54 protein-coding genes (1 of these 54 cut by a window edge) are annotated in these 55,994 nt (G+C 71.0%); 29 read left to right on the forward strand and 25 right to left on the reverse strand.

Features of this window, described 5'->3' with window-relative positions; all coding sequences use genetic code 11:
- Both MYF83_RS10990 and MYF83_RS10995 read right to left on the reverse strand, forming a co-directional pair.
- Positions 1-482, reverse strand: the 5' portion of a protein-coding gene (locus MYF83_RS10990; RefSeq protein ID WP_248960144.1) for an MFS transporter. The gene continues 697 nt to the left of window position 1, outside the view; 482 of the gene's 1,179 nt are visible here — the first part of the coding sequence; it begins with the start codon at positions 480-482; its stop codon lies beyond the left edge, outside the window.
- Positions 479-1,402: an ABC transporter substrate-binding protein gene (locus MYF83_RS10995; RefSeq protein WP_248960145.1), complete on the reverse strand. Its 924-nt coding sequence runs from the start codon at positions 1,400-1,402 to the stop codon at positions 479-481. Before MYF83_RS10995 ends, MYF83_RS10990 begins: the two co-directional genes overlap by 4 nt.
- Before the next feature lie 274 nt (positions 1,403-1,676).
- Between MYF83_RS10995 and MYF83_RS11000 the strand changes: the two genes are divergently transcribed.
- From MYF83_RS11000 to MYF83_RS11035, 8 genes are all read left to right on the forward strand, one after another.
- Positions 1,677-2,876 (forward strand): amino acid ABC transporter substrate-binding protein, encoded by a 1,200-nt coding sequence (locus MYF83_RS11000; RefSeq protein WP_248960146.1) that lies wholly within the window; start codon positions 1,677-1,679, stop codon positions 2,874-2,876.
- 97 nt (positions 2,877-2,973) lie between these two features.
- Complete coding sequence (locus tag MYF83_RS11005) at positions 2,974-3,852, forward strand: branched-chain amino acid ABC transporter permease (RefSeq protein ID WP_248960147.1); 879 nt, start codon at positions 2,974-2,976, stop codon at positions 3,850-3,852.
- Positions 3,849-5,717: a branched-chain amino acid ABC transporter ATP-binding protein/permease gene (locus MYF83_RS11010; protein WP_248960148.1), complete on the forward strand. Its 1,869-nt coding sequence runs from the start codon at positions 3,849-3,851 to the stop codon at positions 5,715-5,717. Before MYF83_RS11005 ends, MYF83_RS11010 begins: the two co-directional genes overlap by 4 nt.
- Position 5,718: 1 nt before the next feature.
- Complete coding sequence (locus MYF83_RS11015) at positions 5,719-6,456, forward strand: ABC transporter ATP-binding protein (RefSeq protein WP_248960149.1); 738 nt, start codon at positions 5,719-5,721, stop codon at positions 6,454-6,456.
- An 86-nt stretch (positions 6,457-6,542) separates the two neighbouring features.
- Complete coding sequence (locus MYF83_RS11020; protein ID WP_248960150.1) at positions 6,543-7,601, forward strand: alpha/beta hydrolase family protein; 1,059 nt, start codon at positions 6,543-6,545, stop codon at positions 7,599-7,601.
- Positions 7,602-7,700: 99 nt separating this feature from the next.
- Positions 7,701-8,669 (forward strand): NAD(P)-dependent oxidoreductase, encoded by a 969-nt coding sequence (locus tag MYF83_RS11025; protein WP_248960151.1) that lies wholly within the window; start codon positions 7,701-7,703, stop codon positions 8,667-8,669.
- Positions 8,666-9,910 carry a M24 family metallopeptidase gene (locus MYF83_RS11030; protein ID WP_248960152.1) on the forward strand — a complete coding sequence of 415 codons (1,245 nt, stop codon included), beginning with the start codon at positions 8,666-8,668 and terminating at the stop codon, positions 9,908-9,910. The genes MYF83_RS11025 and MYF83_RS11030 overlap by 4 nt, the downstream gene beginning before the upstream one ends.
- A 31-nt stretch (positions 9,911-9,941) precedes the next feature.
- Positions 9,942-11,396 carry an NAD-dependent succinate-semialdehyde dehydrogenase gene (locus MYF83_RS11035; RefSeq protein ID WP_248960153.1) on the forward strand — a complete coding sequence of 485 codons (1,455 nt, stop codon included), beginning with the start codon at positions 9,942-9,944 and terminating at the stop codon, positions 11,394-11,396.
- Between the two features lie 307 nt (positions 11,397-11,703).
- On the opposite strand, the gene MYF83_RS11040 is transcribed toward MYF83_RS11035, so the two are convergent.
- Positions 11,704-12,375, reverse strand: coding sequence for a response regulator (locus MYF83_RS11040; protein ID WP_248960154.1), 672 nt, complete (start codon positions 12,373-12,375; stop codon positions 11,704-11,706).
- Positions 12,372-13,829, reverse strand: coding sequence for a sensor histidine kinase (locus MYF83_RS11045; protein ID WP_248960155.1), 1,458 nt, complete (start codon positions 13,827-13,829; stop codon positions 12,372-12,374). Before MYF83_RS11045 ends, MYF83_RS11040 begins: the two co-directional genes overlap by 4 nt.
- Before the next feature lie 312 nt (positions 13,830-14,141).
- Between MYF83_RS11045 and MYF83_RS11050 the strand changes: the two genes are divergently transcribed.
- The 4 genes from MYF83_RS11050 to MYF83_RS11065 are packed head-to-tail and all read left to right on the forward strand — an operon-like array spanning position 14,142 to position 18,678.
- Positions 14,142-15,032, forward strand: coding sequence for an ABC transporter ATP-binding protein (locus MYF83_RS11050; protein ID WP_248960156.1), 891 nt, complete (start codon positions 14,142-14,144; stop codon positions 15,030-15,032).
- Positions 15,029-16,096, forward strand: a complete 1,068-nt coding sequence (locus MYF83_RS11055; protein ID WP_248960157.1) for an ABC-2 membrane transporter-related protein — start codon at positions 15,029-15,031, stop codon at positions 16,094-16,096. The genes MYF83_RS11050 and MYF83_RS11055 overlap by 4 nt, the downstream gene beginning before the upstream one ends.
- Positions 16,093-17,511 (forward strand): S41 family peptidase, encoded by a 1,419-nt coding sequence (locus MYF83_RS11060; protein ID WP_248960158.1) that lies wholly within the window; start codon positions 16,093-16,095, stop codon positions 17,509-17,511. Before MYF83_RS11055 ends, MYF83_RS11060 begins: the two co-directional genes overlap by 4 nt.
- A gap of 12 nt (positions 17,512-17,523) precedes the next feature.
- On the forward strand, positions 17,524-18,678 hold the full coding sequence (locus MYF83_RS11065; RefSeq protein ID WP_248960159.1) for an alpha/beta hydrolase family protein: 1,155 nt from the start codon (positions 17,524-17,526) through the stop codon (positions 18,676-18,678).
- A gap of 247 nt (positions 18,679-18,925) precedes the next feature.
- Here the strand turns inward: MYF83_RS11065 and MYF83_RS11070 are convergent, their stop codons facing one another.
- Genes MYF83_RS11070 through MYF83_RS11085 form a run of 4 tightly spaced genes read right to left on the reverse strand, consistent with a single transcriptional unit; the run spans position 18,926 to position 22,834 of the window.
- The gene (locus tag MYF83_RS11070; RefSeq protein ID WP_248960160.1) at positions 18,926-21,160 is read right to left on the reverse strand and encodes a xanthine dehydrogenase family protein molybdopterin-binding subunit; all 2,235 of its coding nucleotides are present in this window, start codon (positions 21,158-21,160) and stop codon (positions 18,926-18,928) included.
- Positions 21,157-21,630, reverse strand: coding sequence for a (2Fe-2S)-binding protein (locus tag MYF83_RS43680; RefSeq protein WP_248960161.1), 474 nt, complete (start codon positions 21,628-21,630; stop codon positions 21,157-21,159). The genes MYF83_RS11070 and MYF83_RS43680 overlap by 4 nt, the downstream gene beginning before the upstream one ends.
- The gene (locus tag MYF83_RS11080) at positions 21,627-22,292 is read right to left on the reverse strand and encodes a GntR family transcriptional regulator (protein WP_248960162.1); all 666 of its coding nucleotides are present in this window, start codon (positions 22,290-22,292) and stop codon (positions 21,627-21,629) included. Before MYF83_RS11080 ends, MYF83_RS43680 begins: the two co-directional genes overlap by 4 nt.
- A 35-nt stretch (positions 22,293-22,327) precedes the next feature.
- Complete coding sequence (locus tag MYF83_RS11085; protein ID WP_248960163.1) at positions 22,328-22,834, reverse strand: VOC family protein; 507 nt, start codon at positions 22,832-22,834, stop codon at positions 22,328-22,330.
- Between the two features lie 144 nt (positions 22,835-22,978).
- Here MYF83_RS11085 and MYF83_RS11090 point away from each other — a divergent pair, with 144 nt between their 5' ends.
- Together MYF83_RS11090 and MYF83_RS11100 are read left to right on the forward strand one after the other, a co-directional pair.
- Entirely contained in the window at positions 22,979-25,159 is a 2,181-nt protein-coding gene (locus tag MYF83_RS11090; RefSeq protein WP_248960164.1) for an alpha-ketoacid dehydrogenase subunit alpha/beta, read from the forward strand.
- Position 25,160: 1 nt separating this feature from the next.
- Entirely contained in the window at positions 25,161-26,570 is a 1,410-nt protein-coding gene (locus tag MYF83_RS11100; protein ID WP_308201432.1) for a 2-oxo acid dehydrogenase subunit E2, read from the forward strand.
- Between the two features lie 81 nt (positions 26,571-26,651).
- Here MYF83_RS11100 and MYF83_RS11105 read toward each other — a convergent pair whose 3' ends face one another.
- Positions 26,652-27,650, reverse strand: coding sequence for a GlxA family transcriptional regulator (locus MYF83_RS11105; RefSeq protein ID WP_248960165.1), 999 nt, complete (start codon positions 27,648-27,650; stop codon positions 26,652-26,654).
- 70 nt (positions 27,651-27,720) lie between these two features.
- Here MYF83_RS11105 and MYF83_RS11110 point away from each other — a divergent pair, with 70 nt between their 5' ends.
- Positions 27,721-28,671: an NADP-dependent oxidoreductase gene (locus MYF83_RS11110; RefSeq protein ID WP_248960166.1), complete on the forward strand. Its 951-nt coding sequence runs from the start codon at positions 27,721-27,723 to the stop codon at positions 28,669-28,671.
- A gap of 64 nt (positions 28,672-28,735) precedes the next feature.
- Here MYF83_RS11110 and MYF83_RS11115 read toward each other — a convergent pair whose 3' ends face one another.
- On the reverse strand, positions 28,736-29,383 hold the full coding sequence (locus tag MYF83_RS11115; RefSeq protein WP_248960167.1) for a TetR/AcrR family transcriptional regulator: 648 nt from the start codon (positions 29,381-29,383) through the stop codon (positions 28,736-28,738).
- Positions 29,384-29,495: 112 nt separating this feature from the next.
- Between MYF83_RS11115 and MYF83_RS11120 the strand changes: the two genes are divergently transcribed.
- Entirely contained in the window at positions 29,496-30,059 is a 564-nt protein-coding gene (locus MYF83_RS11120) for an NADPH-dependent FMN reductase (protein ID WP_248960168.1), read from the forward strand.
- Positions 30,060-30,401: 342 nt separating this feature from the next.
- On the opposite strand, the gene fdxA is transcribed toward MYF83_RS11120, so the two are convergent.
- The 4 genes from fdxA to boxC are packed head-to-tail and all read right to left on the reverse strand — an operon-like array spanning position 30,402 to position 33,912.
- Positions 30,402-30,731 carry a ferredoxin gene (gene fdxA, locus MYF83_RS11125; RefSeq protein ID WP_248960169.1) on the reverse strand — a complete coding sequence of 110 codons (330 nt, stop codon included), beginning with the start codon at positions 30,729-30,731 and terminating at the stop codon, positions 30,402-30,404.
- Positions 30,732-30,779: 48 nt separating this feature from the next.
- A complete protein-coding gene (locus MYF83_RS11130; RefSeq protein ID WP_248960170.1) occupies positions 30,780-31,802 on the reverse strand; it encodes an NAD(P)/FAD-dependent oxidoreductase in 1,023 nt (340 codons plus the stop codon).
- Positions 31,799-32,185: a hypothetical protein gene (locus MYF83_RS11135; RefSeq protein ID WP_248960171.1), complete on the reverse strand. Its 387-nt coding sequence runs from the start codon at positions 32,183-32,185 to the stop codon at positions 31,799-31,801. Before MYF83_RS11135 ends, MYF83_RS11130 begins: the two co-directional genes overlap by 4 nt.
- On the reverse strand, positions 32,182-33,912 hold the full coding sequence (gene boxC / locus MYF83_RS11140; protein WP_248960172.1) for a 2,3-epoxybenzoyl-CoA dihydrolase: 1,731 nt from the start codon (positions 33,910-33,912) through the stop codon (positions 32,182-32,184). The genes MYF83_RS11135 and boxC overlap by 4 nt, the downstream gene beginning before the upstream one ends.
- 181 nt (positions 33,913-34,093) lie before the next feature.
- Between boxC and MYF83_RS43685 the strand changes: the two genes are divergently transcribed.
- Positions 34,094-34,975: a PaaX family transcriptional regulator gene (locus MYF83_RS43685; RefSeq protein WP_248960173.1), complete on the forward strand. Its 882-nt coding sequence runs from the start codon at positions 34,094-34,096 to the stop codon at positions 34,973-34,975.
- Between the two features lie 104 nt (positions 34,976-35,079).
- On the opposite strand, the gene boxB is transcribed toward MYF83_RS43685, so the two are convergent.
- The 3 genes from boxB to MYF83_RS11160 form a co-directional block, all read right to left on the reverse strand.
- Positions 35,080-36,558: a benzoyl-CoA 2,3-epoxidase subunit BoxB gene (gene boxB / locus MYF83_RS11150; RefSeq protein ID WP_248960174.1), complete on the reverse strand. Its 1,479-nt coding sequence runs from the start codon at positions 36,556-36,558 to the stop codon at positions 35,080-35,082.
- Positions 36,559-36,632: 74 nt separating this feature from the next.
- A complete protein-coding gene (gene paaZ / locus MYF83_RS11155; RefSeq protein ID WP_248960175.1) occupies positions 36,633-38,204 on the reverse strand; it encodes a phenylacetic acid degradation bifunctional protein PaaZ in 1,572 nt (523 codons plus the stop codon).
- Positions 38,201-39,091: a 3-hydroxyacyl-CoA dehydrogenase family protein gene (locus MYF83_RS11160; protein ID WP_308201433.1), complete on the reverse strand. Its 891-nt coding sequence runs from the start codon at positions 39,089-39,091 to the stop codon at positions 38,201-38,203. The genes paaZ and MYF83_RS11160 overlap by 4 nt, the downstream gene beginning before the upstream one ends.
- A gap of 261 nt (positions 39,092-39,352) precedes the next feature.
- Between MYF83_RS11160 and MYF83_RS11165 the strand changes: the two genes are divergently transcribed.
- The 4 genes from MYF83_RS11165 (at position 39,353) to MYF83_RS11180 (ending at position 42,118) form a co-directional block, all read left to right on the forward strand.
- Positions 39,353-40,099, forward strand: coding sequence for an enoyl-CoA hydratase/isomerase family protein (locus tag MYF83_RS11165; protein WP_248960176.1), 747 nt, complete (start codon positions 39,353-39,355; stop codon positions 40,097-40,099).
- A gap of 109 nt (positions 40,100-40,208) precedes the next feature.
- Positions 40,209-41,087, forward strand: coding sequence for a TIGR03619 family F420-dependent LLM class oxidoreductase (locus MYF83_RS11170; RefSeq protein ID WP_248960177.1), 879 nt, complete (start codon positions 40,209-40,211; stop codon positions 41,085-41,087).
- A gap of 30 nt (positions 41,088-41,117) precedes the next feature.
- Complete coding sequence (locus tag MYF83_RS11175) at positions 41,118-41,564, forward strand: nuclear transport factor 2 family protein (RefSeq protein WP_248960178.1); 447 nt, start codon at positions 41,118-41,120, stop codon at positions 41,562-41,564.
- A 74-nt stretch (positions 41,565-41,638) separates the two neighbouring features.
- Complete coding sequence (locus MYF83_RS11180) at positions 41,639-42,118, forward strand: nuclear transport factor 2 family protein (protein ID WP_248960179.1); 480 nt, start codon at positions 41,639-41,641, stop codon at positions 42,116-42,118.
- On the opposite strand, the gene MYF83_RS11185 is transcribed toward MYF83_RS11180, so the two are convergent.
- Positions 42,078-43,004, reverse strand: a complete 927-nt coding sequence (locus MYF83_RS11185) for an IclR family transcriptional regulator (protein WP_248960180.1) — start codon at positions 43,002-43,004, stop codon at positions 42,078-42,080. The two genes, MYF83_RS11180 and MYF83_RS11185, sit on opposite strands and share 41 nt — an antisense overlap.
- Positions 43,005-43,093: 89 nt before the next feature.
- On the opposite strand from MYF83_RS11185, the gene MYF83_RS11190 reads away from it, so the two are divergent.
- The 4 genes from MYF83_RS11190 (at position 43,094) to MYF83_RS44245 (ending at position 46,714) form a co-directional block, all read left to right on the forward strand.
- Complete coding sequence (locus MYF83_RS11190; protein WP_248960181.1) at positions 43,094-44,272, forward strand: hypothetical protein; 1,179 nt, start codon at positions 43,094-43,096, stop codon at positions 44,270-44,272.
- Positions 44,272-45,048, forward strand: a complete 777-nt coding sequence (locus MYF83_RS11195) for an SDR family oxidoreductase (protein ID WP_248960182.1) — start codon at positions 44,272-44,274, stop codon at positions 45,046-45,048. Before MYF83_RS11190 ends, MYF83_RS11195 begins: the two co-directional genes overlap by 1 nt.
- Before the next feature lie 19 nt (positions 45,049-45,067).
- Positions 45,068-46,213 (forward strand): sulfotransferase family protein, encoded by a 1,146-nt coding sequence (locus MYF83_RS11200; protein ID WP_248960183.1) that lies wholly within the window; start codon positions 45,068-45,070, stop codon positions 46,211-46,213.
- Between the two features lie 96 nt (positions 46,214-46,309).
- Positions 46,310-46,714, forward strand: coding sequence for an LLM class flavin-dependent oxidoreductase (locus tag MYF83_RS44245; RefSeq protein WP_372500135.1), 405 nt, complete (start codon positions 46,310-46,312; stop codon positions 46,712-46,714).
- On the opposite strand, the gene MYF83_RS11210 is transcribed toward MYF83_RS44245, so the two are convergent.
- Complete coding sequence (locus MYF83_RS11210; protein WP_248960184.1) at positions 46,706-48,205, reverse strand: amidohydrolase; 1,500 nt, start codon at positions 48,203-48,205, stop codon at positions 46,706-46,708. The two genes, MYF83_RS44245 and MYF83_RS11210, sit on opposite strands and share 9 nt — an antisense overlap.
- A 273-nt stretch (positions 48,206-48,478) precedes the next feature.
- Positions 48,479-49,006, reverse strand: a complete 528-nt coding sequence (locus tag MYF83_RS11215) for a gamma carbonic anhydrase family protein (protein ID WP_248960185.1) — start codon at positions 49,004-49,006, stop codon at positions 48,479-48,481.
- Between the two features lie 289 nt (positions 49,007-49,295).
- On the opposite strand from MYF83_RS11215, the gene MYF83_RS11220 reads away from it, so the two are divergent.
- Positions 49,296-49,931, forward strand: coding sequence for a class I SAM-dependent methyltransferase (locus MYF83_RS11220; RefSeq protein ID WP_248960186.1), 636 nt, complete (start codon positions 49,296-49,298; stop codon positions 49,929-49,931).
- 294 nt (positions 49,932-50,225) lie between these two features.
- The gene (locus MYF83_RS11225; RefSeq protein ID WP_248960187.1) at positions 50,226-50,699 is read left to right on the forward strand and encodes a hypothetical protein; all 474 of its coding nucleotides are present in this window, start codon (positions 50,226-50,228) and stop codon (positions 50,697-50,699) included.
- A gap of 44 nt (positions 50,700-50,743) precedes the next feature.
- Here the strand turns inward: MYF83_RS11225 and MYF83_RS11230 are convergent, their stop codons facing one another.
- The 5 genes from MYF83_RS11230 to MYF83_RS11250 form a co-directional block, all read right to left on the reverse strand.
- On the reverse strand, positions 50,744-51,505 hold the full coding sequence (locus MYF83_RS11230) for an NIPSNAP family protein (RefSeq protein WP_248960188.1): 762 nt from the start codon (positions 51,503-51,505) through the stop codon (positions 50,744-50,746).
- 77 nt (positions 51,506-51,582) lie between these two features.
- Positions 51,583-52,014 (reverse strand): Rrf2 family transcriptional regulator, encoded by a 432-nt coding sequence (locus MYF83_RS11235; protein WP_248960189.1) that lies wholly within the window; start codon positions 52,012-52,014, stop codon positions 51,583-51,585.
- A 411-nt stretch (positions 52,015-52,425) separates the two neighbouring features.
- The gene (locus MYF83_RS11240; protein ID WP_248960190.1) at positions 52,426-53,325 is read right to left on the reverse strand and encodes a DNA-3-methyladenine glycosylase family protein; all 900 of its coding nucleotides are present in this window, start codon (positions 53,323-53,325) and stop codon (positions 52,426-52,428) included.
- Positions 53,326-53,551: 226 nt separating this feature from the next.
- Positions 53,552-53,839, reverse strand: a complete 288-nt coding sequence (locus MYF83_RS11245; protein WP_248960191.1) for a DUF1905 domain-containing protein — start codon at positions 53,837-53,839, stop codon at positions 53,552-53,554.
- A gap of 5 nt (positions 53,840-53,844) precedes the next feature.
- Positions 53,845-54,237, reverse strand: coding sequence for a DUF1761 domain-containing protein (locus MYF83_RS11250; protein WP_248960192.1), 393 nt, complete (start codon positions 54,235-54,237; stop codon positions 53,845-53,847).
- A gap of 115 nt (positions 54,238-54,352) precedes the next feature.
- On the opposite strand from MYF83_RS11250, the gene MYF83_RS11255 reads away from it, so the two are divergent.
- Together MYF83_RS11255 and MYF83_RS11260 are read left to right on the forward strand one after the other, a co-directional pair.
- Positions 54,353-54,724 (forward strand): YciI family protein, encoded by a 372-nt coding sequence (locus MYF83_RS11255; protein WP_248960193.1) that lies wholly within the window; start codon positions 54,353-54,355, stop codon positions 54,722-54,724.
- Entirely contained in the window at positions 54,721-55,941 is a 1,221-nt protein-coding gene (locus MYF83_RS11260) for an RNA polymerase sigma factor (protein WP_248960194.1), read from the forward strand. Before MYF83_RS11255 ends, MYF83_RS11260 begins: the two co-directional genes overlap by 4 nt.
- Positions 55,942-55,994: the final 53 nt, after the last annotated feature.

Genomic DNA, 55,994 nt, shown 5'->3' on the forward strand with positions numbered 1-55,994 from the left:
CTGGCGAACTGGGCCAGCACCCCCGCCCCGATCGAGGCCAGCGCGGTGCCGAGCGCGACGCCGACCATGAGAGCGGTCACCTCCCGCTGCCGCAGGTGGGCCGGCACCGTGTCGCCGACGTAGATGAGGGCCGCCGGGATGGCGGCGCCGAAACACGCCCCGGCCAGCCCGCGGGCGATGCCGAGGCCGAGGGTCGTCTGGGTGAACGCCGCGGCTATCGTGCTCACCGCCGAGAGCGACAGCGCCATCCGCATGGTCGTCACCAGCCCGACCCGGTCGGAGATCATCCCCCATACCGGCTGCATGAGCCCGTACGCGAGGAAGTACGCCCCGGCCGCGTTGACCATCGCGGAGAGCGGCGCCCCGAGTTCGTGCGCTATCGCGATCAGCATCGGCGGCATCGCGAACCGGTCCAGGGTGCTGACGAACGTGATCAGCTGCAACAGCCGGGGTGCCCGTCCCGGCGCGGCGGCCGCGGTCATCGCCCGGCCGCCCCGGGCGGGTCGAGCAGGCCGCGAGACGGTTCGAGCGCGGTCGCGAGCACGTCGGCGCCGCCGGCCGTCGCCGGCACGTACCTGCGCCGGAGGCCGACGACCGTCTCCATCGCCTGGAGGTCGACGACCCCGTCCGCGACGAGGCCTTCCTCGGGATCCTTCAGCCGCTGGAGGTACCGGCGGGCCAGGGTCTCGGGGAGGCCGAGCGCCGCGGCCGCCTCCTCGACGGCGACGCGGTCGGCGTTCCCGGCCGTGATCTCGCGGGCGGCGTCGCGAAGGGCGCCGGCGAGTGCCTCGACGAGGGCCCTCCGCCGGTCGCCGACCGTGCTCAGCACCGTTCCGAGGTAGGGGCGGCACACGTCGACGAGCCTGACGAGGCGTGCCGACCCGGCGTCCTCCGCCCGCAGTTCGTTGCCCGCGTTCAGCATCGTCGCGTCGCAGTCCCCGGCCATCAGCGCCTCGAGGCGGCGAGGCGTGGAGCCGAGGGGGACGACGCGGTAGTCGGCGCGGTCCAGTCCCAGGGACGCGAGCAGTGCGTAGAGCGCGAGGGCGAAGCCAGAGCCGGGCACGTCGACGCCGATGACCGCGCCCTTCAGCCGGTCCGCGGTGGTGATCCCGGGCCGGGCGTACAGGCCGAGCCCGAGGCCGCGGTCGATCGCCGCGACGATGCGCACGTCCGCCGTCTCCCCCAGCGGGTTGCCGGGGTCGAAACGGTAGGCGACGACGTTGTCCGGGCTGGTGAGCGCCGCGTCGAGGTCGCCGTCGAGGAGTGCGCGGAACTGCGCGGGCGAGGAGGGGACGGGCTGCTCCAGCACGTCCAGACCCCGGTCGCCGAGCAGGCCGAGACGCCGGCTGACGCGCAGCAGCACCGAAGGGCTGAAGGCGCCGACCACGAGTTGCCCTCTCACCTGTCGTGACTCTCCTTCTTCGATGGCTTGTATGGATCCGCCACATGATAGCCGCACTCGTTTGCACCCCCGCGCCGACGGCGGTCTCCCCTCTTGACAGTCACACGATCAAACCTCATGCTGCTGGCCATCGCAATCGTTTGCGGTTAAATCGATGCGGCAAAGCTCACAAGGAGGGCTCATGACCGCTTCATCCCCCGGGCAATCCGAGATACTCGCCGAGTCGGCACCCAGGGTTACGCGCCGGCGTGGTCGAGGCTGGAGGACCGCGGCGGTGGCCGTCGTGGCGGTCTGCGCCGCGACCGCCCTGTCCGCCTGTGGCCAGCGGCCCTCCGAGATCGCCAAGTCCGACACCGGCAAGCCGATCGTCGTCGGCATCTCCCTGCCCTTGACCGGAGACTTCGCGCAGCCGGGCACCGAGGCCAAGCGGGGCTACGAGGTGTGGCGCGACATGGTCAACGCCAAGGGCGGCATCCTGGGCCGTCAGGTGCAGCTCAAGATCACCGATGACGCGAGCAACCAGGACACCGTGGTCGCCGACTACACCAAGCTGATCACGCAGGACAAGGTCGACCTGCTGCTCGGCACGTTCTCCTCGCTGCTGAACTACCCCGCCTCGGCCGTGGCCGAGAAGAACGGCATGGTCTTCGTCGAGCCCGCCGGCGGCGCGCCCAAGATGTTCGAGCGCGGCTTCAAGTACCTCTTCTTCGCGCAGCCGGCGACCGCCCCGCACCAGGCCGACGTCTTCATCGACTGGATCAAGTCGCTGCCCGAGGCCGACCGCCCGAAGACGGCGGCCTACCCGAGCCAGGACGACCCGTTCGCCCACCCCGTGGTGGAGTCGATGCAGAAACAGCTGGAGGCCCTGGGCGTCCAGACCGTCTACAGCTCCCTCTACCCCGCCGACACGACGAACTTCCAGTCCGTCGCGAGCACGCTGGCCAGCAAGAAACCCGACCTGATCGCGCAGGGCGCCGTGTTCGAGGACGGCGTCGGGCTGGTCCGCGCGCTGAAGCAGCTCGACTACTCCCCCAAGATCCTCTTCCAGACCTCCGCGCCCAGCAACGCCGGCCAGTACAGCGACGGCATCGGCCCGGCGAACACCGAGGGCGTCTTCTACACCGTCAGCTGGAACGAGAAGGCGTCGACCCCGCTCAACGCCGAGTTCGTCGCCGGATACAAGAAGGCCTACAGCGCCGACCCCGCCGAGGACGCGGCCGACGCGTTCGCCGCCGCGCAGGTGCTGCAGGCCGCGGCCGAGAAGGTCGGCTCCATCGACCAGGACAAGATCCGGGACTGGCTGCACGCCAACACGGTGGACACGATCCTCGGTCCGCTGAGCTGGGAGGCGACCGGTGAGCCGAAGGGCCGGTTCCTGCTCGCCCAGTGGCAGTCCGGCAAGGTCGAGGTGGTCGGGCCCGCCGACGTGGCGACGACCAAGAACGTCGTCAACCCCAAGCCCGGGTGGAAATAACCGTCAACGACCGCCGATGCCGCCGGGCCCGTCCGGCGGCATCGTGGGCAGGAGCCCGCGCCCGCACCAGGATCGGGGCCGACGAGGAGTTCTTGAGATGACACATCTAGTACAGGCGATCACGTTGGGCCTGCTGATCGGCGGGGTCTACGCGCTGATGGCCTCCGGCCTCACGCTGATCTTCGGCGTCATGCGGATCATCAACATCGCGCAGGGCGCCTTCCTGGTCCTGGTGGCCATGCTCACCTGGTGGCTGTGGCACGAGACCGGGATCGACCCCATCCTCGCGTCGGTGGTCACCACGCCGCTGATGTTCGGTTTCGGGTGGGTGGTCTACCGCCTGATGATCTCGCGGATCCGCGGCTCGTCCGCGTCGATGTCGGTCCTGCTGACGTTCGGCTTCGCGCTGGTCATCGAGGGCGTCCTGAACGTCGTCGCGGGCAACAAGTTCAGGTCGGCGACCCCTTCGTACTTCGAGGAGTCCTTCCGGGTGGGGGAGATCTCGCTGCCCAAGGCGCAGGTGTTCGGCTTCCTCGCCGCGATGGCCGTGCTCGGCGCCCTGTACTTCGTGCTGACCCGGACCTGGACCGGCCGGGCGATCCGCGCCGCCACGCAGAACCCGTCGGGCGCCGCCCTCGTGGGCGTCGGCGCCACCGGCACGGCCGCCCTCGCCTTCGCCATCGGCAGCGCCACCACCGGCGTCGGCGGGTCCATCCTGTCGGTGCTCTACCCGTTCTTCCCCGCCTCCCACTACGACTGGATCTCGCGGCTGCTCGGCATCGTGGTGCTCGGCGGGATGGGCAGCCTGCCCGGCGCCCTCGCGGGCGCGGCCATCCTCGGCCTGGCCGAGACGCTGACCGCGACCTACGGATCCCTGGGCTGGTCGACGCTGGTCTTCTACGTCGTGATCATGGCCGTGCTGCTCATCCGACCGCAGGGCCTGTTCGGCGCGAAGCTGCGGGAGGACGCGGTATGAACCGGCTGCGAGCGGTCCCCCGCGCACATCTCGCCGCCGGTCTCTGCCTGGTCGCGCTCCTGCTGTACCCGGTCGTCAACCCCTGGCAGCCCTACCCGCAGGCCGTCATGCTGCTGGGGTTCCTGCTGGCGATCCAGGCGTCGAGCTGGAACATCATCGCCGGCTACGCGGGCTACATCTCGCTCGGGCACAGCATGTTCCTGGGCCTCGGGTCCTACACCGCAGGCATCCTCGCGCTGCGGTGGGGGGTGAACCCGCTGTGGGTCGCGCCGATCGGCGGAGTGACCGCGGTGGTGGCGGCGGTGCTGATCGGCTCGGTCGTGCTGCGGACCCGCGGGCACGCGTTCGTGATCATCACGATCGCGATGCTGCTGGCGGCGCAGATCCTGGCGATCAACTCCAAGAGCCTCACCCAGGGGTCGGACGGGATCACCCTCGACCTTCCCTTCTGGGACCGCGACTTCCAGAACATCCCGTTCTACTATCTCTTCCTGGTGCTGCTGGTGCTGACGGTGCTGTTCAGCGCCTGGCTGAGGAGCACGAAGTTCGGCACGGGACTGGTGGCGATCCGGGAGGACGAGGGTAAGGCCGCCTCGATCGGCGTCAACACCACCCGCTTCAAGATCGTCGCCTACGGCGCGAGCGCGTTCTTCATCGGAACGGCCGGAGGCGTCTACGCGTACTACCTGACCTTCATCAACCCGGTCGGGTCGTTCGCGATCCTCGGCAGCGTGACGATCGTGCTCGCCGCGCTGGCGGGAGGCCGGGGCACGCTGTACGGCCCGGTCCTCGGCGCCTTCATCGTCAACCTGGTCAGCGAGGCGGCCACGGTCTACGGCGGCGGCAGCCAGTCGCGGGTGCTGCTGTTCGGGTTCGCCCTCGTGCTCGTGGTCCTGTTCCTGCCGCGAGGCATCCTGCCGACCGTCGAGGCCTGGTGGCGCCGGCGCCACCCCGTGGACGTGGAGTACACCGACCAGGCCGGCGCCCTCGCCCGGGCACCCGTCACGACGCGCGAGCGGGCGCCCGCCCCGGCCGCCACCGGGCCGGAAGGCGCGGCGGAGGGCGAGATCCTGCTCGACGTGCGCGGGGTGTCCAAGAGGTTCGGCGGCCTGACGGCCGTCGACGACGCGCGCCTGACGGTCCGCCGGGGCACCATCACGGCGCTGATCGGGCCGAACGGGTCGGGCAAGACGACGCTGTTCAACCTGATCTCCGGTGGCATGGCCGCCGACTCGGGTGAGATCTGGTTCGGCGGCAGGCGGATCGACGCGATGCGGCCCTGGGAACGGGCGCACCTCGGGCTGGGCCGGACCTACCAGGTCACCCGGCTGTTCAAGGAGATGACGGTCCAGGAGAACGTGGTCGCCCCCCTCCCCGACTCGCGCCCGCGGACGATGTTCGCCGGCGGCGTGCACGGCCACGAGGCGGCCCGGGCGCGAGAGCTGCTCGACATCGTCGGCCTCGGCCGCCTGGCCGGCGAGCGGGCCGGCGCGCTGTCCTACGGCCAGCAGAAACTGGTCGAGCTCGCCCAGGTGCTGATGCTCGAGCCCAAGCTGATCCTGCTGGACGAGCCGGCCGGCGGGGTGAACCCGAGCCTGCTGGGACGGCTCACCGAGGTGATCCGCGAGCTGAACGACGACGGGGTGACGTTCCTCATCGTCGAGCACAACATCCCCCTCGTCCTGGACCTGTGCGATCCGGTCGTCGTGTTCTCCCATGGCACGCCGATCGCCGAGGGGCCGCCTGGGCGGATCCGGGAGGATCCCCTGGTCCTGGACGCCTACCTCGGCGACGACTGGCGGCCTGCGGCCGGCGACGGCGGGCCGCGGACGCAGGGCGCGGCGACACGAGAGGCGGTGCAGTGACGTGCTGTCCCTGAACGGGGTCTTCGCGGGCTACGGCGGCGGGAGCGTGCTCCAGGGGGTCGACCTCGAGTGCGGCAAGCAGTCGATCACCTGCATCGTCGGCCCCAACGGCGCCGGCAAGTCGACCGTGCTCCGCGTCATCAGCGGCCTGCTCCGGCCGAGCAAGGGCGAGGTGTCGATGGACGGCGAGCCGATCGGCCACCACGCCCCCGACGAGATCCTGCGCAAGGGGATCACCCAGGTGCCGCAGTCGCACGCCCTGTTCCCGGCGATGTCGGTGCACGAGAACGTCCTGATGGGCGGCTACCTGATCCGCAAGGACCGCAAGCTGCTGCGGGAACGGCTGGACAGGGTCAAGGATCGCGTCCCCATCGTCGCGGCCCGGGCGCAGGAGCACGCGGGGAACCTCAGCGGCGGCCAGCGGCGGATGGTGGAGATCGCCCGGTGCCTCATGCTGGATCCCAAGGTGATCCTGCTCGACGAGCCGTCACTGGGGCTGGACCCGCGCAGCCTCGCCGGAGTCGCCGATCTGATCCACGAGCTCCACCAGGCCGGCACCACGGTGCTGCTGGTGGAGCAGAACGTCCGCCTCGGCCTCGGCCTCGCCACCCACGGCGTGGTGATGGAAGGCGGCAAGGTGCGGCTCACCGGCACCGCCGCCGAGATCAGGGACCATCCGGAGATCTCGTCGCTGTACCTCGGCGGCGGGGCGGGCCCGAGGGTCGCGAGCGGTCCCTGAGCCGTTCCCCTGGGCGCCTTGACAGTCGTTTCCGATGAAGGATATGCACTCGTTTGCAGAACCGGTTGTGAGAGCAGGGATCGACCATGGACGAACGCGTGAGCTCCGCCATCGCACACTGGGGGCCGCGTTTCACCACGAACGGCGTGACGGTCTCCGACTTCGAGCGGGTCACCCGGGGGATCGACCGCTGGGCGGACTGGTGCGCCTCCTGGTCCGCGGTGGCGGCCGAGCACGAGGCGCTGGGACGCGACGCCCTGTCCGGCGGACGGTTCCTCTCGGCCGGCGGGCATCTTTCCCGCGCGGCGGTCTACTACCACTTCGCGAAGTTCGTCTTCGTTGAGGACCTGGACCAGATGCGGGAGGCGCACGCGCGTGCGGTGGTGTGCCTCACCGACGCCCTGCCGCACCTGTCGCCACCCGGCCGGCGGATCGAGATCGGCTTCGAGGGCGCCACGCTGGCCGGCGTGCTGCGGCTTCCGGCCGGACCCGGACCGCATCCGGCGGTCCTGATGCTGGCCGGCCTGGACTCGACGAAGGAGGAGTTGCGGTCCACCGAGGAGACCTTCCTCGAACGCGGGCTCGCCACCTTCAGCGTGGACGGCCCGGGACAGGGCGAGGCGGAGTACGACCTGCCCATCCGGGGGGAATGGTCGCTGCCGGGAGAGGCGATGCTCGACGCGCTCGGCGCCGAGCCGGACATCGACGAGGCCAGGATCGCCGTCTGGGGGGTCAGCCTGGGCGGGTACTACGCGCCCCGGGTAGCGGCCGCGGCCGGGGACCGGGTGAAGGCCTGCGTCGCCCTGGCGGGGCCGTACGACTTCGGGGACTGCTGGAGCGGGCTCCCCGAGCTCACACGGCAGACGTTCCGGGTCAGGTCGGGCGCCGGTTCACCGCAGGAGGCCCACCGCATCGCCTCGACCCTGAGCATGGAGGGATGCGCCGGCGCGATCAGCGCACCGCTCCTGATCGTCTTCGGGCGCAAGGACCGGCTCATCCCGTGGCGGCACGCGGAGCGGCTCGCGGCCACGGCCGGCGGCGAGGTCGAGACCCTGATGCTCGAGGAGGGCAACCACGGCTGCGCCAACGTCGCGCCGTGGCACCGCCCCTACACCGCCGACTGGGTCGCGGAACGGCTCCGATGACTCCGGCGGGCCGGTGCCACGGCCGGGACCGGCGTCGTATTGACACAGGACAGATCACCTCCTACTTTTTGCAGCAAACGATTGCAGAGGCGGAGCCAGATGACTGAATCGACTACCGGCGCTTCCGATCCACGCGTCGGCTGGATCGGAACCGGCCGCATGGGCGTCGCGATGGCGGGGCGGCTCGCCAAGGCCGGCGTGGACCTCACCGCCTGGAACCGCACCATCTCCAAGGCGGAGCCTCTCCAGGAGCACGGCGCGTCGGTGTGCCGTTCGATCGCCGACCTGCGCGACAAGGACGTCGTGTTCACGATGGTCTCCACCTCGGCCGACCTCGAGCACGTGCTGCTCGGCGAAGGCGGGCTCCTCGCCGACGGCGGACGCCAGCCCGGCATCGTCGTCGACTGCTCCACCGTCTCCACCGAGTCATCGGCCGCCATGCGGCAGGCGTGCGAGGACAGAGGCGTCGGCTTCCTCGCCGCCCCGGTCAGCGGGAACGGCAAGGTCGCCAGAGCCGGCGGCCTGAGCCTGGTCGTCTCCGGACGGCGGGAGATCTACGACCGGGTCGCGCACCTGCTCGGGCACATCGGCAAGTCGGCCACCTACGTCGGGGAGGGCGAGACCGCCCGGCTGGTGAAGATCGCGCACAACCTGATGCTCGGCGTGGTGACCCAGTCCCTCGCCGAGATCACCGTGCTCGTGGAGAAGGGCGGCGTCTCGCGGCACGCCTTCCTCGAGTTCCTCAACGACAGCGTCATGGGCTCGACGTTCACCCGGTACAAGTCCCCCGCCTTCGTCAACCTCGACTACACCCCGACGTTCACGCCCGTCCTGCTGCGCAAGGACTTCGACCTCGGGCTCGCCGCCGCCCGCCGGCTCGACGTCCCCATGCCGCTGGCGGCGATCACCGCGCAGCTCGTCCAGGCCGCCGTCGGCAGCGGCCGGGTCGACGAGGACTTCGCCATCCTGCTCGACCTGCAGGCGGCCGTCTCCGGCCTCGACCTCAAACCCGAGAACGTCGCGGTCGACGACGGCCTCGGCACCGCGCGCGGGGACGAGCGGTCATGACGTCCGCGGCTCCGCTGCCCGCGCCCGGGCACATGGCGGTCGACTACGAGCAGCGGGTCGACTTCGGCCGGCTCCGGGACCACCGGCTGAGCCGGGCACGCGCCTCCCTGGCCGCCAGCGAGTGCGGCGCCTTCCTGCTCTTCGACTTCTACAACATCCGGTACGTCACCCAGACCTGGATCGGCGGGGCCCTCGGCGACAAGATGACGAGGTACGCCCTGCTCCCCCGGGGCGGCGAACCGATGCTGTGGGACTTCGGGTCGGCGGCCCGGCACCACCGGCTGTACAGCCCGTGGCTCGATCCGGCCAACTGCCACGCGGGCATGCTCGGCATGCGCGGCGCGATCGCCCCGACGGCCGGCCTGATGGTGGAGGCGGTCCGCCAGATCAAGGGACTCCTGCAGGACGCCGGCCTGGCCGACGCCCCGGTGGGGGTGGACATCGTCGAGCCGCCGTTCCTCTTCGAGATGCAGCGGCAGGGCCTGAAGGTCGTCGACGCCCAGCAGCTGATGCTCGACGCGCGGCAGATCAAGTCCCGGGACGAGATCATGCTGCTCACCCAGGCCGCCGCGATGGTGGACGGCGTCTACCAGGACGTCGTCGAGGTGCTCAAGCCCGGCATCCGGGAGAACGAGATCGTGGCGCTGGTCAACAAGCGGCTCTACGAGATGGGCTCCGACCAGGTCGAGGCGGTCAACGCGGTGAGCGGCGAGCGATGCAACCCCCACCCGCACAACTTCTCCGACCGCCTGATCCGGCCGGGCGACCAGGCCTTCTTCGACATCATCCACTCCTACAACGGCTACCGGACCTGCTACTACCGGACGTTCAGCGTGGGCAGCGCGACGGCGAGCCAGCGGGACGCCTACACCAAGGCCCGGGAGTGGATGGACGCGTCGATCAGCATGATCAAGCCCGGAGTGGGCACGGACCAGGTGGCCGCCGTGTGGCCCGCGGCGACCGAGTTCGGATTCGAGAACGAGATGGCGGCCTTCGGCCTCCAGTTCGGCCACGGCCTCGGGCTGGGCCTGCACGAACGGCCGATCATCTCGCGGCTCAACAGCATGCGGGAGCCGATCGAGCTCCAGGCCGGCATGGTGTTCGCGCTCGAGACGTACTGCCCCGCCAGCGACGGCTTCTCGGCGGCGCGGATCGAGGAGGAGGTCGTCGTCACCCCGGACGGCGCCCGCGTCCTCACGCTGTTCCCCGCCCAGGACCTGGTCATCGCCAACCCGTACTGAGAGCCCCCGCTACCCGAAAGAAGGCGTTCCGATGGGAGACAAGGCATTTCTCGGCGACCTGCTCACCGACCTCTACATCGGGGGCAGGGCGGTCCCGGCACAGGACGGCGGCCGCTTCGACGTGCTCGACCCCGCGACCGGGGAGGTCGTCGCCTCGGTGTCCGACGGCACCGTGCAGGACGCGATCGCCGCCGTCGACGCGGCGGAGAAGGCGTCGGCGTCGTGGGCGGCCACGGCTCCGCGCGAGCGCGCCGAGATCCTGCGGACGGCGTTCGAGCTCATGACCGAGCAGAGCGAGGACCTCGCCATGCTGATCTCCCTGGAGAACGGCAAGGCGCTGCCGGACGCGCGGGGCGAGGTGGCCTACGCCGCGGAGTTCTTCCGCTGGTACTCCGAGGAGGCCGTCCGGAGCGTCGGGGCGCTCGCCACGGCGCCCTCCGGCGCGAACCGGATCGTCGTCCTGCACCAGCCCGTCGGCATCTGCGTGCTCGTCACGCCGTGGAACTTCCCGGCCGCGATGGCGACCCGCAAGATCGGCCCGGCCCTGGCCGCCGGCTGCACGGTGATCCTCAAACCCGCGAGCGACACGCCGCTCACGGCGCTGGCGATGGCCCGGATCCTGGAGGCGGCGGGAGTGCCACCGGGGGTGGTCAACGTGCTGCCCGCGCGCCGGTCCGGCCCGGTCGTGTCGGCGATGCTGCACGACCCCCGCGTCCGCAAGCTCTCCTTCACCGGGTCCACCGAGGTCGGCCGCGTGCTGCTCCGCGAGGCGGCGGACCAGGTCATCAACACCTCGATGGAACTCGGCGGCAACGCACCGTTCCTGGTGTTCGCCGACGCCGACCTCGACGCGGCCATCGAAGGTGCGATGATCGCGAAGATGCGCAACGCCGGGGAGGCCTGCACGGCCGCCAACCGGTTCTACGTCGAGTCCTCGATCGCCGGCGAGTTCGGCAGGCGGCTGGCCCAGCGGATGTCGACGCTGACCGTCGGCCCCGGAACCGAGGAGGGCACCCAGGTCGGCCCGCTGGTGAACCAGGACGCGGTGGACAAGGTCGACGGCCTCGTGCGCGGCGCCGTCGAGGAGGGCGCGCAGACGGTCGTCGGCGGCTCCCGCCCGGACCGGCCGGGCTTCTACTACGACCCGACGGTGCTGGTGAACGTCCACCCCGGCTCGCCGATCCTGCGGGAGGAGATCTTCGGCCCGGTGGCCCCGATCGTCACCTTCGACGACGAGGCCGAGGCGATCCGGCTGGCGAACGACACCGAGTTCGGGCTGGTCGCCTACGTGTACACCGGCGACCTCGCCCGGGGACTGCGGGTGACCGAGAAGCTCGAGTCGGGCATGGTCGGCCTCAACCGCGGCCTGGTCAGCGACCCGGCGGCGCCGTTCGGCGGCGTGAAGCAGAGCGGCATCGGCAGAGAGGGCGGCCACGAGGGCATGCTCGACTACCTGGAGGCCAAGTACATCGCCGTCCAATGGTGACCCATAGTGACCGCTGAGATGCCCAAGGCAAGGGCCGAGCAGTAGGCACGCTTCGCGCAATGACGCTCGGGCCGTGTCTCTTCGGGGGCAAGCCCCCGAACCCCCGGCGAGGGGACGGCCGGCCCCTCGCGCTCCCCGGCCGTCACCAGGTCGCCGAAGGTCAACCCACGGCCGGTTCACTTCCTCGCCTGGACCCACGGCTCACTGACCGTGGCCACTTACAACAGTGGGGTCATTGGCAGCGGGAATCCATGATCATCGCTACCGTCTCCCGGCCTGTCGGGTGTTGTTGTCCAGTGGATTCAGGTCAGCCGGTGCCGCCGGGGGAGATCAAGCCGGTCTCGTACGCGACCACCACGGCTTGGACACGGTCGCGCAGGCCGAGCTTGGACAGGATGCGCGCGACGTGGGTCTTCACCGTGGCCACGCTGAGGGTCAGCTGGTCGGCGAGTTCGGCGTTGCTCAGTCCGGTGGCGAGCAGGCGCAGCACGTCCAGTTCCCGGGGCGTCAGCTGGGAGAGATCACGGTGGAGGGTGGGCCGCACGTTGTCGCGGCGGGCGAAACGTTCGACCAGGCGGCGGGTGATGGTAGGCGCGAGCAGGGCGTCGCCGGAGCGCACCAGGCGTACCGCGGCCACCAGGTGTTCGGGTGTGACGTCCTTGAGCAGGAACCCGCTCGCCCCCGCGGCGAGCGCGGCGTACACGTAGTGGTCGAGGTCGTAGGTGGTCAGGATCAGCACGCGGGTCTCCTCGGCGCCGCTCGCGAGGATCCGCCGGGTGGCCTCGAGGCCGTCCATCTGCGGCATGCGGATATCCATGAGCACGACATCGGGCCTGGTACGGCGCACCGCGGCGACGGCTTCGCCCCCGTCGGCGGCCTCGGCCGCCACTTCGATGCCGTCGGCGGCGAGAATCATGCGGAATCCCGTGCGTACCAGTGCCTGGTCGTCGGCGATGACGGCGCGCAACCGCTCGGTCATGCGGTCCTCCACAGGAGACGGGCCCTGATCCGGAATCCGCCCCCGGCCGTCCGCCCCGCGTCCAGAGTCCCGCCGTAGACAGCGAGCCGCTCGCGCAACCCGATCAGCCCCCTGCCGCCGCCGGTCCGCGGCCCGGCGCTCCGTGCCCCGCCGGTATCGGTCACCTCGATCTCCAGCCAGTCGCCGTCATGACCGATCGTCACGGACGCGGCGGCCCCGGCCGCGTGCTTGATCGTGTTGGTGAGGGCCTCCTGCACGACGCGGTAGGCGGCGAGGTCGATCCCGGGAGGCAGCGGCCCAGGCGGCGACACCTCGACGCTCACCGGCACGCCGGCGGCACGGACCCGTTCCACCAGGGCGTCAAGCTGGTCGAGCCCGGGTTGGGGTTCGAGCCCGTCGGAAGGCCCGTCGAGACGCTCGCCGCCCGGGCCGGCGAGCAGGCCCATGACGTTGCGCAGTTCGGCCATGGCGGCCCGGCCGCCGGACTCGATCGCGAGCAGAGCCTGCTTCGACTGTTCCGGCTCCACGTCCATGACCTTGCGGGCCGCGCCGGCCTGGATCACCATCACGCTGACATTGTGGGTCACCACATCGTGGAGCTCGGCGGCGATCCGGGAGCGCTCCTCCGCGACAGCCCTGCGCATGGCGTTTTCCTGCGCCTGCTGCAGCTCGGCGAGCCGATTCCGGCTGGCTCCCAGCTGTCGCCGCCAGAAACGGACGAAGCTCCCGAAGACGCCGACGCTTAGCATGACGACGAACGGTCCCATCCAAATCGGCAGCGCAGGCGCGACGTCCCGGAAGGCGCCACCGGCGAGCCCGGCCGCGAGCACGAGGCCACCCATCGCCAGGAACCTGTTACGGCTGTGGGCGACGGCACCGTACGCGGCGACAGCGCAGGTCAGCACGGTGATCCAAGTGGCACCCGCGTGGGTGGCCAGCGCCGCGGCCAGCACCACCCAGAAGGTGATGAGCGGGTACTGGCGCCGCGCCGCCAGCGGCAACGCCGTCAGCGCCACCAGGAACGCGGGCGGGTCGTAGGGCAGAGGCTGGGCCGGCGCGTTGCCGGACGGGTCGCCAGAGACTGGGGATGGGCCGTTGGACAGGACGCCAGGAGGTGGTGGGGAGCCGGTCGGGGAATCAGGAACTGCCGGGAGATCAGGAACTGCGGGGAGATCAGGAACTGCAGGGAGATCAGGAACCGGCGGTCGGGGCGAGAGGGCAGGTCGGAGCCGCAAGTACTCGATCACATCGGGCTGATACGCGATAGGGCCGATCACTGGATATCTCGCCGATACGGCCACCGCGATGACCGTCAGGACGATCGCGACCACCACGTCGGCGGCGAGTGCTTTGCGAGACGCCCTTGGGGGTCCGTCGCCACTCAGCCCCGGCGTGCCCCGGACGCCACGCCGGTCCGGGTAGTCCTCGTCCAGCCGGCTGTCCAGGTCGAGCACATGCCGCCACCACGGCGGTCGTTCACCGGTTTCCACCGGCACATTGTCACGCCTGCCTGTCCGTCCCGCATCGGCCGTTATGACGGGGCTCACGGTCTTCGGGAGTACATCGCAGGGATGACCTCGCGGCCCTTCGTTCTCAGGAGGTACGCGATCTCGATATGACGGCCGACGCGCACCGGCATGGGCAGTGCCTAGTTTCGTTCCCGCCATCCCGCCGCTCTGGAGCCGCGGTTCCGGCCCGGGCCTCGACGAAAGCATCGAGGCGCTGTTCATGACCACCTTTCGGACCACCTCTCAGGAGGACACAGCGTGACCTCTGTCCTAGAAGCCCAGGCACTGGGCAGGAAGTACGGCAAGCGCTGGGCGCTGCGCGAGTGCACCATCGACATCCCGGTGGGCCACGTCGTGGGGTTGGTGGGTCCCAACGGAGCCGGCAAGACGACGCTGCTGAAGCTGGCCTGCGGTCAGCTCGAACCGAGTGCGGGCGGCGTCACCGTGCTCGGCGGCCGGCCCGGGGACACGCCCGCGCAGCTGGCCAAGGTCGGGTTCGTCGCCCAGGACACCCCCGTCTACGCGGGACTGACCATCGCCGAACACCTGCGATTAGGCGCCCGGCTCAACCCCCGCTGGGACGAGGCCATGGCACGGGAGCGCATCGCGCAGCTCGGCCTCGCCCCCGCCCAACGGGCGGGCAAGCTGTCCGGCGGCCAACGCGCCCAGCTCGCCCTCACCCTGGGCCTGGCCAAGCGGCCCGAGCTGCTGATCCTGGACGAACCGGTCGCCTCGCTCGACCCGCTGGCCCGCCGCGAGTTCTTGCAGGGCCTGACGGAGGCTGCCGTCGCGCACAAGCTGAGCGTGCTGCTCTCCTCCCACCTGGTCTCCGACCTGGAACGGATCTGCGACTACGTGATCGTCCTTGCCGACTCCCGCGTCCAGATGGCCGGGAAGGTCGACCAGATAATGGCCGGCCATCACCGGCTCACCGGCCCACGCCGCGACCCCGACCGGCTCCCCGCCGACCAGCACGTCATCTCCGCCAGCCACACCGAGCGACAGAGCACGTACGTGGTCCGTACCGACACGCCGATCCACGACCCCGCCTGGACGGTCACCCAGCTCAGCCTGGAGGACCTCGTCCTGGCCTACATGGACAAGCGCACCGCCGACAACCGGCGAGCCGCCCTGGAGGTGCAGCGATGATCTGGCTGACCTGGCGCCAGTTCCGCGGCTCGGCCACGATGATGGCCGCCGTACTCGTGGTTCTCGCCGCCGCCCTGGCCCTGACCGGCCCGAATCTGGCCTCCGACTACGCTGCCGGGATCGCCGGCTGCACCCCGGACAACACCTGCCTCGACTTCTTCGACCGGTTCTTCGGCGAGTACGACATCCCCTTCCTGGCCCTCACCCTCGTCGTGCTGATCCTGCCGGCGCTGGTCGGGCTCTTCTGGGGAGCACCGTTGATCACCCGGGAGCTGGAGGCGGGCACGCACCTGCTGGTGTGGAACCAGAGCATCACCCGCGGCCGCTGGCTGGCGGTCAAGCTCGGGCTCACCGGCCTGGCGGCCATGGCCGCCGCCGGCGTGTGCGGCCTCGCGGTCACCTGGTGGTCCGACCCTCTGGACAAGTCGGCCGTTCCGGAAATGGCGCAGATGGCTCCCGTGGTGTTCGGCGCGCGCGGTATCGCCCCGATGGGGTACGCGGCCTTCGCCTTCGTCCTCGGGGTGACCGTGGGCATGCTGGTGCGCCGCACGCTGCCCGCCATGGCCCTCACCCTGGCCGTCTTCGCCGCGATCCAGCTCGCCATGCCGCTGCTCGTCCGTCCCCACCTGATGCCCCCGGTCCCCGGGACCTTCGAGCTCGGCCGGGAGAACATGGACGGCCTCGGCGCGCCGGGAGGCGGATCCCTGCAAATCTTCCTGAGGACGTCGGCCGTTCCCGGCCACGCGGGCGCCTGGGTCCTGTCCAGCAAGCTGGTCGATCCGTCCGGACGTACGATCTCCAGCGGAGATGGAAGCTCGGGACCGTCGTCGACGATCGTGCGGGCCGTCCCGGTCTCCACGACGTCGGGACCCTGCTCACTGCAGGGACTACCCGCGGAGGGGTGCACGGCCGAGATCAACCGGCTCGGCTACCGGCAGCAGGCGACCTACCAGCCCCTTGAGCGCTTCTGGCCCTTCCAGTGGATCGAGACCGGGATCTACGCCCTGCTCACCCTCGGCCTCGCGTGGTTCTCCTTCTGGTGGCTCCGGAGACGCCTGTCATGACCGCCGTCAGAACCGCCGCCGCCGGGCTCGCGCTCCTGCTGGCGGCGGCCTGCACCGCGCCGACGCCGCCGCGCGGCCAGGCAGGCACAACAACTGGTACGGTCTGCGCCCCGCCCCAGGCACCCCCAGGGGCGGAGACGGCCACCACGATCGACATCATCGAGCAGGCGTACTTCTGCATCCTCGGCAACTACTACAGCGGCGCCACGCTGGACGCCCGCTCGCTGCTGACGGCTGGATTCGTCGCCCTGACCCAGGAGCTCAACCACGACGGGCGCGACGTGCCCGGGGCGACCATGCCCGCGCTGACCGGCGACCGCAAAGCCGACTGGGCCGCTTTCGAGACCACCTACCGCAAGATCACCGACCAGGCCCCCGACCTGCGCGACAAGCTGACCGCCGTCACCCTGCAGGCCATCGTGGCCGCCCTCGGCGACAACCACGCCGACTGGAAGCACCAGGACAAGCGGCCGCCCGACTACTACGACGGCGACGGCTACGGCCTGGGCCTCGAGGCGAACGTCAACGGCCCGCAGGTGGACACCAACCCCGGCGCCGCCGTCGCCCCGCTGTTCGTCGCCACCGTGCTCGGCGGCGCGGCGCAGGCCGCTGGGCTGCGCCCCGGCGACATCATCGAAGCGATCAACGGGTCGGCGCCCTTCATCGACGGCGAGGCCACCCCCGCGATCGCCGCCCTCTACCCGAAGTATCCGGAGGCGCGGCCGGTGCGGCTGCGGCTGCTGCGGCAGAGCACCGGCCGCCGCTGGAGCGTGACGCTCAAGCCCGGCCTCTTCCAGCGCGATCTGGCCGGCCTGCAGGTGGTGCGGTCGAAGCTGCTGGACGACGACATCGCCTACGTACGGATGACCGGATTCGCCCCCGACTCCGCGAACCGGGTCCTGCGGGCGATCACCAGGCTGCGCACCGGCCGGACGCTGTCCGGCGTCGTGCTGGACCTGCGCGGCAACGGCGGCGGCAGCCCCGTGGAGGCGGCCCGGCTGCTGAGCGCGTTCGTCCACGGCAAGAACACCGCCTACCAGTGCACCGTCGACGGCACATGCCAGGCCACGCCGACCGACGACACCGTCGAGCTGCTTCACCTGCCGCTGGTCGTGCTCACCGACCGCGACTGCGCCTCGGCCTGCGAGCACTTCAGCGCCGCGGTCAAGGACCTGCGCATCGGCCGGCTTGCCGGCACCAGGACCGCCGGCGTGATCTCCGGCCCGGCGCAGGGGTACCTGCTCGCCAACAACACCCTCCTGAGCTTCCCCGCCAGACACCACCTCGGGCCCAACCGCGAGGTGATCGACCGGATCGGCGTGCCGCCCGACCACTACGTGCCCCTGACCCCGAAGGACGCGGCCGCCGGACGCGACCCCGCCCTGGCCAAGGCACTGACCTTGCTGCACGCGTGAAGGGATCTCGCCATGAGAAGACTCCTGACCCTCGCCGCGGGACTGGCCGTCCTCGCCGCGTCCGCCTGCTCCGCTCCCGCGCCGCCCAGGTCCGACGCCCCGCCGGCCAAACCGCCCGGCCCCGCCACCCTGCCCGCCCCCACCGGCCCCCGGCCGGTCGGCACCACCGCCCTGCATCTGACCGACACCTCCCGCCCCGATCCCTGGGACCTCGACGTCGACGCCAGGGAGCTCAAGGTCACCCTGTGGTATCCGACCAAGCAGCGCGAGGGGGAGCGCGCGCCGTACATGACGGCCAAGGAAGCGGAACTCCTCCTGAAAGGCTCCGGGATCGCGACCACGCCGTACGACACGCTGAGCAAGACGCGCACGAACGCCGTCAAGGACGCCGACCCCGAGGGGAAGAAGCTTCCGCTGGTGGTGCTCTCCCCCGGCTTCACCAAGCCGATGAGCACGCTCACGTCCCTGGCCGAGGATCTCGCCAGCCGAGGGTACATCGTGGCCGGGATCGACCACACCTACGAGAGCTACGCCACCACCCTGTCCGACGGGCGGGTCGCCGAATGCCTCGCCTGCGACAGCGACACCGACCCGGGCTCCCACGCCGCACTGGTCCAGGGCCGGGCCGCCGACGTTTCCTTCGTCCTCGACCAGCTGACCTCCACCTGGGACCGGTCCGGTTTGATCGACCGCACCCGGATCGCGATGGTGGGCCAGTCGATCGGCGGGGCCAGCGTCGTGGCGGCCATGGTCAAGGACCAGCGCATACGCGCCGGGATCGACATGGACGGCACCAGTTACGCCCGGATCCCCAAGAGCGGGTTCTCCCGGCCGTTCATGTTCCTGGGTTCGCGAGACCACGTCCCGGGCGGCCCCGACAATTCGTGGGACCGTGACTGGAAGCTGCTGACCGGGTGGAAGCGCTGGCTCGTGCTGTCGGACGCCGAACACCAGTCCTTCACCGACATCCCGCTGGTGGCAGACGTCATCGGCATCGAACCTCTCCCTGGCATGCTGCCCGCGGCCCGTGGCGCAGAGCTCACCCGCACCTACGTGGCGGCCTTCCTCGACCAGCACCTGAAATCACAACGACAACCCCTCCTGGACAAGCCGTCATCACGCTACCCCGAGGTCACATTCTGCCCCGCGACCTGCGGTCAATCCTGAGACCCTGCGCATCTCGATGTGCGGGTAGCCGGCCCCAGCACGGGCGATGCCCCGACCACTGGGCCGACCAGTGACCGGCCGGCGGCCAGCCGCTACGGCGTCGTGATCGGGGTGGCGGTTGCCGCCGATCCCGTGGGCGAGGGTGTCGTGGAGGCCTGCGGGTGGGCATGTCGCCCGGGACTGACCCCATCAGGGAATAACACGCGTTCGTCGGCCCGCTCCGGGGTCGGCGACACCCGCGTCGTTCTCAGAGGTCTGAGGACTCGATGGCGGCGAGGACCGCTTCGGGGGTGAGCGGGAGGTCTCGGACGCGTACGCCGATGGCGGCCGTGACCGCGTTGGCGATGGCCGCGGCCGTCGGTCCCTGGGCCGCCTCGCCGGCTCCCACCGGCGGCAGCCCCGGGGCCTCGACGAGTTCGACGGAGATCTCCGGGGACTCGCCGAACCGCAGGATCGGGTAGCTCTCCCAGTCGTCGCTGGTGATCCTTCGCCGGTCGAACCGCACGCGTTCCTTCAGCGTCCAGCTCGCCGCCTGGGTCGCTCCCCCCTCGATCTGGTTGCGCACCCCGTCCGGGTTCACCACCAGGCCGACGTCCACGGCGATGGTGAGCCGGCGGACGCGGATCTCGTGCTCGGCCTCCACCTCCGCGACCACCGCGCAGTAGGCGCCCTTGTCCTTGTAGCGGGCGAACCCGAGGCCGAGTCCCGTCCCCTCCGCCACCGGCGCCCCCCAGCCGGCCGCCTCGGCGGCGGTCTGCAGGACCTTCCGCCCCCGGGCGTCCCGCAGATGCGCCAGCCGGTACCGCAGCGGATCGATCCCCGCGGACAGCGCGAGCTCGTCCATGAACGACTCGATCGCGAACACGTTCATGAAGGCGCCCAGGGATCGGATGGCAGACGAGCGGATCGGCGTCTCCAGCAGCCGGTGGCCGGTCACCCGGCGGTGCGGGAAGTCGTAGATGGGCACCGCGTTGCGCAGCGTTCCCGCCCCGGCGGCGACGGGAGGGTCGGCGGGCGCGGGGTAGCGCCAGGGCCGTTCGAGGTAGGCGCCGGCGAGGAGGCCGGGCACCCCGAGGTAGCCGGGACGGCTGGTGTGTCCCTGGCTCCACACCTCGTACCGCCAGGACCGCACCGCGCCGGACTCGTCGACCACCGCCTGCACGTCGGCCGACATGGCCGGTCCGAAAGGCGACCACGCGAGCTCGTCGCGCCGGCTCCACTGCACGTGAACCGGCCGGCCGGGCACGCGGCGGGCCAGCAGCACCGCGTCGAACGCCGCGTCGTCGGCGGCGTTGTGGCCGTAGCATCCGGCGCTCTGGACGTGCTCGACATCGATCCTTTCCGCGTCGATGTCCAGGGCGAGCGCGATCGCGGCCCGCAGCCCGTGGATGCCCTGGCTGTGGCTCCAGACCGACAGGGTGCCGTCGTCGTTCCATCGGGCCACCCCGCAGCTCGGCGCGATCGACGCGTGCGCGAGGAAGGGCCGGCTGTAGCTCGCCCGCAGGGGCCGCCCGGCCGACGCCGGCTGCCCGGCGGCCGGCGGATGGTCGAGATCGGTGGCCGGTGGCCGCTCGGCGGTCCGCTCGGTGGCCGGTGGCCGCTCGGCGGTCCGGTCGGTGGCCGGTGGCCGCTCGGTGGCCGGCGCCTCGGTGGTCTCGTGCGGGCCGGAGCGCAGGAAGCCGCGCAGGTCGTCCTCGTCGGGCAGGGTGTCGTGCTCCTCCCAGGTCGCTGCGGCCCGCAGCGTCTCGAGGGCGCGCGTGACCTCCGCCTCGTCGGCCCCGATCACCCCCAGGAACGAGCCGTCCCGCACCAGCTCGACCGGCAGGTCCGCGAGCCGGGCCGCGTCGAGGTCGGTCAGCCTCGCACCGGGCGACGGCGGCCGCAGCACCCTGCCGAACAGCTGCCCGGGGAGCCGGAGATCGTGGATGAACCGCGGCAGGCCGGCGACCTTGCCGGGCAGGTCCAGCCGGGGAGAGCTCGTGCCTACGAGCACGGGCGGGCCGCCGTGCGTGAGAGGCCCCTGCGGATCGGCGGGCACGTCGAGGTCCACGACGCCCGCCAGCGCGCCGTAGGACGTGACCCGCTCACCGTGGCGGATGCGGCCCGCCAGTACGGTGACCCGCTCGGCGTCGACGCCCCAGCGGCGTGCCGCCTCGGCCACGAACCTGGCCCGCACCTGGGCGCAGGCCGCGCGCACGGCGGGGCCCGCCTGGGCGATCGACATGCTGCCCGCCGTCAGGCCCTCGTCGGGGCCGTGGAGCGTGTGGGCCGGCGGCATCAGGACCTGGTCGAGGCCGACACCGAGCTCGTCGGCGGCGATCTGGGCCAGCGCGGTGAGGATCCCCTGGCCGAGCTCCACCTTTCCCACCCGCACGCTGATGACGCCGCCCGCGTCGACGCTCACCCAGCGCGACAGGATCGGGTTCGCCGCGAGATCCCTCGGCAGGCCGGCGGTCCATACGGCTTCGCGTTCGGTGGTCATTCCGCGGCCTCCTGGGATCCGGCCCTGAGGACGGCGCGCACGACACGGCGCTGGACCCCGCAGCGGCACAGGTTCCGGTCGAGCGCCTCTATGACGGCCTGCTCGCCGGGCGCCGGGTCCCGGTCGAGCAGGGCCGCCGCGCTGACGAGGATCCCCGAGACGCAGTAGCCGCACTGGACCGCCTGCTCCTCGATGAGCGCCCGCTGCACGCGGTGCAGGGCGTCCCCGGGCGCCAGCCCTTCGACGGTCACGACGGTCCGGCCGGCGGCGGACCACATGGGCGTGTCGCAGGACGGGACGACCTGGCCGTCCAGCAGGACGAAGCAGGCGCCGCACTGGCCCATCCCGCAGCCGAACCTTGCGCCCTTCAGGTCCAGCTCGGCGCGCAGGACGTGCAGGAGTGGCGTGTCCGGGTAGGTCTCGACCCGCACGCGGCTTCCGTTGACGGTGAGCTCGAACACCTCGGTCACGGAATCGGCCCTTCGAAGACTTCCGGGTGGTGGGAGAGCTCGATGCGGGTCCGCCGGATGTGCCCGGCCAGGCACCGCTCGGCCTCGTCGGCGTCCTGCCGTTCGATGGCGTCGAGGAGCAGCCGGTGCTCGGCGTTCACGATCCAGCGCCTGGCCTGCCCGCTCAGGTGCATGTACGCCCGCCGGTAGTGCTGGGTTGAGTTCCACAGTCTGACGACCATCGAGGAGAGCTGCTCGATCGCGCATCCGGAGTAGGTCAGCAGGTGGAACTCGCGGTCCAGCGCGAGGAACTCCCCGATGTCGCCGTTGGCCTCTATGCGCTCCTGGAGCCCCTCCAGCCGGCGCAGGTCGTCCCGGGTCAGGTGCTGCAGGCTCTCGGCCAGCGCGAGCGGTTCGAGCCGCTCGCGCATCCGGTAGATGACCTCCACCTCGTGCATGTCCAGCTTGGGCACCCGGGCGCCCTTGTGCGTGTGGTGCTCGGTGAGCCCTTCGGCCTCGAGCATGCGCAGCGCCTCGCGCACCGGCAGCCGGCTCGCCCCCAGCCGCTCGGCGACCTCCTCCTGGCGGATCCGCTCTCCGGGCGCGATCTCGCCGCTGAGGATCGCCGCGCGCAGGTGGTCGGCGACGCGCCGGCTCGCCACATCGCTCCGCGCCCCGTTCACGGCCGGCTTCTCCTGTCCTGGCACATCCGACCTTCTCACGGGAGTGGGGGCTGCCGGTCGAAGGCCTTGCCGTGCGGGTAGGACACGAGCTCGAACTGCATGCCCCAGGGGGCGAGGAAGTAGACCCAGCGCTGGCCCTCGCTCGGCCCCCTGCTGGCCGTCGGTTCGCCGAGCACCGTGACCTGTCTGCTCTTGAGGTACTCGACCGCGATGTCGAGGTCGTCGACGTAGAGCGCGACGTGGTGGCCGCCGATGTCGCTGTTCTTGGGCACGGTCGCGTCCTGGCCGGGCGCCGAGTACTCGAAGACCTCGAAGATGGCCTGGCCGCCGCAGCGGAAGAAGTGGAGCTCGCGCATCACCGCGCGGGGGTGCACGTTGAGGTGCTCGGACATCCACTCGCTGTCGTCATGGCGGAACGGCCCGAGGCTGTACATGTACTCGCAGCCGAGCACGTCGACCAGGAACCCTCTGGCCTGCTCGAGATCGGGCACCGTGAAGCCGATGTGGTCCACGCGGGCGAGCCCGGGAAGTCCGGTGTTCATCGTGCCCTCTTCCACGAGCCGTATTGGATCCAAAACACCATACATAACAGTCTAACCGCCCTCCCTGTCGGATACACGGCTAGAAGTTGGATCCAATCCATGTCAGGCTTGAGTCCTTGCGATCGATTGCACGGAGGTTTGCCCATGCCCCAGCACCACCGGCTCGAAGCCGCGGCGCCCTGGGTGGAGGTCGTCGCCACCGACGCCGACTGGGACGCGGCCGCCCCGGCCCTGCTGACGGCGATGCTCAGCCAGCTCGTCCTCATCCGGACCTTCGAGGAGTACGTCCTCGACCTCGCGCGCGCCGGGCTGATCCACGGGCCCGCCCACTCGAGCATCGGGCAGGAGGGCGGCGCCGTCGGGTCGATCCTCCCCCTCACCAGCAAGGACACCGTCAACGGCTCGCACCGTGGCCACCACCAGTTCCTCGCCAAGGTGCTCGCGCACGTCGAGCCGAAGGGCATCGACCCCACCCGGGAGTTCTCCGGCGACGTGCGGGACGTGCTGCTCAGGAGCCTGGCCGAGATCTGCGGCCTGGACCGCGGCTTCAGCCACGGGCGGGGCGGGTCGATGCACCTGCGGTGGAGGGAGGCCGGCGCCATCGGCACCAACGCCATCGTCGGAGGCGGGGTTCCGCTCGCCGCCGGCTCGGCGTGGGCGCACCGGCAGGCCGGCACCGACGCCGTCGCGGTCACCTACTTCGGCGACGGGGCGGCAAACATCGGCTCCACGCTCGAGACGTTCAACCTGGCGTCCGCGTGGAAGCTGCCGTTGTGCTTCTTCATCGAGAACAACCTCTACGCCGTCTCGACCAACGTCGCCGAGGCCACCGGAGAGCCCCGCCTCTCGGCGCGCGGGCCGGGCTTCGGCATCGCGAGCTGGAAGGTCGACGGGATGGACCCGCTGGCCGTCCACCTCGCCATGAAAGAGGCGCTCACCCACCTGCGGGCGGGCCGCGGCCCCGCCGTGATCGAGGCGGACGTCTACCGCTACTTCCACCAGAACGGCCCCTTCCCCGGCAGCGCGTTCGGCTACCGGACCAAGGAGGAGGAGAAGCAGTGGCGCGACCGCGATCCGATCGAGCGGCTCTCCGGGCACCTCGTGCGGCGCGGCATCCTCACCCGGCCGGAGATCGACGCGACGGCCGAACGCGCCGGAAGACTGATGGCCGGCATCGGCGACGTGCTCCTCGAACCGCTCCCCGGCGGCAAGCCCGGCCGCCGCCGGATCAAGCCGGAAGAGTGGCCCGATCCCGGCTTCGCCGACGTGGGGGTGCGCGGCGACCTCGGCGAGTTCGCCGGCGCCCGCTTCGCCGACCGCGACACCTTCGCCGGGACGCTCGCCGAGCAGAAGTTCATCGACGCCGTCGCGGGCGTGATGGCGCGGCGGATGGAGACCGACGGCGGCGTGGTCGTGCTGGGCGAGGACGTGCACCGCCTCAACGGCGGCACCAACGGCGCGACGCGGGGCCTCAAGGAGGCCTATCCCGACCGGGTCCTCGGCACCCCGATCAGCGAGAACGCGTTCACCGGTCTCGGCGGCGGCATCGCCCTCGACGGCCGCTACAAGCCCGTTGTCGAGTTCATGTACGCCGACTTCATGTGGGTCGCGGCCGACCAGCTCTTCAACCAGGTGGGCAAGGCCCGGCACATGTTCGGCGGTGACGACGACGTGCCGTTCGTGCTGCGGAGCAAGGTCGCGATAGGCACCGGGTACGGTTCGCAGCACTCGATGGACCCGGCCGGAATCTTCGCGACCGCTCCGGGCTGGCGCATCGTCGCTCCCTCGACCCCGTTCGACTACGTGGGACTCATGAACAGCGCGCTGCGGTGCAAGGATCCCGTGGTCGTCCTGGAACACGTCGACCTCTACGGCTCGGTGGGAGAAGGGCCGGTGGACGACCTCGACTACTGCATCCCCGTGGGCCGCGCCGCCGTTCGCCGGTCCGGGTCCCAGATCACCGTCATCACCTACCTCGCGATGACCCAATTCGTACTGGAAGCGGTGGACTCGCTGGGCGACGTCGACGCGGAGGTGATCGACCTTCGCTGGCTCGACCGGGCGAGCATCGACTGGGACACGATCGGCGAGAGCGTCAAGAAGACCAACAACGTGCTCATCGCGGAGCAGGGCCCGATGGGCACCTCCTACGGCGGCTGGCTGGCGGACGAGATCCAGCGCCGCTTCTTCGACTGGCTGGACCAGCCGGTACAGCGCCTCACCGGCGGTGAGGCCTCCCCCAGCATCAGCAAGGTCCTGGAGCGCGCGGCCATCGCCCGCGGCGAGGAAGTGGCCGCCAAGCTCACCGAGATCACGGAGTACTGACGTGGCGAGGCTCCTGCGCATGCCCGAAGTGGCCGCGAACGCGGCCGAGGCCGTCCTCCAGGGCTGGCCCATCGCCGAGAACACCCCGTTCGCCGCCGGCGACGTGATCGCCACCGTCGAGACCGAGAAGGCCGTGGTCGACGTGGAGGCCGAGGCGGACGGCGTGATCCTGAAGACCCTGGTGCCCGCCGGCGCCGAGGTCCGGGTCGGCGCGCCGATCGCCCTCATCGGCGACCCGGAGGAGAAGACGGACGACCTTGACGCGCTGCTCGCCGAACTCGGCGTGCCCGCCCCGGGCCGCCCGGAGGAGGCGGGAGGGGACGCGCCTCGGGAACCGGTGGTGAACGGCCGGACGGAATCCCCGGCTCCGGCGGTGAACGGCCGGGCGGAGTCCCCGGCTCCGTCCGTGGCGGGCGGCGGCTCTGCCGGGCGCGTCTTCTCCAGCCCGCTGGCCCGCCGGCTGGCCCGCACGGCCGGCATCCCGCTCCAGGAGATCACCGGGACGGGCCCGAACGGCCGGATCATCCGCAGGGACGTGGAATCGGCGATCGCACGCCGAGGCGCCGCCTCGCAGGTCCCCGCGTCGACCGTGCCGCCGGGCCCGGAGCCGGCGCCGGCGAGCATTCCGACCGCGAGCGCTCCGACGGTGAGCGCGCCGGCCGCGAGCACTCCGGTCGCGAGCGCTCCGGCGGCGGGCGCTCCGGCCGCGAGGGCCGCGGCGGCCTCGCGGGCCTTCACCGACGTACCGCACTCGCGGATCCGCCGGGCCATCGCCGCCCGGCTGACCGAGAGCAAGCAGACCACCCCGCACTTCTACCTGCGCGGCACCGCGAACGCCGGCAAGCTGATGAAGCTGCGGGCGCGGCTCAACGACGGCGGCGGCCCGGTGCGTGTCTCCGTCAACGACCTGGTGATCAAGGCCGCGGCCCGCGCCCACGTCCTGGTTCCGGCGATGAACGTCATCTGGACTCCGGACGCGGTGCGGTCGTTCTCCTCGGTCGACGTGTCGGTGGCGATCGCGACCGGACGAGGCCTGGTGACGCCGGTGCTCAGGTCCGTCGAGGGGATGACCATCTCCTCGGTGGCCGCCGCGGTGCGGGACTTCGCCGAGCGGGCCAAGGCCGGCCGGCTCCGGCAGGACGAACTGGAGGGCGGCACCATGAGCCTGACGAACCTCGGCATGTTCGGCACCGAGGACTTCGCGGCCATCATCAACCCGCCCCAGTCCGCGATCCTCGCCGTCGGCGCCGTCCGCGAGGAGCCGATCGTCAAGAACGGCAGGCTGAAGGCCGGCACGGTGATGCGGGTGACGCTCTCGGTGGACCACCGCCCGATCGACGGGGTGGTCGCGGCCGAATGGATGAAGGTCTTCCTCGCCCTGCTCGAGAACCCCGTCCAGGCCCTGGCCTGATCCGGAGCCCAGCCCACCGGGTCCGCCACGGGGCGGACCCGCCCAGGGCCTGCCCGGGCGGTCCGGGCGGGTCCGGGGCGCTCACGCCCCGCCCGGCACCCCGCTCCGGACCCGGAACGTGTTCCGGTACGCCTGGGGCGACACCCCGATCGCCGCATGCAGGTGCTGCCGCAACGACGTCCCCGTGGCGAAGCCGACTTCCGCCGCGATCCGGTCGACCGGGAGGTCGCTGGTCTCCAGGAGCTGGCGGGCGCGGTGCACCCGCTGCTGGATCAGCCAGCGTCCGGGGCTCGTGCCCGTCTCCTCCTGGAAGCGGCGGGCGAACGTGCGCGGGCTCATCCGGGCATGCGCGGCCAACTCCCGCAGGGCGAGCGGCCGGTCGAGGTGCTCCAGGGCCCAGGCGCGGGTCGCCACGGTACCGCTGGCGCCCTCTGGGGGCACGGGCTGGACGATGTACTGGGCCTGACCGCCCTCGCGCCAGGGCGGCACGACACACTGCCGGGCGACCCGGTTGGCGACGGCGCTGCCGTGGTCGGAGCGCACCAGGTGCAGGCACACGTCGATCCCGGACGCGACCCCCGCCGAGGTGAGCACGTCGCCGTCGTCGACGAACAACACCTCGGGGTCCAGGGCGACTTTAGGGAACATCCGGCGGAACAGGTCCGCGAGCGCCCAGTGCGTCGTCGCGGGCCGCCCGTCGAGCAGCCCGGCCGCGGCCAGGGTGAACGCGCCGGTGCAGAGGGAGACGATGCGCGTGCCGGGGCGGATGCGGGCGAGCGCGGCGCGCACCGGCTCCGGCAAGTCGGCTGTGAAGCGACGCAGGTCGTACGGCGGGACGACGACCGTGTCGGCGCTCTCCAGCGCCTCGGGCCCGTGTTCGAGGGTGAGGGTGAAGTCGGCGTTGGTCGCGACCGTGTGATCGTCCGTCGCCGCGCACGTCACCACCTCGTATGCCCCCTCGACCCCGCCGAAGACCCGGTCGGGGATGCCCAGCTCGAAGGGGTACACGCCGTCGAGGGCGAGGACGACGACGCGGTGCGGCGGCTTGTCCAGGACGGTGCGGGACTCCATCGCAGGCATGGCACGATTCTATCGCTCATTGACCATCTTGCCATTGCCCAGGTCAGAGCCGCTGCCGCACGCTTGATCCATGACCAAGAACACGATGCGGGCCATCAGCCAGGACACCCTCGGGGAGCCGGACGTCCTCCAGGAGGTCGAGCTCGACCGCCCGGAGCCCGGCGGCGGCCAGATCCTCCTCGCCGTCCACGCCGCCGGTGTCAACCCCACCGACTGGATGCACCGCAGGCTCGGCCTCTTCCTGGGCGAGCCGCCGTTCACGCTCGGCTGGGACGTGTCCGGTGTCGTCGAGGCGGTCGGCTTCGGTGTCTCGCTCTTCAAGCCGGGCGACGAGGTGTTCGGCATGCTGCCGTACCCGTACGGGGCCGGTTCGCACGCCGAGTACGTCACCGGGCCCGCCCGCGCCTTCGTGCCCAAGCCCGCCGCGCTGAGCCACGTCGAGGCCGGGGCGCTGCCGCTGGCGGCGCTCACCGCCTGGCAGGCCCTCGTCGACACCGCTCACGTACAGCCGGGACAGCGAGTGCTGGTGCACGCGGCGGCCGGCGGCGTGGGGCATGTCGCGGTGCAGATCGCCAAGGCACGCGGCGCGTACGTCATCGGCACGGCATCCGCCGCCAAGCACGACTTCGTGCGGGGCGTGGGCGCGGACGAGGTCATCGACTACCGCACCGCGGACTTCGTGAAGGAGGCCCGCGACATCGACGTGGTCCTCGATGCTCTCGGCGGCGCCGACCGGCTGCGCTCACTGGAGACGCTCAGGCCGGGCGGCGTTCTGGTGTCAATCCTGCCCGTCGACTTCGACGAAGTGACCGAGCGCGCCGCCGAGTTGGGGGTGCGGGCCACGGCCGTGCTGGTCGAGTACGATCAGGCGGGCATGGCCGGGATCGCCGCGCTCGTCGAGTCCGGCCAGCTGCGCGCACACGTCTCCGGTACGTACCCGCTCGCCGAGGCCGCGAAGGCCCACGCGGAGGGCGAGACGGGCCGCGTCACGGGCAAGCTGGTGCTCACCGTCCGCCCGTAGACAGGGGCGCCCGGGCCCGGGCAGGCGGAGTGCGACGACGGGCCTGGGCCTGCCCAGGTAGGCCCTACCGGCGCGTCACGCGGGCGACGAGTTCCGTCCAGCCCGCCTCGAGACGCTCCGCGGGCAGCGCGCGCTCGTTGCGCAGGTAATTGATCAACGCCGTGTCCAGGTAGCCGAGCAGCGTCTCGGCGAGGAGCTCGACGTCGCCGGTGACGCCGGCCTCCTGGAGCAGGACCGTGACATGCGTGACGCGGACCGTGCGAGCCGGAACGGTGTAACGACGAGTGGAGCACTGCTCCGCCTCGAGGTACAGGTCGATGTACTTCGTCACATGACGAAGGGTCGCGACACCGAACGCCTCGAGTCGCCGCACCGCCGGCGCGCCGGGCCCGAGCGGAGGGGGGCCGGACAGGAAGGTCTCCTGATATTCACGCTCCGCGTGGTCCAACAGGGCGCGCATCAGGCCCACGCGGTCGCCGAAACGACGGAAGACCGTGCCCTTGCCGACTGAGGCGGCGGCGGCGACGGCCTCCATCGTCACGTGTTCGGCGCCGTGCTCCGCCACCAGCCGGGAGGCGGCTTCGAGCAGGCGAGCCCGGTTGCGAGCCGCGTCGGCACGTTCCTGAGGGCGATCGTTCGCCAGAGGAAGCAGCGCCCGTGTCGCGGGCGTCGAAGGCGACTCGGCCGGGGCGAGAGAGGGGGGTGGCGCCATGTGGCCAGCATAGCGCGCCCGAGCACAAGTGGACCGTAGTCCGGTTTGTCTGATACACCTAAGGCGGACCACGGTCCGATTACCTCTTTCTCTGCCTCCGACAGGAGTCCCCATGTCCGTTCGCATCCTCGCCCTCGTCGGCAGTCTCCGTTCCGGCTCGCACAACCGGCAGCTCGCCGAAGCGGCGGTCAAGCTCGCCCCCGAAGGCATCGAGGTCGAGATCTACGACGGTCTCGCCGACGTCCCCTTCTACAACGAGGACATCGACGTCGAGGGCGGCGTTCCCGAGGCCGCCCTGAGGCTTCGCGAGGCCGGAGAGCGGGCCGACGCCTTCCTGCTCTTCTCGCCCGAGTACAACGGCACGATTCCCGCCGTCCTGAAGAACGCGATCGACTGGTACTCCCGCCCCATGGGCTCGGGCGCCTTCGTCGGCAAGCCCGTGGCGGTCGTCGGCACGGCGTACGGCCAGTACGGCGGCGTGTGGGCCCAGGACGAGGCGCGCAAGGCCATCCGCATCGCCGGCGGCACCGTCCTGGAGGACGTCAAGCTTTCGATCCCAAGCTCGGTCATCCGCTTCGCCGAGACCCACCCGCTCGACGACGACGAGGTCACCGTCAAGCTGGCCGCCGCCCTGAAGCAGGTCGCCGCCGCGGCCGGGCAGGCCGCGGCGGCCTGAGCTCCCCATGGACGCAGTAGTTAGTTAGCGTAAGCAACTACTAGTGGGTCCATGGGAGGGTGACGTAGGGGCGCCTTCCTGGGCCTGTTGGCGCTGCCGGTCGACTTCCCGTACCGGGTGTTCGCGCTGCTGCTGGCGATCAACGGCATCGGCTCGGGCATCTTGTCCTCACCCAACACCTCACGAGTGATGAGCAGCGTGCCCGCCCACCAGCGGGGGGCGGCGTCCGGCATGCAAGGCACCTTCCAGAACTCCGGCCCTGTCCATCGGCATCTTCTTCTCGCTGCTAGTTCGACGGGCGGCGGGCGAAGGCGTGATCCCGCCGGCCCCAGGGTGATCCATCTAGTGATCCGCGACCGTCGGGGTGTCCACGCCGATGCGGCCCGTCTTGTGCGAGCCACCGGGCGCGCCGATCGGCTCACCGCGCCCCGGCAGCCGCTCGGTGAAGAAGCGGCGGTTGTCCTCGACGAAGCCGAGGTGCTCCGGGGCGGCGCGCCGGTCCTGGCTGATCGCCTCGACGGGGCACACCGGCTCGCAGGCGCCGCAGTCGATGCACTCCTTGGGGTTGATGTAGAGCTTGCGGTCCCCCTCGTATATGCAGTCGACCGGGCACTCCTCCACGCACGACTTGTCCATGACGTCGATGCACGGTGCGGCGATGATGTACGGCATGTGGATCTCCAGGTTGCGAGAGGACTCCTAGGCTGCGGGGTCGTCGTCTCAGGCGGGCGCCGGCCGTGGTACCGATGCCGGGCCGTCGGTCGAGTGACCGGGGAACAGCTGGGCGCCGGGGTCGATGTGCACGGCGGCGTTGTTGACAGCGGTCGCCACTTCGCCGAAGCCGACCGCGATCAGGCGCACCTTGCCGTCGTAGTCCGCGATGTCGCCGGCGGCGTAGATGCCGGGCACGTTGGTGCGCATCGCGGAGTCGACCACCAGATGGCGGTTGTCGTGCAGCTCGAGGCCCCACTCTCGCAGCGGCCCGAGGTCGGCGGTGAAACCGAGCGCGGCGACGAGCCGCTCGCACGGCAGCGTGCGCCCGCCGTCCTCGCCGGCCGTGGTGATCTCGACCTGCTCGAGCCGGCCGTTTCCGCCGGCCGCGGTGACCTGGGCGTTGGTGACGATCCGCACGGGCGAGGCCTTGAGCCGCTCGACGGATCCGTGGTGGGCCCGGAACGCCGCGCGGCGGTGCACGAGCGTCACGCTCCTCGCGGTGGGATGGAGCATGAGGGCCCAGTCCACGGCGCTGTCGCCGCCGCCCACGACGACGACGTCCTTGCCGGCGTACTCCGCGCTGTCCGGCACGAAGTAGGCGAGCCCCCTGCCGAGGAACTCCTCACCGGCCGGCAGCGGGCGTGGCGTGAACGTGCCGATGCCACCGGTCACGACGACCGCTCCGGCGGCGATCTCGGTTCCGGCGCTGGTCTTGACCACGAGCAGGTCGGGCCGGCCGTCGCGGGGTAGGCGGTCGAGCCGCTGGGCCTCCTGGCCCAGCAGGTACGCGGGGTCGTACTGCGCGGCCTGCTCCACCAGGTCGGCGATGAGCCGGCGGCCGGAGACGGCGGGGAACCCGGCGATGTCGAAGATCTGCTTCTCCGGATACATCGCGATGACCTGGCCGCCGACCTGGCTCAGCGAGTCGACGACCGCGGTCCGCAGGCCGCGCACGCCGGCGTAGTAGGCGCCGAAGATGCCGACGGGCCCGGCTCCGATGATCAGCAGGTCGACTTCCAGGGCGCTCATCCGCGCACTCCCTCGTTAACGGTGGACGCCACCTCGGTCGGTCCCGGCGCGGCGAGCTCCGCCACGGCCTCGCGGACCTTGAACCGCTGGATCTTGTGGATGTCGTAGCCCGGCACGGGACGACCGGTGGTGCCCGGGCGCACCTCACCGGGCACGGAGGTGTAGAGCCACAGGGCCCACGCGTCCTCGGGCGTCGGGGCGGGCTCCCGCCGTTCCCTCGGCTCCCGCTCCCCCGCCGCGACCAGCTCCGCCCAGGTCCACGGCGTGACCCCGGGCGCCGCTTCCCCGTCGCACACCAGGTGGCGCAGCTCGGACGCCGCGGCGACCGCCTGCTCGACCTCGGGCCCGTACTCGGCGCTCGCCACCACGCCGCCCACGGTCACACCCGCTTCAGGTCGTAGTCACCCTTGCGGCCGGTGCCGTAACGGCGCAGCGCGCCGTCGGGGCCGGAGGCGTTCGGGCGGATGAAGATCCAGTTCTGCCAGGCGGTCAGGCGCCCGAAGATCTTGCTCTCCATCGACTCGGGACCGACGAAGCGGTGGTTGGCCTCCATGCCGGTCAGCGCGTCGGGCGACAGCGAGGCGCGCTCCTCCAGCACGATGCGCAGCTCGTCCTCGAAGTCGATGTCGTCCAGGGCCAGGGTGACCAGGCCGAGTTCCACGGCGGCGGCGGCGTCCAGCGGCTCGCCGGTCCTGGCGAGGGCGGCGGCGAGGTCGTCCTCGTTGCCCCAGAAACGCGACTCCAGCCGGGACAGGCCGTTGCCCATCGGGAAGTCGCCCCCGGTCGACTCGCTCAGCCGGATGGTGGCCGGGACGGCGCCGTCGTCGCGGTCCTCGTAGACCCCCTCCAGCATGTACTGCCGGTCGCAGGCCAGGGCGAGCTCGAGCAGCAGGCCGGCGAACGCCGTACCCGGCTCGATGACGGCGATGAGGCTGCGGCTGGTGACGTCGAGACGCTTGAGCGTGCGCTTGTAGTAGTGGCGCACCTCGTTCACGAACCAGTCGCCGGCGAGTTCCCGCAGCTGGGCGTCGTAGGCCATCACCCGCTCGGCGTCGCCCACGGCGCGCAACACCCAGATGCCGAGCTCTGTCTCGTTGGTGCGCAGGTGCAGGATCAGGTCGTCCAGCGCGCGGGTCACGGCGAGCGGCCAGTAGTCCACGCCCTGCGCGAGCACCGCCTCGGCATCGGCCGGCGGGGCCTCGCCGGGCGCCGCCACGGTGATCTCGACGCGATGGCCGGAGCGGTCGATCTTCGCCGTGACGTAGGGGTAGGCGATGGTGTCGCCCTCGTCCTTGCGGTCGAGCGGCGTCAGCCGCACGCCCTCGGCCCCGGACGGGCGCTTGGACGACGCCGCGGCCTGCCTGGCGCGCCTGCCGATCTCCTCGTCCCAGGCGTTGCGCGAGACGGTGGCGTCCACCAGGCCCCATTCGACGGCCGTGCCGCCGCGATAGCCCTCGGACTTGGTCGCGAACAGGTCGGCGCGGTCCTTGCGGACGTGGCGCTTGTCCACGACCCGGGTCAGGCCTCCCGTGCCCGGGAGCACGCCGAGGAGCGGGACCTCGGGAAGGGACACGGCCGAGGAGCCGTCGTTGACCAGGATGATCTGGTCGCAGGCGAGCGCGAGCTCGTAGCCCCCGCCGGCGGCGGTCCCGTTGAGCGCGGCGATCCAGGTCTGACCGGAGTTCGCGGTCGCGTCCTCGATGCCGTTGCGCGTCTCGTTGGTGAACTTGCAGAAGTTCACCTTCCACGCGTGTGTGGACTGGGCCAGCATGCGGATGTTGGCGCCGGCGCAGAACATGCGATCGAGGCCGCCGGTCATCACGACCGCCTTCACCTCGGGGTGCTCGAAGCGGAGCCGCTGCACGAGATCGTAGAGCTCGATGTCGACGCCGAGGTCGTAGGAGTTCATCTTGAGCTCGTATCCGGGGACCAGCCCTCCGTGCTCGTCCACCAGCAGGGTGACGGTGGCCACCTCCCCGTCCACCTCGAGCCTGCAGTGGCGGTACCGGTCGGGTGACGTGGCGAAACCGACCACCGGAGGAGTCGCCGGCGAAACAGAACCGGCGTCCGCCTTGCTCTGCGAGGTCTCTGTACTGGCGATGACGGTCAACGCACACTCCATCGCGGGAAGGTAGGGGTTCAGAGATTCAATGTTCTACGATTATCGAGTCACACGTCAAGGCTTTGTAGTACTTATTACCGACGATAAGCTTGGTTCCCGTACCAGCGCGCGCGACGGGTTACGCGAGGGCGCGCGTCATCCGGGGTGACGGACGACAGGAAAGAAGACGGTGGCCACGCGCGAACGGAGCAATACAGCCGGCTCAGCGGCCGAGCCCTCGGGACGTCAGCGCGAGACGACCTCCCCGAGCGCCCGCTCGATCCTGCTGACGATCCTCGGCGAGTTCGTCCTGCCGCGCGGGGGCGAGGTCTGGACGGGCACCCTCGTCGACGCGCTGGGCGCCCTCGGCGTCGAGGAGAAGTCCGCGCGCCAGGCCCTGTCCCGCACCGCGGCCGAGGGGCTGCTCACCTCGACCCGCCACGGCCGCAAGGTCCGCTGGAATCTGACGCCGGCCGCCGAGCGGCTGCTCCAGGAGGGCACGGAACGCATCTACGGCTTCATGCGCAAGCCCCACGGGTGGAACGGCCGCTGGCTCGTCCTCACGGTGGGAGTGCCAGAGACACAGCGCCGGCTGCGGCACGCTCTGCGCACGCGGCTGACCTGGCTCGGCCTCGGCTCTCCCTCCCCCGGCCTGTGGATCGTCCCCGACGCCTCCAAGGAGGCCGCGGTCCGTGCGATCATCGCCGAGCTCCGGCTGGAGGACCGCGCCTTCGCCTGGACGGGCCCGTCGGCCGCGATCGGCGACGCCGGCGCGCTGCTCCTGGCGGCTTGGGACCTCGATGACGTCGAGCAGCGCTATCTCGGCTTCATCGAGCGCTTCGAGCATGTGTCGGTCTCCTCCGGCCGGGAGGCGTTCGTCCACCAGGTGCAGCTCATCCAGGAATGGCGGCGTTTCCCCTTCCTGGACCCCGACCTCCCCGGCGAGCTGCTCCGGCACGACTGGCCGGGCCCGCGGGCGGCGGCCACGTTCCACGACCGCCACGACCGCTGGCACCGCCGGGCGCAGGACGAGTGGGACCGCATGGACAAGGAGGCCGGCACCCGCAACTGAGCGTCGCGCCTGCCGGCCCATCCCTGGCATACCCGCGCACCCGGTGCCGGGCGCGGCGCCGGCGGACGCGGGTCCGCCACCGCCGCGACGTCCAGGCGCCGGCCTCAGACCAGGCCCTCCTCGGCCAGGTGCACGTAGTCGAACTCGACCGGCTGGTCGTTGATGCCGGTCTTCGGCGGCGCGATCCAGCCGGCGAACTTGCCGTACTCGTACTCGGGGATCATGAGCGCCTGCACGTTCTCACGGTCCCGGGCGCCGGGCAGCCACTCGGAGGCCCTGGCCTGCCAGGTGGCCTGGTCGACGACCTCGCCCTGCGGCGTCACGTGGTGGCCCGCGTAGACGCCGACCTGGCGGTTGAAGCCCTCGTGCGGCAGGGACAGCCGCTCCTCGAGCCCGGCGTCCTCGAGCGCCTGGTTCCAGCGGCGGACGCCGTTGGCGCAGTCCGCGACGTACTCGTCCCGCAGGTCCAGGTTGAGCGCGCTCAGCATCGGCACCGTCTTGGTCTTGATCCGGCCGTCCTCGACGTAGCTCAGCTCGCGGGTGGCATCGAGCAGGACGTGGTCGTCCTTGCGCTTGGTCTCCATCCAGCGGCCCTTCAGACCGGAGGAGTAGTAGTTGCCGGCGTTGGTGGACTGCTCGGAGCCGAACAGGTCCATCGAGACCGAGAACTGGAAGTTCAGGTACTTCTGGATCACCTCCAGCGGGATGCCTCCGTGGGAGAAGACCTCCGCGGTGCCGTGCTCCTTCATGAGCTCGGCGGTGCGTTCCAGGATCCGCTGGACGCCCGTGGTGCCCACGAACATGTGGTGGGCCTCCTCCTTGAGCATGAACTCGCAGGTGCGGGCCAGCGGGTCGAAGGCCGACTCCTTGAGCGTGCCGAGCTGGTACTTCCCGTCGCGGTCGGTGAAGTAGGTGAACATGAAGAACTGCAGCCAGTCGGTGGTCTCCTCGTTGAAGGCGCCGAGGATGCGCGGGGCGTCGAGGTCGCCGGAGTTGCGCTTGAGCAGCTGCTCGGCCTCCTCCCGGCCCTCCCGGCCGAAGTAGGCGTGCAGGAGGTAGACCATCGCCCACAGGTGGCGGCCCTCCTCCACGTTGACCTGGAACAGGTTGCGCAGATCGTAGATGCTCGGCGCGGTGCGGCCGAGGACGCGCTGCTGCTCGACCGAGGCGGGCTCGGTGTCGCCCTGCACGACGATGAGGCGCATCAGGTCGGCGCGGTGCTCGCCCGGGACCTCCTGCCAGGCCGCCCCGCCCTTGTGCTTGCCGAAGCCGACCTTCCGGCCGGGGTCCCGCTCCGCGAGGAAGATGCCCCAGCGGTATCGCTCCATCGGGACGTGATCGAAGTGCGCCCACCCGTCACGCCCCACGGCGATCGCGGTGCGCAGGTAGACGTCCTTGGTCGGCAGGGACGGACCGAGCTGCCTCCACCAGTCGAGGAACTTCGGCTGCCATCCCTCGAGCGCGCGCTGCAGACGGCGGTCGCCGGCCAGGTCGACGTTGTTGGGAATCCGCTCGCTGTAGTCGATCTCGCTGATCGGTCCGGTGGGCAAGGGGGCGATGCCGGTGCGAGAGTCGATGCTCATCACTGCTCTCCTGTCGTCAGGACGCCGTTCTCAGACAAAGTTCTACACTTCTTCTGCGTTCAATCAAATATCTGTCAACTATTTGCAGGCCGTTCACTCGTGATCGCCTCGAGGACGGCGGGGCTGCCCTGGACGGCGGTGCGCTGCAGGTGGGCATGGACGGCACGCAGGCCGCCCTCCTCCTCGCCGCCGCCCGCACGGCCGGGGCCACCATGGACCAGCTGGGGCATGGGCGTGCCATGGCCGGTGGACTCCGCGGCGCTGTCGTGGTCCAGGACGAGGATGCGGCCGTGGTGGGCGGCCGCCGCGAGCACCACTTCACGGACGAAGTCCTTGTCGGCCGAGACCACGGAGCCGGCCAGGGACCCCTCGCCGCAAGCGATCAGATCTCGCAGCTGCTCGGTGCCGGTGTACGGCATGAGGGTGCTCACCGGGCCGAACGCCTCCACCTCGTGCGGCTCCGGCCGGGCCACATCGTCGACGCGCACCAGCAGCGGGGACAGGAAGGCGCCGCGCTCCGGGTCCGCCCCCACGACCTCGACCTTGGCGAGGTCGCCGTGGACGACCGACCCGGCGGAGGCGATCCGCGCCGCCGCCGCGCGCACGTCCTCACGCTGCGGGAGACCGACGAGCGGGCCCATGGTCACCCCGTCGGCGCCGGGTGCGCCCACGACCACGCGGGCGAGTTCGGCCTCGACGGCCTGCGCGACCATGTCGATCCGCGCCGCCGGGACGAACGCGCGCCGGATCGCCGTGCACTTCTGTCCCGCCTTGACCGTCATCTCGGTGACCAGGGCGCCCACGAACAGATCGAACTCCGGCCGGCCCGGCACGGCGTCCGGCCCGAGCACCGAGCAGTTGAGCGAGTCGGCCTCGGCGTTGAAGCGCGCCGAACGCCGCGTGACGGCCGCGTCGGCACGCAGCCGGGCGGCCGTGGACGCCGAACCGGTGAACCCGATGTGGTCCTGACCGCCCAGCAGGTCGAACAGGCCGGGGATGGCACCGCCGACAAGCTGGATCGCGCCCGGCGGCAGGGCTCCGGACTCCTCCATGATGAGCACCGCCCGCGCGGCGATGTACGCCGTGGGCGTCGCCGGCTTCACGATGGTCGGCAGCCCGGCGAGCAGGGCGGGCGCGAGCTTCTCGAGCATGCCCCACACCGGGAAGTTGAACGCGTTGATCTGCACGGCGATGCCGCGCGGTGTGGTGAGGATGTGCCGCCCCGCGAAGGTGCCCCCCTTGCCCAACGGCACCGCGTCGTCCTCGACGATGACCGTGCCGTCGGGAAGCCCCTTGCGGCCGAGGCTCGCATAGACCAGCGCGGTGCCGATGCCGCCGTCGACGTCGACCTTGGCGTCGCGCCGGGTGGCGCCGGCCCGGGCCGACAGGTCGTACAGCTCCTGCTTGCGCTCCTCAAGCGCCAGGGCGGCCGCCTTGAGCACGGCGGCCCGCTGGGGGAAGGTCAGCTCGCGGAGCGCGGCACCGCCGGTCCGTCGCGCGTAGCCGACCGCCCTGCCGAGGTCGAGCCCGTCGCTGCTCACCCGGGTGATGATCTCGCCCGTCACCGCGTCGGCGACCTCGGCCCCGTCGCCGGTGCCGGCCTGCCAGGCCCCTTCCAGGTAACTCCGCAGAATCTCGGTGCTCACGCCGGCTCCTCGCTCCAGTCGTAGAAACCTCTGCCGGTCTTACGTCCGAGATGTCCCTGTTCGACGAGCTCGACGAGCAGCCTCGGCGGGGCGAACCGCGGGCCGAGCTCGCCCTCGAGGTACCGCGCGATGCCCAGGCGGACGTCGAGGCCGACGAGGTCGGTGAGGCGCAGCGGCCCGGTCGGGTGGCCGTAGCCGAGCGTCATCGCGGCGTCGATGTCCGCCGCGGAGGCGACGCCGGATTCGACCATGCGGATCGCCTCGAGACCGAGGGCGACTCCGAGCCGGCTGCTGGCGAACCCAGGGGCGTTCTTGACCACCACCGCGGTCTTGCCGAGCCGCTCAACCCAGGCGACGGCCCGCTCGCGCAGGCCGGGATCGGTGGCGCCGGCGATGACCACCTCGACGAGCCTGCTGGCGGGGACGGGGTTGAAGAAATGCAGCCCGAGCAGCCGCTCCGGCCGGGCCAGGGCCTGGGCGAGCGTGTCGAGCGAGATGCTGCTGGTGTTGGAGGCGATGACCGCGCCGGGGCCTGTCGCGTCCTCGATGGCGCGCAGGGTGACGAGCTTGAGATCGAGGTCTTCGGGCACCGCCTCGATCACGAGCCCCGACCCGGAAAGATCACGGGGGTCGGCCACGGCTCGCAGCCGCGACATCACCTTCCCCGCTTCCTCGGTGTGGCCGCGCCGCACACTGCCTTCGACCGTGTGCCGCACCCGGTCCCGGGCGGTCGCCGCGGCCTGTTCGTCGCGCTCCACGAGGATCACGCCGCAGCCGGCGAGGAGCAGGGCGTGGGCGATGCCCGCGCCCATCCGCCCGCCGCCCACCACCCCGCATCGAACGGGCAGCCGGAGACCGCCGGCGTCGGCGGCGGTGGTATCGGTCACCGCGGTGCTCCCGCTCCTGCGAGCACCAACGCGCTGGATGCCGTCATGACCATGCCTCACTTCGATACAGGCAGTTGCACGAACATAACCTGCCACGTTTTCCTTACGTAGCAGAAGTCAAACGTAGCATGTACTCGCGCCCACCACCGGAGTGGACCACACTCCGCCCGCCCGGTCGGCCTGGACGTGGCAACGCCTGAGCGCGGATCACACACTCAACAGAGTGTGTGTCTGGCGTCGGTGATTTGTAGCATTACCACCATGAACGGCACTCTGAACATCGAAGAGGGACCCGACCGCGTGCTCGTGCGGCTGAACCGCCCGCACGTGCGCAACGCCATCGACGCGGCCATGGTGGCCGACCTTCACGAGATCTGCGCCGAGCTGGAACGCCGCCCCCGGCTGCTGGTGCTGACCGGGACCGATGGCGTGTTCGCCGCCGGCGCCGACATCCGGGAGCTGCGCGACCGCCGCAAGGAGGACGCGCTCGCCGGGATCAACAGCGGCCTGTTCGAGCGGATCGCCAGACTGCCGCTGCCGACCGTCGCCGCCGTGGACGGCCCCGCGCTCGGAGGCGGAGCCGAGCTCTCCTACGCCTGCGACTTCCGGATCGCGACGCCGGGCGCACGCTTCGGCAATCCCGAGACGGGGCTCGGCATCATGGCCGCCGCCGGCGCCTGCTGGCGGCTGCGGGAGCTGGTCGGCGAGCCGCTGGCCAAGGAGGTCCTGCTCGCGGGCCGCGTCCTGTCGGCGGCCGAGGCCCGCGCGGCCGGGCTGGTCAACGAGCTGGTCCCGGCGGAGGAGCTGCTCGGCACGGCCGGACGCTGGGCCGACCGGATCCTCACGAGCGCGCCGCTGGCCTTGCGGCTGACCAAGCTGGCCCTCGCCGCCCCGCCCGGCGCCCATCCGGCCTTCGACGACGTGGCGCAGGCCGTCCTCTTCGAGACCGACGAGAAGCAGCGGCGGATGACCGCCTTCCTCGAGCGCCGGGCGGGAGCCGGTCAATGAGGCCACCGCCCGGCATCAGTCCGCCTTCGGCCGCCGCCAGGGCGCCGGGACACCGGATGTCCGCGGTCAAGGTTCTAAATTGGAACAGGTTCTACTACGCTCTCGTTCCATGCGGTTCACCTATGCCGAGGCCATGACCGACCCGTCCTACTACCTTCCGCTGGCCAAGGCCGCCGAGGCCGCGGGGTACACCAGCATCAGCGTGTCCGACTCCCTGATCTATCCGAAGGAGTCCGACGCGAGCTATCCGTACACCGCGGACGGCGACCGGGAATTCCTCGCGGACAAGAGCTTCATCGAGACGTTCATCCTCATCGCGGCCATGGGAGCGGTCACCTCGACGATCCGGTTCACGCCGTTCGTGCTCAAGCTGCCGGTGCGCCCGCCGGTGCTGGTCGCCAAGCAGGCGAGCTCGATCGCCTACCTGACCGGCAACCGGCTCGGCCTCGGCGTCGGGCTCAGCCCCTGGCCGGAGGACTTCGCGGCGATGGGAGTGCCATGGTCGCGGCGCGGCAGGCGGATGGACGAGGCCATCGAAGTCGTCCGCGGCCTGACGGGCGGCGGCTACTTCGAGTACCACGGCGAGTTCTACGACCTGCCGCCGGTGAAGATCTCCCCGGTTCCCACGGAGCCGATTCCCATCCTGGTCGGCGGGCACAGCGAGGCGGCGCTGCGCCGGGCCGCCCGTCTCGGCGACGGCTGGATGCACGGCGGAGGCGACGCCCGCGAACTGGACGCGCTGCTGACCAGGCTGGCCGCCCTGCGCGCCGAGGAGGGCACCACCGGGCGGCCGTTCGAGGTCCATGTGATCTCCCTCGACGCGTACACGGTGGACGGGGTGCGGCGGCTGGCCGACAAGGGGGTCACCGACCTGATCGTCGGCTTCCGGATGCCCTACATCAAGGGTCCGGACACCGAACCGCTGGCCAAGAAGATCGAGCACCTGGAGCGCTTCGCCGAGTCGGTGATCGCGAAGATCGAGCCTTGACCAGAAAAAAGAACGGGTTACAGTTTCATTGTGATCGATTCCACCGCTGTAACCTGGGAAGCATCGGACGCCGCCCACCCGGCGCGCCGGGCCGCACGCCTGTCCATGGCCACGGTCGCCGCCGGGCGCAAGGAGGACTGGCTCGGCCTGTTCACCCCCGACGCCCTCGTCGAGGATCCCGTCGGCCCCTCGATGCTCGACCCCGGGGGGAAGGGGCACCGTGGCCACGACGGGATCCGGCGGTTCTGGGACGACAACTTCGGCTCGGCACAGGGGTTCCACTTCCGGGTCAGGGACTCCTTCGCCAATGGGCCGTGCTGCGCCAACGTCACCACCATCACCGTCACCCTGCGCGGCGGCACGACCATGAAGGTGGACTGCGTGATCATCTACACGGTCGACGACGCGGGGCTGATCACCTCGCTCCGCGCCCATTGGGAGCCCGATCGCGCGCTGGCCACCCTGACCACGCCATAGGCCCCCTCACCCGGGCGACCGTAAACTAGAACGCGTTCTTGCCAACCGGCACGCGGTCGAGCATGCTGGGGCGCATGGATCTGATCGCGCTGGAGGAGATCCGCCAGACGAAGTACCGCTACCTGCGCTGCCTGGACCTCAAGCTCTGGGACGGCTTCGCCGACACCCTCACCGAGGACGCCGCGGCGGAGTACGACACCCACGTGGTCGGCGACCCGCTGCGCCTGGCCGGGCGTGAGGCCATCCTCGGCTACATGCGGGCCAACGTGGGGCCCGAGGTGATCACGACGCACCTCGTCAGCCACCCCGAGATCGAGATCGACGGCGACCATGCCAAGGGCACCTGGTGCCTCGACGACACCGTCGTCGCCACGGCCTACCGCCTGCTGATCCGCGGATCCGCCTACTACGAGGACACCTACCGGCGCTGCTCCGACGGGCGGTGGCGGATCAGCGGCACCGGCTACAAGCGGACCTACGAGTACACCGTGTCCCTCGACGACCTGCCCAGCCTCAGATTGACCGCGAACCGCTGGTCGACGCCCGCGACCTGACCGGCGGCGCGCCGCCGAGCTCCGCGGTGACGGCGGCGGCGGCCGCGACGAGTTCGGCGCCGCGCCGGGCGATCTCCGCGCCGGTGACCGAGGCGCCGACGTGCAGGGTGAGAACCAGCTCCTGCCCGCCGTCGGCGTCGTAGGTGGGCGCGGCGATGAGGTTGACCGGGTGCCTCTTGCGCGGATCGAGGCCGGCGCCGAGGTAGACGCGTTCCCCGAGGCTCGACACCATCTCGCCGACCAGGGCGCGCACCTCCTGCGGCAGCTCGTACGCGGCGACACCGGCCATCAGCGAGTGCAGCCGCATGCCGGCCGGCGTGAGGCTCTCCACGAGGTATCCCGCCGCCCGGCAATGCTCGACGACCGCACGGAGATGCTCGCGGTCCATCCGCACCGGCAGCGTCGGCTCCTTGGCCAGCCACCGGTCGAGCTCCCTGTCGGGCCCCCACAGCACGTACATCAGGCCGACCGGCGGCGCGAACGGGTAGCGCTCGCCCACCTTGACCGCCGGGGCGTCCGGCGGGGCGACCGCGTCGAGGATCATGATCTCCTCGCCGACGACGGCCGACGCGGTGCACGTGGCGTGATGGCGCTCGGCCAGCGGCGCCAGGTGCCGCCGCGCGACCTCACCGGCGGCGAAACTCCGCTGCGCGGCCCGTCCCGCCGCGACGAGAGCGGGGCCGAGGCGGTAGGCCGTCGTCCGCGCGTCACGCACCAGATAGCCGGCCGCGACCAGCTCGGTGAGGATGCCAAGGCAGGTGGGCTTGCTGATGCCGAGCTCGCGGGCGAGGACGGACAGGCCGAGCGGGCGGCCGCGGGCCGCGACGAAGTGGTCCAGGACGGCGATCACCCGCTGGGTCGGCGGCGAACGCCGGGCCGTTGCCATTGACCCCCACCTAGAACGAGTTCTACTCTCACCTGGAAGACAACCTACCGCCTCGGTACATATTTGTACCGCAACCCCGAGGGAGTCCGGTGTCTCCGCAGTCATTCGCCCAGGCGATCACCGAGGCCGAGCAGATCATCCGCTCGGCGCCGCACGTGCGGACCGAGCAGGATCTCGCCGAGGGCCTGGACTACCTCGCCGGCAGCATCAAGGCGACGCTGCACATGGTCTGGGCCTACGACCGCGACTTCCCGTTCTTCGCCGCCTCCACCGGGCCGTACACCAAGCTCGGCCTGGACAACCCCGACACGCTCTACTTCCACGCCTACATCCGCGACGACGCGGAGTACGTCGTCACCGGCCGCCGCGGCACCACCGCCGACCTGAGCTTCCAGGTGCTCAACGGCGACTACTCGCCCTCACGGTCGCCCGACAGCCTCGCGGCCTTCGACGACCGCGACATCGAGATCGCCGCGGACGGGACGTACGAGCTGCGCTTCGGCCCCCCGCGACCGGACGCGGGCCCGAACCACTTCACGCTCGGGCCGGGCGCGGCGATGCTGCTGGCGCGCGAGGTCTACAGCGACTGGCAGACGGAGCGGCCCGGCGAGATCCGCATCCACCGGGCCGACACGCTCGGGTCCGCTCCCCCGCCGGTGCCGGTGGACAGGATGGCCCGAAGGTACGAGGTGGCCGGCAAGATGCTGGTCTCGCGGCTGCGCACCTTCCTCGCGTTCCCGGAGTGGCACTACCTCAACCTGCCCGTCAACACGATGACCGGGCCGCGGCCCACGCCCGGCGGCCTGGCGACGCAGTACTCCTCGGTCGGCCACTACGACCTCGACGACGACCAGGTCATGGTGATCACCGTCCCGGTGCTGGCCCGCGCGGACGCGCCGTACCACGGCTTCCAGCTCGGCAGCATGTGGTACATCTCGCTGGACTACATCAACCACCAGACCAGCCTCACCGCCGACCAGGCGCGCGTCGATCCCGACGGGAAGATCCGCTACGTCGTCAGCGAGCGGGATCCGAGCCTCGCCAACTGGGTCGAGCGCACCGGGCACCGCCGCGGATACCTGCAGTTCCGCTGGCAGCGGCTCGGCCGCGAGCTCAAGCCCGACGACGGCCCCGAGGTGGAGGTGGTCGCGTTCGACGAGCTGCCGGACCGGCTCCCCTACTACGAACGCCAGCGGGTGACCCCGCAGGAGTGGGCGGCCCGGATCGCGGCCCGCCAGACCGCCGTCGCCGGAAGGATGCTGGGCTGATGTCACTGGAGAACCGAGTCATTGTGATCTCCGGCGTCGGGCCGGGCCTCGGCCGCGGCCTCGCGCTCCAGTGCGCCAAGGCCGGCGCCGACGTGGTGCTGGCGGCGCGGAACGAGGCGCGGCTGACCGAGGTGGCGCGGGAGGTCGAGAAGCTCGGCCGCCGCGCGGTCCCCGTACCGACCGACATCACCGACGAGGCGTCCTGCGCGCGGCTGGCCGAGACGGCGCTGGACTCCTGCGGCCGGGTGGACGGCCTGGTGCACAACGCCTTCGCGATGCCGCCGATGACCGATCTGATCACCATGGACCTCGACGCGATACGCACCGCCTTCGAGACCAACGTGGTCGCCGCGCTGCGGCTCACCCAGCTCTTCGTGCCCGCGCTCGCCGAGCACGGCGGCTCCGTCGTGATGATCAACTCGGCGGTGCTGCGGCACTCACGGCGTACCTACGGCGCGTACAAGATGACCAAGTCCGGCCTGCTCTCCATCGCGCAGAGCCTGGCGACCGAACTCGGGCCGCGGGGCGTCCGGGTCAACACCGTCGCGCCCGGATACATCTGGGCGGACAACCTGCAGTGGTACTTCGCCTTCCTCGCAAAGAAACGCGGCGTCCCGACCCAGCAGGTGTACGACGAGACCGCCGCCGGCCTGGATCTGCGCCGGCTTCCCGAGCCCGACGAGATCGCCGACGCCGCGGTGTTCCTGCTGTCCCCGCTGGCGCGGGCGATCACCGGTCAGTGCCTCGACGTCAACTGCGGTGAATGGCACCACTGACCCCGGAGGAACCGCGCCAATGAGCACAGGACGCGAAAGTGTCGGCACCGCCGAGGACCTGCACGCCTCGGCCAGCAAGATCACGGGCCTGACCGACTTCGGCGAAGACCCCTACCTCGACGGCCTGGAGGTGCTGCTCTCGTCCTATGCCGGCGACGCGGCGCTCACCCCCCGGGGCAACAAGGCGGCACACGCGCTGCTGCGCGGCGCGCTCGCCGCCCGGCTGCTGTCGGAGGCGGCGTGGAAGCAGCACCCGGAGCACGCGGACGTATCCATCGAGCGGCCCATCTTCGTCACGGGCCTGCCACGCACCGGCACCACCGCGCTGCACCGGCTGCTCGCCGCCGACCCCGCGCACCAGGGGCTGGAGGTGTGGCTGACCGAGAGGCCCCAGCCGCGGCCGCCACGCGAGACGTGGGCGGGCAACCCGGTCTTCCAGGCCGTCCAGTCCGGATACGAGCGCCACCACGTGCGCAACCCCGAGTTCATGGGCGTGCACTACATATCGGCCGACATGGTCGAGGAGTGCTGGCAACTGCTGCGCCAGTCGATGCGCGCGATCTCCTTCGAGTGCCTCGCCCACCTGCCGACGTACTCCGCGTGGCTGGAGACGCAGGACTGGACGCCGGCCTACCGCCGGCACCGGCGCAACCTGCGGCTCATCGGGCTCCACGACGCCGGCCGGCGCTGGGTGCTGAAGCATCCCAGCCACCTGTTCGCCCTGGACGCACTGATGGAGGTCTACCCCGACGCGCTGGTCATCCAGACCCATCGCTCGCCGCGGACCGCCATGGCGTCGATGTGCAGCCTCGCGGCCCACGCGACCGCGGGCTGGTCGGAGGTGTTCACCGGCGCGGTGCTCGGGCGGGACCAGCTGGAGCTGTGGGGCCGCGGCCTCGACCGGTTCCGCGCGGAGCGCGCGAAGCACGATCCGGCGCGGTTCTTCGACGTCGACTACGACGCGTTCGTACGCAACCCCCTCGGCACGATCGAGGCCGTCTACGCCCACTTCGGGCTGCCTTTCGACGACGCCGCGCGCAAGGCCATGAGCGCGCTGCACGAGGAGAGCCGCACAGGCGCGAGCCGGCCGGCCCATCGCTACGACCTGTCCGACTTCGGGCTGACCGGCGAACAGATCGACGAGCGCTTCGCCTTCTCCGGATAGCCCGTCAAGCCACGCACCAGGGCATCTCGGTCCGGTGATCCCCCAAACGTCGTCACCGGCGGCGAGCCGCACGAGCAGCGGGGCTACGGCGACTTCCTGGACAAGACGTCCCGGTATGAGCGCGCGGACGAGTTCCTGCACGTGGTGCGGGCGCTGTGGTCCGGCGAGACGGTCGATTTCACGGGAAGGCACATCCAGATCGAGGGCGGGCGCATCCCCCGCGTCCCCGATCCGCTGCCGCCGATCTACTTCGGCGGCTCCTCCGGCCCGGCCGGTCCGGTCGCGGCACTCCGATGTCTACCTCACCTGGGGCGAGCCGCCCGCGGCGGTCGCCGGCACGCTCGAGTGGATCAGGTCGCTGGCGGCCGAGCGGGGCCGCACGCTGCGGTACGGCCGTCGACGCCCCCGGCTTCGGCGCCCTCCGCCGCCGCCTGCTCGCCCTCCTGCACGTCCCCGCCGGCCCGGACGAGCCGTAGCGGGTCCCGCCGCGGCTCAAAGTGATCGCCGATGGGTCCACCGGCCGCCCAGGAGCGTGCCGAGCACCGCCGGACGGCGCAGTTCCTCAGGGGTGAGCAGGGACGGGTCCCGCTCCAGGATCATCAGGTCGGCCGGGTCTCCTACCTGTACGGCAGTGCGTCCCCTGCCGGCCGCGGCGAGCGCCGCCCGGAGCGGGATGGCCTGCTCGGGATGCCAGGGCGGGCGCTCGTCATCGGTCCGGGCCACCGCCGAGGCGATGCCGTCCCAAGGGTCCAGCGGCGCGACCGGGGCGTCGGAACCGAGCTCCAGGGTCGCGCCCGCCGCGAGCAGATCGGCGTACGCGAAGGCCCGGGAGGTGCGGCCGCGCCAGGCGGTGTCGGCGACCTCGCGGTCGTCCGGGGCATGCGCCGGCTGCACCCCGGCGACCAGGCCCGGCCGCGCGAACCTGGCGAAGTCGGCCGCGCGGACGAGTTGCGCGTGCTCGATGCGCCCCGGACAGCCGACGGAGTCGAAGGCGTCGAGCGCGATCGAGGCCGCGAGGTCCCCGATGGCGTGCACGGCTGGGTGCAGACCGTGCCGGGCGGCGAGCGCCATCGTCCCGACCAGCTCGTCCGGCGCCATCTCCAGCCGCCCGCACCCCCCGGAGCCCGGGTACGGGTCGTCACAGCAGGCGGTACGGGTGTTGAGCGAACCGTCGAGGAAGATCTTGACCGGCCCCACCTCCAGCAGCCCGCCGGAACCCGGCACCGGGTCGCCGGTGCGCAGCCCGCGGGCGATCGCCTCGTCGAGCCGGCTCCCAGGAATCGAGCAGGTCACCCGCACGGCGACAGCCTGCTCGCCGACCCGCCGCAGCCAGTCCGTGACGTTGTCGGCGAACTCGAAATCCAGCAGGCCCGTCACGCCGAGCTCCGCGGCCGCGGCGGTCGCCTCGGCCACCCACCTGTCCAGCAGATCGAGAGGGGGCGGTGGCAGCGCGGCCAGCGCCTGGTAGCACTCCCCGTCACGCAGCACCCCGGTCGGATGGTCACCCCTGCCGATGAGAGCGAGCGCGGCGGGGCTGAGCCAGATCGTGTGCAGGTCGTTGCTGATCAACACGACGGGATGGGCCGCGGGAAGCAGCGACTTGTCCGGCTCGTCCGGCCAAAGTGCGTCACGGAACCCGAACCCCACGGCCGGCTCGGACGACCGGACGTGCGGCCGGACCAGGTCGGCGGCCTCCCGCGCCGAACGCGCACCACGCAGATCGATCCGCCGGCGGGCCTGGGCCCACTGCACGCTGTGCACGTGCGCGTCCCAGAGCCCAGGCAGAAGCGTCGCCCCCTCAAGATCCACGTCCTGGACGCCGGCCCCGGCGGCGGGCCGCTCGTCCCGCACGGCGGCCACCCGGCCGCCCGAGATCAGAACGTGCCGCAGGGGCCCGTCCAGGCCGACCCGCGCGTTACGCAACAGCAGACCCGGCCGCACATCGGGAGTCGGAGGAACAGAAGGCGTCGAGCCCACAGCACCAGAGGACATGCCGGAACCCTAACCACCGGGCAGCCGCCCACCACGACGAGGCCGTCCAGGACATCCCGCGGCCGATCCGCCGCGCCGCCCGAGGCCCCGACGGAACGTCCGAAGAGACGCCGGCCGCTCCCCTGACCGGGATCAGGCCGGACGTGGATCTGGAGCGCTCGGCAACGCGTGCGAAGCTCTTCACCTGCTGGATATGCCATCCTGGCTGGAGAACCGTGCGGACATGTGTCACGGTTCTCGGGTGCTCTCGGTGCCGGGTTCGCCGTTGAGCGGCTACGGGTCGATCCTGCGCAGCTCCTGCCGGTAGCGCTTCGCGTTGTCGAGATATTCACCTACCCCGTAGTCGATCCACTCGGCCTGCGCGGTGCCGTCCATCGGCCTGGGCCGGGCGGGCACGCCGAGGGCCATGTGGCCGGCGGGGACCTCCAGGCCCTCTGGCACGAGCGCCTGCGCGCCGATCACCGACCCCGCGCGCACGACGGCGTGGTTGAGGACCACGGCACCCGAGCCGATGAGGCAGCGGTCCTCGACCGTGCACCCCTCGAGATGGGCGTTGTGCCCGACCACGCAGTCACTGCCGATCACGGTCGGCCGCTGCTCGGTCGTGTGCAGGACCGTGCCGTCCTGAATGGAGGTGCGCTCTCCGACGCCGATCCACCCGAAGTCGCCCCGCAGCACCGCCGTCGGCCATATCGACGCCTCGGCGCCGATCCGCACGTCGCCGATGACGACGGCGTCCGGGTGGACGTAAGCGTCCGGATGGATCCGGGGCACCTGGTCTCCGAGCGCGTAGATGGGCATCTCTCACTCCACCGCGGAATCCGCGACCATCGGGGTGTCCACGGCCGGAAACCATCGTCGCCGAGGACGACCCGGCCGCGGGGGTCTCAAGCCTCAATATTCGGCGATTCTACAGTTCCACACGTCAAGACTTTGTAGTACTTATGCTTCACGCTCATCGCAATCACGCGATGAGGAACCGGCCGGCTCGGCGGCACTCTCGGCCGGGCGGCACGGAGCCGGGTTCGGGCATGGCCGCCCGTTCCTGCTCCCGGAAGGCGAATACCGTGGGCAGAAACAGGGGGATGCCATGTCGACGACGCGTGTCAGCCATCCGGTCTTCGCCCGGTTCTACACCTGGCTCAGCCAGGTGCTGGAGCATCACGGCCTGGCCGAACACCGGCAGGCGTTGCTGGCCGGGCTGTCGGGGCCGGTGATCGAGGTCGGCGCCGGCAACGGGCTCAACTTCGCCCACTACCCGCCGTCCGTCACCGGCGTGGTCGCCATCGAGCCAGAGCCACGGCTGCGAGCCACCGCCCACCGCGCCGCCACACGGGCACCCGTGCCGATCGAGGTCACCGGCGGCCTGGCCGAGCAGCTGCCCGCCGCCGATGCGAGCTTCGACGCCGCGGTGGTCTCATTCGTACTGTGCTCGCTGGCCGACCCCGGCGCCGCGTTGCGGGAGATGCGCCGTGTCCTGGTACCCGGCGGCCGGCTGCGTTTCCTCGAACACGTCCGCGCCGACACCCCCGGCTGGGCGCGGACGCAGCGTCTGCTGGACGCCACCGTGTGGCCGCGGCTGGCCGGCGGCTGCCACACCGCCCGCGACAGCGCCGCCGCGATCGAGGCGGCCGGCTTCACCATCGAGGCCGAGGAGCGGTTCCTGTTCCCCGCCGGGGTTCACAGCCCGATCTCCTTCTGCATCCGCGGGCTGGCCCGCAGATGACCTCGCACGAATTCAAAGGCCGGCTGTAGAACGCACCGATGCGATCGCCGAGGGCGCCCTTCTTGAACCGTGAACTTCACCGCGACAAGCCAGATCACCCCCGGCGGCAGGGAGAATCCGGGCGCTTTTGGCGGCGCCGTCCTCAGGCGGGCGGCGTTCCAATTGATCTCGTCCATTGGTAGCTTCGGGCCATAGGCCAACCGGGTCAGGGGCGTCTCCATGCGCGGTGCAACCGATCTTCACAAAGCGGTCGCCTCGCGGCGTTTGCTGTTGTTCTGTGGCGCCGGGATCAGCATGGATCCGCCGTCGACGCTGCCTGACTGGCACACGCTTCGCGACGAGACGCTTCGCGCGATCGCCACCCGCGACACATATCTCGCCAGGCATCTGGAGGGGAACCCGCACGGCGCGGCCGCCCTGCTGCGCCTCGCGAGGTCCTTGGCCGAAGGGTTCGGCATCCCGCAGGGCGCCTACGCCGCGCTGCGGGAGCTGGCCCTGCAGGCCGAGCCGGAAAGCGCCGCCGAATGCCTGAAGGATGCGGAGGCGATCCGGTCGGACTTCCAGAAATGGGCGGACGCCCGGCAGATCGCCGCCTTCTCCACTCCTGACGGCGAGCTGCCTGCCTGGTCGCGCCTCGGCGTCCTGCTGTTCCTCCACGGTCAGCGGATCACGCGCCAAGACGCCCCGGCCCCCGAGCGTGTGATCACGACCCTGCTCCGCGCGGCGCACATGTACTCGTTCACGGAACCGGTGAGTAGCGCTCCCTGAACACCCTGCCCCTCTGCGGCTTGTCGCAGGTGCGACCGACGCGCTCAGCGCAGCAGGGATCTCGCGGTGGGAGCCAGTCGCAACCGCTGCGGGGTTCTGGCCGGCATCGCCGACAAGGTGGGCAGCACCTTGTCGCGCCACCGATCCGAGTGCTCCAAGCGGTCCAGATGCTCGACGAGGTGCCGCTCGTCGGCGAACCGGGCGAACCACACGAAGACGTTCTCGCCGGTTCGCACCGGCAGCGCCGGGAAGGTGTTCGCCGCGTGTTCGGTCTGCAGGCAGGCCAGTGGCGTGGCGCCCGCCTCCGTCAGGGCGGGGCAGATCTGCCGGTCGAAGAACTCCACGAACGTCTCGTCGAACGGGCCGTCGCCGTAGTAGATCGTCGCGAGCACGACCGGCGGAGGCGGGGTCGTCCCGCCGGCCGGCGGAGGCGGGGTCGTCTCGCCGGCCGGCGGCCGGGCGGCGGCGGCGGCAGGGAAGCCGGTCCGCGCGGTGACGGGCCTCAGCAGCAGTACGTCGTCCGAGTCGATCATCGTGGCGTTGGCCTGCTCGCGGTGCGCCTTCCAGATCGGCCCGCCGTAGAAGCGGCCGAGCGCCTCGGCGCGGTGCGGCATGTCGTCGAATCCCCGCAGCCAGACGAACCGGTCCGGGTCGTCCAGGTCGCGGAACTGTCCGAGGACCGTCATGCCGACCGCCTCCTGCGACTCGACGAACTCCCGGTCGAAAAGGCTGATCAGCACGTCGCGCTGACCGGGGTGCAGCGTGTACTGCCTCAGCTCGACGATCGGGCATCGTACGTCGGACACGAGGATCTCCTTCTGTTCATTAGAACAACTTTTGTTACAACAAGGAGTACGCCGAAGGCCGCCAGCCCCAGGGGCGCCTAGCTCACCTGCAGGGTCTCGCGTAGCACGTCGGCTATCGACGTGCGCCCCAACTCCGCACGCAGGGCCAACTCGGCCTTGCCGTACACATCACCCAGTACAGGCCGGATCCCCTTGCCGACCGGGCATTCGAGGTTGGGCTCGGTGTGATGCATGCCGAACAACGGCTCCCCCTCGACGGCGTCGTACACGTCGAGCAGCACGATCTCCTCCGGCACGCGGGCCAGGCTCCACCCCGCCCCCGCGCCGTGACGCACGGTCACCAGGCCCGCCCGCCGCAGGTCACCGAGACTACGCCGGATGATCACCGGATTCGTGTTGACGCTGGCGGCGACCTCGTCAGAGGTCAGCAGCTCCGTTCCGCGCCGGTGCGCGAGGGCCAACCACGTCAGAATGTGCACGGCGATCGTGAGCCGGCTGTTCGCTGCCATCACCCCTCCTGCTGTAACAGCCTCTATTACAGTCGAAAGGATGTCAACCGGACGCCCATCCCAAGGCGTCTCCCCCGCCCAGCATGAGCCGTCTTGCTGACTTCTCGCTGACTCGCGGGACCTCACCCGGCGGACCGCCGTAGTCGCCGGCGAATGCGTGGCCGAAGTCGGAGAGCATCCGCGACGGCGCCTCGCCCGTGTGGCCGCGCCCGAGCGCCTCCTCGACGTCTGCCAGTTCGCTGGTGTGGTCAACCCCAGCACCGTGCCCGTGATCACCAGGTCGACGAAGAAGTCCAGGTCACTCATCGGTGCTCAAGCACTACGAACGCATCCGAATATCGGCTGACACCGTTTCCTGGCTCGTTCGCGGCGTCCAGAGCACTGTGGTAATCGCTCAGGAACTCGCTCTGATCAGTGCGGCGTTCGCTTCCGATCGTCCATGACACCGTAGGTGGACGCCCGGAACAGGAAAGAGGCCCAGGAGCGGTAGGGCCGCCATTCCTCCGACAGCCTCCGGTACGCGGCCGGCGGGGCGTCCTCCGGCAGGCCGTACACCTCACGCAGGATCGCGAACAGGCGCGGCTCGTCGCCCGGGAACGCGTCCGGCGCGCCCGCGCCGCGGATCAGGATCAGGCCTGCGGAGAACGGCCCGACGCCGGGCAGGGCACGCAACTCGGCAAGGGCCTCCTCCGGGCCGAGCGCGCGCAGGTGCTCGGTGGTGAGCACGCCGTCGAGCGCGGCGCGGGCCAGCCCGCGCAGCCACTCCTCCTTCTGTGCGGGCAGACCGAGGCCGCCGGCCTCCAGCAGCGTCACGGGAGGGGGGAAGGCCGAGTACGCCCGCCCGTCCACGATGACCTTAGCGCCGTACCGCTCCGCGATGCGCTGCTTGAGCCGGGCGGCGATCAGCATCGACGAGCGCTGCACGATCACCGCCCAGCACGCCGCCTCCCACGGACTCCAGAAGCACACTGGCCGCAGGCCGGGGCTGCGCCGCTGGAGGTCGCCGAGCACCGGGTCGGCCTCGCCGAGTTCGGCGAAGCCGGTGCCGTCCACGTCAAGGGAGAGGGTCCGCGCCACCTCGTCCCGGATCCGCGGCCCCGCGGCCCGCGTCGTGGCGACGGCGACCCCGCCCGGCGCGGCCGTCACGGTCACGCCGATCGGCAGCCAGTCGGACTCCGCGCAGTAGGCGAAGCGCAGCGCCTGCCCGTCGGAGGGCAGCGCGCTGGTGGCCGGCCAGTCCTCGACGAAGCGCAGCGAGGCGCCGAAGTCGAACAGCCCCTCGGCGGTGAGAGCGAATCCGTGCGTGGTCATGCGCCGTATGGTAGGAGGCCGGGCGAACCGGCCGGTACGGGCCTCCCCGACCGTTACGGAGACTGTCGGCCTTGGCCCTCACCGCGGGGTGGTCCATCTCCTCGTCGGGCAGCCTAGCCATGCCGGGGCCGTCGGCTCGGGGTCCCAGCTTGCGGGCTCCGTGGAAACGCCCGGGTCTGGGGTCAAAGAGTCTGAAGAGACCCACGGAGCCCTGGGATTATTCCCGTCAGAGTCGTTCGGTGAGGTGAACGGTGATCACGTCACCGGCTTGCTTCCCCATCGCCCGGCGCAGCGCAGCTGAGAACGGCAGTTTATGGGTACCATCCCCCAGCGCCATGAACGAGCTCTGGAACGGGTGTCCGTCCATGGTGCCCCGGACCTTGACCAGCCCCCGGGTGCCGAAGTACTCGACCGAGTCGGGCATCACCGCGTAGGTCCACCCGCCCTTGCTGGGACTCTTCCGCATGATCGCGGTGAACTGCTTGTCCAGCGTTCCCCGGGTGTGCCCGTTCATGCCCCTCACCTCCATGTCCCGACGATGACCGTGATCGCGGCCAGCTTGACCAGCCAGTCTCCCGCGTGGATGGCGGCCAGCCGCCACGGAACCTTCTCGTGCAGCACCGAGCCGGCCAGCAACACGACAGGGAAGCCGATCCACAAGACGCATGCTAGGCGGAGCGCCTCGATCCACCCGGTCGCGTCCACCTTGCCGGTGAGCCACGCGAGGACCACCGCTACCAGCGCGCCGCGGAGCAGCTCCGCCATCATCATCCAGGCCGGTGGCCGCTCCTCAGTGGCGTAGGCGTCCGCCAGCTTCGCCAATCGGGTACCGAACCCGATGTACCAGACAGTGCTCAGCAAAAACGCCACGACCGCGGCCGCCACGACCGCGAGATAGTTCAGCTCGGTCAACGTCGAACCCTCCTCGTCTCAGAGCTCTCGGCTGAGTGGCTCTCACGGGGGACGTCGGGGCCGAGTGGGTATTCTCGACAGGCCACACCAGGAGAATTCGGACCGGGAACCTGTCATGAAGTATTTGATCCTGATCTACAGCAACCCGGAGTCCCGGCAGCTGTGGAGCCAGCTATCCGCCGAGCAGCGCAGGGGAGGGCTCGAGGCCTACACCACCCTCAACGAGGCGTTGGCCGCGACCGGCGAACTGATCGTCACGGAGGCTCTCGCCGACCCGACCACGGCCAGGCGGGTTCGGGTGGAGGCGGGGCAGGCGACCGCGACCGACGGGCCCTTCGCCGAGGTCAAGGAGCTCGTGGCCGGTTTCTACCTCGTCGAGTGCGACAGCATCGACCGTGCAGTCGAGATCGCCGCACGCATCCCCGAAGCGGCCATGGGCCTCGTCGAGGTGAGGCCGGTGATGGCGCTGTCCGGCTTCGAGGTATGAGCAGCCACGTCGAGTTCGAGCGACAACTGCTGCGCGAACTGGCCCCGCAAGTCCTCGGGGCGCTGGTCCGCCACCACGGCAGTTTCGACGCCTGCGAGGACGCGCTCCAAGAAGCTCTGGTGGCCGCGACAACCCAGTGGCCCACCCAAGGTGTACCGACCAACCCCAAGGCATGGCTGATCACCGTCGCCTCCCGTCGGTTCATCGACCGATACCGCAGTGACGCTGCCCGCGCAGACAGGGAGCGGGCGCTCGCCATCCTCGCGTCTGCCGATCCAGGGGCTGTTTCACCCGTCGACGACACCCTCACCCTGTTCCTGATGTGCTGTCACCCCAGCCTCACCCCGCCGTCCCAGGTCGCGCTGACCCTGCGTGCGGTCGGCGGGCTGACCACCGCCGAGATCGCTCGCGGGCTGCTGGTGCCCGAGGCCACCGTGGCGCAGCGCATCAGCCGGGCCAAGCAGCGCATCAAGGCGTCCGGGACACGGTTCCGGCTCCCCGACACCGCCGATCGCGCCGCGCGGATCCGGAGCGTGATGGAGGTCCTCTACCTGATCTTCACCGAGGGATCAACCGCCAGCTCTGGGCCCACTGTCAACCGGGTCGAGCTGTCCACCGAGGCGATCCGACTGGCGCGCCAACTGCACGTCCACCTGCCGGATGACGGTGAGATCGCCGGGCTGCTGGCCCTCATGCTGCTCACCGAGGCGCGCAGCCCGGCCCGCAACACACCCTCCGGCGACCTCGTGCCCCTCTCGGAGCAGGACCGCACTCGGTGGGACGCCGCAGCGATCACCGAAGGAACCGCGCTGATCACCCATGCCCTGCAGACCGCTCCGATCGGCCCCTACCAGCTTCAGGCAGCCATCGCAGCCGTCCACGACGAAGCCGGCCGACCCGAGGACACCGACTGGAGTCAGATCCTCGTCCTCTACGACCTACTGACTCGGCTCGCCCCAGGTCCTATGGTCACGCTGAACCGGATCGTGGCCCTCGGCATGGCGCACGGCCCCGCAGCCGGGCTGGAGGAGCTCCGCGCCGCCCGGGCAGAACCGGCCATCGCCGAGCACTACCGGTTCGACGCCGTCCATGGATACCTCCTCGACCTCGCCGGTGACCACGCGGCCGCAAAGGAGTGCTACGCCCAGGCTGCCAGGCGCACCTTCAGCCTGCCCGAACAGCGCTACCTGCAGTCGCGCGCCAGAGTCGACTCTTGACCTTCCCCAGCCTGGAGGCCCCGATGGGTTCCGGACCCGCGACGGTCGACCGG

Source organism: Sphaerisporangium perillae (assembly GCF_023276435.1).
GTDB classification, from domain to species: Bacteria; Actinomycetota; Actinomycetes; order Streptosporangiales; family Streptosporangiaceae; genus Sphaerisporangium; species Sphaerisporangium perillae.

Excerpts from the sequence above, each read along its gene's own strand:
- MYF83_RS11005 (WP_248960147.1), top strand. The coding sequence starts at position 2,974 with ATGACACATCTAGTACAGGCGATCACGTTGGGCCTGCTGATCGGCGGG.
- MYF83_RS11010 (WP_248960148.1), top strand. The coding sequence starts at position 3,849 with ATGAACCGGCTGCGAGCGGTCCCCCGCGCACATCTCGCCGCCGGTCTC.
- MYF83_RS11020 (WP_248960150.1), top strand. The coding sequence starts at position 6,543 with ATGGACGAACGCGTGAGCTCCGCCATCGCACACTGGGGGCCGCGTTTC.
- MYF83_RS11025 (WP_248960151.1), top strand. The coding sequence starts at position 7,701 with ATGACTGAATCGACTACCGGCGCTTCCGATCCACGCGTCGGCTGGATC.
- MYF83_RS11030 (WP_248960152.1), top strand. The coding sequence starts at position 8,666 with ATGACGTCCGCGGCTCCGCTGCCCGCGCCCGGGCACATGGCGGTCGAC.
- MYF83_RS11035 (WP_248960153.1), top strand. The coding sequence starts at position 9,942 with ATGGGAGACAAGGCATTTCTCGGCGACCTGCTCACCGACCTCTACATC.
- MYF83_RS11040 (WP_248960154.1), bottom strand. The coding sequence starts at position 12,375 with ATGACCGAGCGGTTGCGCGCCGTCATCGCCGACGACCAGGCACTGGTA.
- MYF83_RS11055 (WP_248960157.1), top strand. The coding sequence starts at position 15,029 with ATGATCTGGCTGACCTGGCGCCAGTTCCGCGGCTCGGCCACGATGATG.
- MYF83_RS11060 (WP_248960158.1), top strand. The coding sequence starts at position 16,093 with ATGACCGCCGTCAGAACCGCCGCCGCCGGGCTCGCGCTCCTGCTGGCG.
- MYF83_RS11065 (WP_248960159.1), top strand. The coding sequence starts at position 17,524 with ATGAGAAGACTCCTGACCCTCGCCGCGGGACTGGCCGTCCTCGCCGCG.
- MYF83_RS11070 (WP_248960160.1), bottom strand. The coding sequence starts at position 21,160 with ATGACCACCGAACGCGAAGCCGTATGGACCGCCGGCCTGCCGAGGGAT.
- MYF83_RS11085 (WP_248960163.1), bottom strand. The coding sequence starts at position 22,834 with ATGAACACCGGACTTCCCGGGCTCGCCCGCGTGGACCACATCGGCTTC.
- MYF83_RS11090 (WP_248960164.1), top strand. The coding sequence starts at position 22,979 with ATGCCCCAGCACCACCGGCTCGAAGCCGCGGCGCCCTGGGTGGAGGTC.
- MYF83_RS11105 (WP_248960165.1), bottom strand. The coding sequence starts at position 27,650 with ATGCCTGCGATGGAGTCCCGCACCGTCCTGGACAAGCCGCCGCACCGC.
- MYF83_RS11110 (WP_248960166.1), top strand. The coding sequence starts at position 27,721 with ATGACCAAGAACACGATGCGGGCCATCAGCCAGGACACCCTCGGGGAG.
- MYF83_RS11115 (WP_248960167.1), bottom strand. The coding sequence starts at position 29,383 with ATGGCGCCACCCCCCTCTCTCGCCCCGGCCGAGTCGCCTTCGACGCCC.
- MYF83_RS11120 (WP_248960168.1), top strand. The coding sequence starts at position 29,496 with ATGTCCGTTCGCATCCTCGCCCTCGTCGGCAGTCTCCGTTCCGGCTCG.
- fdxA (WP_248960169.1), bottom strand. The coding sequence starts at position 30,731 with ATGCCGTACATCATCGCCGCACCGTGCATCGACGTCATGGACAAGTCG.
- MYF83_RS11130 (WP_248960170.1), bottom strand. The coding sequence starts at position 31,802 with ATGAGCGCCCTGGAAGTCGACCTGCTGATCATCGGAGCCGGGCCCGTC.
- boxB (WP_248960174.1), bottom strand. The coding sequence starts at position 36,558 with ATGAGCATCGACTCTCGCACCGGCATCGCCCCCTTGCCCACCGGACCG.
- MYF83_RS11165 (WP_248960176.1), top strand. The coding sequence starts at position 39,353 with ATGAACGGCACTCTGAACATCGAAGAGGGACCCGACCGCGTGCTCGTG.
- MYF83_RS11170 (WP_248960177.1), top strand. The coding sequence starts at position 40,209 with ATGCGGTTCACCTATGCCGAGGCCATGACCGACCCGTCCTACTACCTT.
- MYF83_RS11180 (WP_248960179.1), top strand. The coding sequence starts at position 41,639 with ATGGATCTGATCGCGCTGGAGGAGATCCGCCAGACGAAGTACCGCTAC.
- MYF83_RS11185 (WP_248960180.1), bottom strand. The coding sequence starts at position 43,004 with ATGGCAACGGCCCGGCGTTCGCCGCCGACCCAGCGGGTGATCGCCGTC.
- MYF83_RS11195 (WP_248960182.1), top strand. The coding sequence starts at position 44,272 with ATGTCACTGGAGAACCGAGTCATTGTGATCTCCGGCGTCGGGCCGGGC.
- MYF83_RS11200 (WP_248960183.1), top strand. The coding sequence starts at position 45,068 with ATGAGCACAGGACGCGAAAGTGTCGGCACCGCCGAGGACCTGCACGCC.
- MYF83_RS11210 (WP_248960184.1), bottom strand. The coding sequence starts at position 48,205 with ATGTCCTCTGGTGCTGTGGGCTCGACGCCTTCTGTTCCTCCGACTCCC.
- MYF83_RS11215 (WP_248960185.1), bottom strand. The coding sequence starts at position 49,006 with ATGCCCATCTACGCGCTCGGAGACCAGGTGCCCCGGATCCATCCGGAC.
- MYF83_RS11220 (WP_248960186.1), top strand. The coding sequence starts at position 49,296 with ATGTCGACGACGCGTGTCAGCCATCCGGTCTTCGCCCGGTTCTACACC.
- MYF83_RS11225 (WP_248960187.1), top strand. The coding sequence starts at position 50,226 with ATGGATCCGCCGTCGACGCTGCCTGACTGGCACACGCTTCGCGACGAG.
- MYF83_RS11235 (WP_248960189.1), bottom strand. The coding sequence starts at position 52,014 with ATGGCAGCGAACAGCCGGCTCACGATCGCCGTGCACATTCTGACGTGG.
- MYF83_RS11240 (WP_248960190.1), bottom strand. The coding sequence starts at position 53,325 with ATGACCACGCACGGATTCGCTCTCACCGCCGAGGGGCTGTTCGACTTC.
- MYF83_RS11245 (WP_248960191.1), bottom strand. The coding sequence starts at position 53,839 with ATGAACGGGCACACCCGGGGAACGCTGGACAAGCAGTTCACCGCGATC.
- MYF83_RS11255 (WP_248960193.1), top strand. The coding sequence starts at position 54,353 with ATGAAGTATTTGATCCTGATCTACAGCAACCCGGAGTCCCGGCAGCTG.
- MYF83_RS11260 (WP_248960194.1), top strand. The coding sequence starts at position 54,721 with ATGAGCAGCCACGTCGAGTTCGAGCGACAACTGCTGCGCGAACTGGCC.